Annotated in this window: 56 protein-coding genes, 1 tRNA gene, 1 pseudogene and 1 riboswitch (2 of these 59 only partly in view); of the genes and pseudogenes, 33 read left to right on the forward strand and 25 right to left on the reverse strand. The window is 72.1% G+C overall.

Going from position 1 to position 55,401, the window contains the following annotated elements; genetic code table 11:
• From ACMXGY_RS17765 to ACMXGY_RS17785, 5 genes are all read right to left on the reverse strand, one after another.
• On the reverse strand, positions 1-392 hold the 5' end (the start) of the coding sequence (locus ACMXGY_RS17765) for a glycosyl hydrolase (protein WP_483774293.1). 1,702 nt of this gene lie to the left of the window's left edge; the window shows 392 of its 2,094 coding nt (coding positions 1-392); its start codon is at positions 390-392; its stop codon lies beyond the left edge, outside the window.
• Entirely contained in the window at positions 389-1,120 is a 732-nt protein-coding gene (locus ACMXGY_RS17770) for an efflux RND transporter periplasmic adaptor subunit (protein ID WP_483774294.1), read from the reverse strand. Before ACMXGY_RS17770 ends, ACMXGY_RS17765 begins: the two co-directional genes overlap by 4 nt.
• Positions 1,117-2,886, reverse strand: coding sequence for a glycosyltransferase family 2 protein (locus ACMXGY_RS17775; RefSeq protein WP_483774295.1), 1,770 nt, complete (start codon positions 2,884-2,886; stop codon positions 1,117-1,119). Before ACMXGY_RS17775 ends, ACMXGY_RS17770 begins: the two co-directional genes overlap by 4 nt.
• 557 nt (positions 2,887-3,443) lie before the next feature.
• Positions 3,444-4,367 carry an LLM class F420-dependent oxidoreductase gene (locus ACMXGY_RS17780; protein WP_483776897.1) on the reverse strand — a complete coding sequence of 308 codons (924 nt, stop codon included), beginning with the start codon at positions 4,365-4,367 and terminating at the stop codon, positions 3,444-3,446.
• Between the two features lie 99 nt (positions 4,368-4,466).
• Positions 4,467-4,766, reverse strand: coding sequence for a Dabb family protein (locus ACMXGY_RS17785; RefSeq protein ID WP_253054032.1), 300 nt, complete (start codon positions 4,764-4,766; stop codon positions 4,467-4,469).
• Positions 4,767-4,831: 65 nt separating this feature from the next.
• Between ACMXGY_RS17785 and ACMXGY_RS17790 the strand changes: the two genes are divergently transcribed.
• On the forward strand, positions 4,832-5,719 hold the full coding sequence (locus ACMXGY_RS17790; protein WP_483774296.1) for an LLM class flavin-dependent oxidoreductase: 888 nt from the start codon (positions 4,832-4,834) through the stop codon (positions 5,717-5,719).
• 6 nt (positions 5,720-5,725) lie between these two features.
• Here the strand turns inward: ACMXGY_RS17790 and ACMXGY_RS17795 are convergent, their stop codons facing one another.
• Positions 5,726-5,854 (reverse strand): hypothetical protein, encoded by a 129-nt coding sequence (locus ACMXGY_RS17795; RefSeq protein ID WP_483774297.1) that lies wholly within the window; start codon positions 5,852-5,854, stop codon positions 5,726-5,728.
• A gap of 96 nt (positions 5,855-5,950) precedes the next feature.
• Between ACMXGY_RS17795 and ACMXGY_RS17800 the strand changes: the two genes are divergently transcribed.
• Entirely contained in the window at positions 5,951-6,205 is a 255-nt protein-coding gene (locus ACMXGY_RS17800; RefSeq protein WP_483774298.1) for a DUF2510 domain-containing protein, read from the forward strand.
• Here the strand turns inward: ACMXGY_RS17800 and ACMXGY_RS17805 are convergent.
• Together ACMXGY_RS17805 and ACMXGY_RS17810 are read right to left on the reverse strand one after the other, a co-directional pair.
• Positions 6,195-6,797 carry a dihydrofolate reductase family protein gene (locus ACMXGY_RS17805; protein ID WP_483774299.1) on the reverse strand — a complete coding sequence of 201 codons (603 nt, stop codon included), beginning with the start codon at positions 6,795-6,797 and terminating at the stop codon, positions 6,195-6,197. The genes ACMXGY_RS17800 and ACMXGY_RS17805 overlap by 11 nt on opposite strands.
• Before the next feature lie 163 nt (positions 6,798-6,960).
• Positions 6,961-8,817 carry an ABC transporter ATP-binding protein gene (locus ACMXGY_RS17810; protein ID WP_483774300.1) on the reverse strand — a complete coding sequence of 619 codons (1,857 nt, stop codon included), beginning with the start codon at positions 8,815-8,817 and terminating at the stop codon, positions 6,961-6,963.
• A gap of 154 nt (positions 8,818-8,971) precedes the next feature.
• On the opposite strand from ACMXGY_RS17810, the gene ACMXGY_RS17815 reads away from it, so the two are divergent.
• From ACMXGY_RS17815 to ACMXGY_RS17825, 3 genes are all read left to right on the forward strand, one after another.
• Positions 8,972-9,622 (forward strand): TetR/AcrR family transcriptional regulator, encoded by a 651-nt coding sequence (locus ACMXGY_RS17815; RefSeq protein ID WP_483774301.1) that lies wholly within the window; start codon positions 8,972-8,974, stop codon positions 9,620-9,622.
• The gene (locus ACMXGY_RS17820; RefSeq protein ID WP_483774302.1) at positions 9,619-9,921 is read left to right on the forward strand and encodes a hypothetical protein; all 303 of its coding nucleotides are present in this window, start codon (positions 9,619-9,621) and stop codon (positions 9,919-9,921) included. Before ACMXGY_RS17815 ends, ACMXGY_RS17820 begins: the two co-directional genes overlap by 4 nt.
• Positions 9,922-10,097: 176 nt before the next feature.
• Positions 10,098-10,334: a hypothetical protein gene (locus tag ACMXGY_RS17825; protein ID WP_483774303.1), complete on the forward strand. Its 237-nt coding sequence runs from the start codon at positions 10,098-10,100 to the stop codon at positions 10,332-10,334.
• 144 nt (positions 10,335-10,478) lie between these two features.
• Here the strand turns inward: ACMXGY_RS17825 and ACMXGY_RS17830 are convergent, their stop codons facing one another.
• The 3 genes from ACMXGY_RS17830 to ACMXGY_RS17840 form a co-directional block, all read right to left on the reverse strand.
• The gene (locus ACMXGY_RS17830; RefSeq protein WP_483774304.1) at positions 10,479-11,060 is read right to left on the reverse strand and encodes an ECF transporter S component; all 582 of its coding nucleotides are present in this window, start codon (positions 11,058-11,060) and stop codon (positions 10,479-10,481) included.
• Between the two features lie 83 nt (positions 11,061-11,143).
• Positions 11,144-11,995 carry an energy-coupling factor transporter transmembrane component T gene (locus ACMXGY_RS17835; RefSeq protein ID WP_483774305.1) on the reverse strand — a complete coding sequence of 284 codons (852 nt, stop codon included), beginning with the start codon at positions 11,993-11,995 and terminating at the stop codon, positions 11,144-11,146.
• Complete coding sequence (locus ACMXGY_RS17840; RefSeq protein WP_483774306.1) at positions 11,992-13,821, reverse strand: ABC transporter ATP-binding protein; 1,830 nt, start codon at positions 13,819-13,821, stop codon at positions 11,992-11,994. The genes ACMXGY_RS17835 and ACMXGY_RS17840 overlap by 4 nt, the downstream gene beginning before the upstream one ends.
• Before the next feature lie 203 nt (positions 13,822-14,024).
• Here ACMXGY_RS17840 and ACMXGY_RS17845 point away from each other — a divergent pair, with 203 nt between their 5' ends.
• From ACMXGY_RS17845 to pnuC, 3 genes are all read left to right on the forward strand, one after another.
• On the forward strand, positions 14,025-15,194 hold the full coding sequence (locus ACMXGY_RS17845; protein WP_483774307.1) for a class I SAM-dependent methyltransferase: 1,170 nt from the start codon (positions 14,025-14,027) through the stop codon (positions 15,192-15,194).
• A 63-nt stretch (positions 15,195-15,257) separates the two neighbouring features.
• A complete protein-coding gene (locus ACMXGY_RS17850; RefSeq protein WP_483774308.1) occupies positions 15,258-16,031 on the forward strand; it encodes a TetR/AcrR family transcriptional regulator in 774 nt (257 codons plus the stop codon).
• Positions 16,032-16,096: 65 nt separating this feature from the next.
• Positions 16,097-16,220, forward strand: a riboswitch (FMN riboswitch).
• Between the two features lie 75 nt (positions 16,221-16,295).
• Positions 16,296-17,006, forward strand: coding sequence for a nicotinamide riboside transporter PnuC (gene pnuC / locus ACMXGY_RS17855; protein ID WP_483774309.1), 711 nt, complete (start codon positions 16,296-16,298; stop codon positions 17,004-17,006).
• Positions 17,007-17,022: 16 nt separating this feature from the next.
• On the opposite strand, the gene ACMXGY_RS17860 is transcribed toward pnuC, so the two are convergent.
• Entirely contained in the window at positions 17,023-17,676 is a 654-nt protein-coding gene (locus tag ACMXGY_RS17860; protein ID WP_483774310.1) for a hypothetical protein, read from the reverse strand.
• A gap of 49 nt (positions 17,677-17,725) precedes the next feature.
• Between ACMXGY_RS17860 and ACMXGY_RS17865 the strand changes: the two genes are divergently transcribed.
• Positions 17,726-18,415, forward strand: coding sequence for a helix-turn-helix domain-containing protein (locus tag ACMXGY_RS17865; protein ID WP_483774311.1), 690 nt, complete (start codon positions 17,726-17,728; stop codon positions 18,413-18,415).
• A gap of 79 nt (positions 18,416-18,494) precedes the next feature.
• Positions 18,495-19,649 carry an epoxide hydrolase family protein gene (locus tag ACMXGY_RS17870; RefSeq protein WP_483774312.1) on the forward strand — a complete coding sequence of 385 codons (1,155 nt, stop codon included), beginning with the start codon at positions 18,495-18,497 and terminating at the stop codon, positions 19,647-19,649.
• Positions 19,650-19,683: 34 nt separating this feature from the next.
• On the opposite strand, the gene ACMXGY_RS17875 is transcribed toward ACMXGY_RS17870, so the two are convergent.
• Positions 19,684-20,028 (reverse strand): VOC family protein, encoded by a 345-nt coding sequence (locus ACMXGY_RS17875; RefSeq protein WP_483774313.1) that lies wholly within the window; start codon positions 20,026-20,028, stop codon positions 19,684-19,686.
• A 201-nt stretch (positions 20,029-20,229) separates the two neighbouring features.
• Between ACMXGY_RS17875 and ACMXGY_RS17880 the strand changes: the two genes are divergently transcribed.
• The 4 genes from ACMXGY_RS17880 to ACMXGY_RS17895 all read left to right on the forward strand — a co-directional run bounded on the left by ACMXGY_RS17880 (position 20,230) and on the right by ACMXGY_RS17895 (position 24,043).
• A complete protein-coding gene (locus tag ACMXGY_RS17880) occupies positions 20,230-21,480 on the forward strand; it encodes an acyl-CoA dehydrogenase family protein (protein WP_483774314.1) in 1,251 nt (416 codons plus the stop codon).
• A gap of 125 nt (positions 21,481-21,605) precedes the next feature.
• On the forward strand, positions 21,606-22,838 hold the full coding sequence (locus tag ACMXGY_RS17885) for an acetyl-CoA C-acyltransferase (RefSeq protein WP_483774315.1): 1,233 nt from the start codon (positions 21,606-21,608) through the stop codon (positions 22,836-22,838).
• A gap of 136 nt (positions 22,839-22,974) precedes the next feature.
• Entirely contained in the window at positions 22,975-23,721 is a 747-nt protein-coding gene (locus ACMXGY_RS17890) for an SDR family oxidoreductase (protein ID WP_483774316.1), read from the forward strand.
• Positions 23,722-23,902: 181 nt separating this feature from the next.
• Entirely contained in the window at positions 23,903-24,043 is a 141-nt protein-coding gene (locus ACMXGY_RS17895; protein WP_483774317.1) for a hypothetical protein, read from the forward strand.
• Here the strand turns inward: ACMXGY_RS17895 and ACMXGY_RS17900 are convergent.
• Positions 24,028-24,504: an NUDIX hydrolase gene (locus ACMXGY_RS17900; RefSeq protein ID WP_483774318.1), complete on the reverse strand. Its 477-nt coding sequence runs from the start codon at positions 24,502-24,504 to the stop codon at positions 24,028-24,030. The two genes, ACMXGY_RS17895 and ACMXGY_RS17900, sit on opposite strands and share 16 nt — an antisense overlap.
• 169 nt (positions 24,505-24,673) lie before the next feature.
• Between ACMXGY_RS17900 and ACMXGY_RS17905 the strand changes: the two genes are divergently transcribed.
• The 3 genes from ACMXGY_RS17905 to ACMXGY_RS17915 all read left to right on the forward strand — a co-directional run bounded on the left by ACMXGY_RS17905 (position 24,674) and on the right by ACMXGY_RS17915 (position 26,565).
• Entirely contained in the window at positions 24,674-25,069 is a 396-nt protein-coding gene (locus ACMXGY_RS17905) for a RidA family protein (RefSeq protein WP_483774319.1), read from the forward strand.
• A 102-nt stretch (positions 25,070-25,171) separates the two neighbouring features.
• Entirely contained in the window at positions 25,172-25,870 is a 699-nt protein-coding gene (locus ACMXGY_RS17910; RefSeq protein WP_483774320.1) for a phosphatase PAP2 family protein, read from the forward strand.
• Complete coding sequence (locus tag ACMXGY_RS17915) at positions 25,870-26,565, forward strand: phosphatase PAP2 family protein (protein WP_483774321.1); 696 nt, start codon at positions 25,870-25,872, stop codon at positions 26,563-26,565. The genes ACMXGY_RS17910 and ACMXGY_RS17915 overlap by 1 nt, the downstream gene beginning before the upstream one ends.
• Positions 26,566-26,643: 78 nt before the next feature.
• Here ACMXGY_RS17915 and ACMXGY_RS17920 read toward each other — a convergent pair whose 3' ends face one another.
• Positions 26,644-28,395 carry a glycosyl hydrolase family 18 protein gene (locus ACMXGY_RS17920; RefSeq protein ID WP_483774322.1) on the reverse strand — a complete coding sequence of 584 codons (1,752 nt, stop codon included), beginning with the start codon at positions 28,393-28,395 and terminating at the stop codon, positions 26,644-26,646.
• A gap of 158 nt (positions 28,396-28,553) precedes the next feature.
• Here ACMXGY_RS17920 and ACMXGY_RS17925 point away from each other — a divergent pair, with 158 nt between their 5' ends.
• Positions 28,554-29,960: a DNA polymerase IV gene (locus tag ACMXGY_RS17925; RefSeq protein WP_483774323.1), complete on the forward strand. Its 1,407-nt coding sequence runs from the start codon at positions 28,554-28,556 to the stop codon at positions 29,958-29,960.
• A gap of 91 nt (positions 29,961-30,051) precedes the next feature.
• On the opposite strand, the gene ACMXGY_RS17930 is transcribed toward ACMXGY_RS17925, so the two are convergent.
• Complete coding sequence (locus ACMXGY_RS17930; protein ID WP_483774324.1) at positions 30,052-30,717, reverse strand: Type 1 glutamine amidotransferase-like domain-containing protein; 666 nt, start codon at positions 30,715-30,717, stop codon at positions 30,052-30,054.
• A 1,544-nt stretch (positions 30,718-32,261) separates the two neighbouring features.
• On the opposite strand from ACMXGY_RS17930, the pseudogene ACMXGY_RS17935 reads away from it, so the two are divergent.
• From ACMXGY_RS17935 to ACMXGY_RS17945, 3 genes and pseudogenes are all read left to right on the forward strand, one after another.
• A pseudogene (locus tag ACMXGY_RS17935) lies at positions 32,262-32,384 on the forward strand (AAA family ATPase); the annotation flags it as partial.
• 342 nt (positions 32,385-32,726) lie between these two features.
• Positions 32,727-34,016: an AAA family ATPase gene (locus ACMXGY_RS17940; RefSeq protein WP_483776898.1), complete on the forward strand. Its 1,290-nt coding sequence runs from the start codon at positions 32,727-32,729 to the stop codon at positions 34,014-34,016.
• Between the two features lie 317 nt (positions 34,017-34,333).
• Positions 34,334-35,222 (forward strand): IS5 family transposase gene (locus ACMXGY_RS17945; protein WP_483774325.1). Its coding sequence is split into 2 segments (ribosomal slippage): positions 34,334-34,681 and positions 34,683-35,222, totalling 888 coding nucleotides; the frame shifts between segments, so codons are not numbered across the junction.
• Here the strand turns inward: ACMXGY_RS17945 and ACMXGY_RS17950 are convergent.
• Positions 35,223-35,567: an Imm10 family immunity protein gene (locus ACMXGY_RS17950; protein WP_483774326.1), complete on the reverse strand. Its 345-nt coding sequence runs from the start codon at positions 35,565-35,567 to the stop codon at positions 35,223-35,225.
• 141 nt (positions 35,568-35,708) lie between these two features.
• On the opposite strand from ACMXGY_RS17950, the gene ACMXGY_RS17955 reads away from it, so the two are divergent.
• Positions 35,709-36,128 carry a hypothetical protein gene (locus ACMXGY_RS17955; RefSeq protein WP_483774327.1) on the forward strand — a complete coding sequence of 140 codons (420 nt, stop codon included), beginning with the start codon at positions 35,709-35,711 and terminating at the stop codon, positions 36,126-36,128.
• A 28-nt stretch (positions 36,129-36,156) separates the two neighbouring features.
• Positions 36,157-36,429 (forward strand): hypothetical protein, encoded by a 273-nt coding sequence (locus ACMXGY_RS17960; RefSeq protein ID WP_483774328.1) that lies wholly within the window; start codon positions 36,157-36,159, stop codon positions 36,427-36,429.
• A gap of 321 nt (positions 36,430-36,750) precedes the next feature.
• Here ACMXGY_RS17960 and ACMXGY_RS17965 read toward each other — a convergent pair whose 3' ends face one another.
• The 3 genes from ACMXGY_RS17965 to ACMXGY_RS17975 form a co-directional block, all read right to left on the reverse strand.
• Entirely contained in the window at positions 36,751-38,214 is a 1,464-nt protein-coding gene (locus ACMXGY_RS17965) for a hypothetical protein (RefSeq protein WP_483774329.1), read from the reverse strand.
• 222 nt (positions 38,215-38,436) lie between these two features.
• The gene (locus tag ACMXGY_RS17970) at positions 38,437-39,225 is read right to left on the reverse strand and encodes a hypothetical protein (protein ID WP_483774330.1); all 789 of its coding nucleotides are present in this window, start codon (positions 39,223-39,225) and stop codon (positions 38,437-38,439) included.
• Positions 39,225-40,055, reverse strand: coding sequence for a hypothetical protein (locus ACMXGY_RS17975; protein ID WP_483774331.1), 831 nt, complete (start codon positions 40,053-40,055; stop codon positions 39,225-39,227). The genes ACMXGY_RS17970 and ACMXGY_RS17975 overlap by 1 nt, the downstream gene beginning before the upstream one ends.
• Positions 40,056-40,176: 121 nt before the next feature.
• Here ACMXGY_RS17975 and ACMXGY_RS17980 point away from each other — a divergent pair, with 121 nt between their 5' ends.
• From ACMXGY_RS17980 to ACMXGY_RS18005, 6 genes are all read left to right on the forward strand, one after another.
• Positions 40,177-40,608, forward strand: a complete 432-nt coding sequence (locus ACMXGY_RS17980) for a plasmid replication, integration and excision activator (protein ID WP_483774332.1) — start codon at positions 40,177-40,179, stop codon at positions 40,606-40,608.
• Positions 40,605-42,116, forward strand: coding sequence for an FtsK/SpoIIIE domain-containing protein (locus ACMXGY_RS17985; RefSeq protein WP_483774333.1), 1,512 nt, complete (start codon positions 40,605-40,607; stop codon positions 42,114-42,116). Before ACMXGY_RS17980 ends, ACMXGY_RS17985 begins: the two co-directional genes overlap by 4 nt.
• Positions 42,109-43,728: a replication initiator gene (locus ACMXGY_RS17990; protein WP_483774334.1), complete on the forward strand. Its 1,620-nt coding sequence runs from the start codon at positions 42,109-42,111 to the stop codon at positions 43,726-43,728. Before ACMXGY_RS17985 ends, ACMXGY_RS17990 begins: the two co-directional genes overlap by 8 nt.
• A 176-nt stretch (positions 43,729-43,904) precedes the next feature.
• Positions 43,905-44,123, forward strand: coding sequence for a helix-turn-helix domain-containing protein (locus ACMXGY_RS17995; protein WP_483774335.1), 219 nt, complete (start codon positions 43,905-43,907; stop codon positions 44,121-44,123).
• Positions 44,124-44,126: 3 nt separating this feature from the next.
• Positions 44,127-44,513 carry a hypothetical protein gene (locus ACMXGY_RS18000; protein ID WP_483774336.1) on the forward strand — a complete coding sequence of 129 codons (387 nt, stop codon included), beginning with the start codon at positions 44,127-44,129 and terminating at the stop codon, positions 44,511-44,513.
• Positions 44,480-45,340 carry a tyrosine-type recombinase/integrase gene (locus ACMXGY_RS18005; RefSeq protein WP_483776899.1) on the forward strand — a complete coding sequence of 287 codons (861 nt, stop codon included), beginning with the start codon at positions 44,480-44,482 and terminating at the stop codon, positions 45,338-45,340. The genes ACMXGY_RS18000 and ACMXGY_RS18005 overlap by 34 nt, the downstream gene beginning before the upstream one ends.
• A 66-nt stretch (positions 45,341-45,406) precedes the next feature.
• On the opposite strand, the gene ACMXGY_RS18010 is transcribed toward ACMXGY_RS18005, so the two are convergent.
• From ACMXGY_RS18010 to ACMXGY_RS18020, 3 genes are all read right to left on the reverse strand, one after another.
• Positions 45,407-45,496, reverse strand: a tRNA-Ser gene (locus tag ACMXGY_RS18010).
• Positions 45,497-45,559: 63 nt separating this feature from the next.
• On the reverse strand, positions 45,560-46,576 hold the full coding sequence (locus tag ACMXGY_RS18015) for an iron-siderophore ABC transporter substrate-binding protein (protein ID WP_483774337.1): 1,017 nt from the start codon (positions 46,574-46,576) through the stop codon (positions 45,560-45,562).
• 8 nt (positions 46,577-46,584) lie between these two features.
• Positions 46,585-47,424, reverse strand: coding sequence for a siderophore-interacting protein (locus tag ACMXGY_RS18020; RefSeq protein WP_483774338.1), 840 nt, complete (start codon positions 47,422-47,424; stop codon positions 46,585-46,587).
• A 674-nt stretch (positions 47,425-48,098) separates the two neighbouring features.
• Here ACMXGY_RS18020 and ACMXGY_RS18025 point away from each other — a divergent pair.
• Entirely contained in the window at positions 48,099-48,896 is a 798-nt protein-coding gene (locus ACMXGY_RS18025) for an NAD-dependent protein deacetylase (RefSeq protein WP_483776900.1), read from the forward strand.
• A 146-nt stretch (positions 48,897-49,042) separates the two neighbouring features.
• Here ACMXGY_RS18025 and ACMXGY_RS18030 read toward each other — a convergent pair whose 3' ends face one another.
• Entirely contained in the window at positions 49,043-49,474 is a 432-nt protein-coding gene (locus tag ACMXGY_RS18030) for a nucleoside deaminase (protein WP_483776901.1), read from the reverse strand.
• Positions 49,475-49,751: 277 nt separating this feature from the next.
• Here ACMXGY_RS18030 and upp point away from each other — a divergent pair, with 277 nt between their 5' ends.
• The 3 genes from upp to ACMXGY_RS18045 all read left to right on the forward strand — a co-directional run bounded on the left by upp (position 49,752) and on the right by ACMXGY_RS18045 (position 52,191).
• Positions 49,752-50,387 (forward strand): uracil phosphoribosyltransferase, encoded by a 636-nt coding sequence (gene upp / locus ACMXGY_RS18035; RefSeq protein WP_483774339.1) that lies wholly within the window; start codon positions 49,752-49,754, stop codon positions 50,385-50,387.
• 326 nt (positions 50,388-50,713) lie between these two features.
• Positions 50,714-51,352, forward strand: a complete 639-nt coding sequence (locus tag ACMXGY_RS18040) for a winged helix-turn-helix domain-containing protein (protein WP_483774340.1) — start codon at positions 50,714-50,716, stop codon at positions 51,350-51,352.
• 116 nt (positions 51,353-51,468) lie between these two features.
• Entirely contained in the window at positions 51,469-52,191 is a 723-nt protein-coding gene (locus ACMXGY_RS18045; RefSeq protein ID WP_483774341.1) for an SDR family oxidoreductase, read from the forward strand.
• 8 nt (positions 52,192-52,199) lie between these two features.
• On the opposite strand, the gene ACMXGY_RS18050 is transcribed toward ACMXGY_RS18045, so the two are convergent.
• On the reverse strand, positions 52,200-55,401 hold the 3' portion of the coding sequence (locus ACMXGY_RS18050; protein WP_483774342.1) for a sigma-70 family RNA polymerase sigma factor. It continues 1,439 nt past the right edge of the window; 3,202 of the gene's 4,641 nt are visible here — the last part of the coding sequence; its start codon lies beyond the right edge, outside the window — the gene reads right to left on this strand; it ends in the stop codon at positions 52,200-52,202.

Here is a 55,401-nt window from a genome sequence, read left to right on the forward strand (position 1 = left end):
TGCGGCACGAACGGGCCGAGGATCGACTGCTCGGTGACCTCGACGTCGGGCAGCCCGAACGCGAACCCGCCGTCGGTGACGCCGAACGCGAGCGGCAGCGGGAACACCGGCAGCGGCTCGTCGCCGAAGACCAGGCCCGAGAACCAGCGGTTCGTCGGCGGGACGAGCCCGTCCGCGAGGCGCGTGGCCGGCATCGGCTTGAGCGACTCCTGCGGCAGGATCGACGGGTCCACGTCGGGCGCGGCCCCCGTCCGGTCGGCCGCAGGGTGCACGACGACGTCGCCCGCCTCGGACGGACCCGCCCCTCCGGGTGCGGCGTCCGACCCGAACACGCTGCACCCCGTGAGCAGGAGCGTCCCGACGACGAGCGCCGCGCCCGGCGCGGCCCTCACAGCCCGACCTTCCGCAGGAACTGCCCGAACGTCTCGTTGACGCCGGCGAGCACGCCGTCGTCGTGGAGCTCGATGCTCGCCGTCACGGGGGTTCCCGACGCGACGAGCCCGTGCTCGGTCCCGCGCTCCAGCCCGTCGCTCGTGATCTCCACGGTGGCCTCCGCCTGGTTGGCGGTGTTCTGCACGGAGATCGACGCGACCTCGCCCACGACCTCCGCCTGGTTCGGCAGCACGACCGTCACCTCGGCTCCCTGCCGCACGCGCGCGAAGTCGCTCGGGTCGAGCGTGAGCCGGGCGTCGACGAACAACGAGTCGGCGCGCTCCAGCGAGGCGAGCACCTCGCCCGCCTGCACGAACCCGCCCTCTCGCGCCGTGACGTCGGTGACGACGCCGTCGTACGGCGCGACGAGCGTGATCGTCCCGTCGGGCGTCACCTCGTACGCGGAGGTGTCCGCCGTGACGAGGCCGAGCGCGATGTCGTGCTGCAGCGTCAGGCTGCTCACCGTGACCAGCGGGTCCCCGGCGGAGACCTCGTCGCCCTCGGCGATCTCCGCCGCCGTGACGGTCCCCGCGTAGTCGCTGCCGACGTCGAGCACCTCCGCCCGGATCGTCGCGGTGGAGCTCGTCGCCTGGCTGAGCCTCCGGTTCATGACGAGCGTCAGCGCGACGCACACGAGCAGCACCACGAGCAGCCCTGCGACGAGTCGGAATCGGTTCGACCAGGTCATGCGACACCTCCGGTGACGTGAGGGGCGGCCGACACGTCGCGCGCGCCGCCAGGGTGGCCCGACATCGAGGCGGCGAGGAGGGGCGGCCGGACGCTACGAGCAGCACGCTGGGAAGCACGCGACTCCCGGAACGCCGTCACGACGAACGCGCCGAGGATCACCGTGTTCGTGACGTTCCACGCGAGCGCGAGGCTCGGCATCGGGTCGCCCCACCCCTTCCAGATGCCGACCGCCGACGTGACGAGCAGGAACGCGAAGAACAGCACCTGCGGCATCATGTAGTTGAACGGCGAGGTGACCTTCCCCGTGCTCCCGGTCACGTGCCACGCCTGCTCCTTGCCGGTGAGGGCGTTCCACAGCGCCCTCGTGTAGATGGGGAACGACACGGACGCGAGCATGAGCACCTCCCACCGGAACGAGCCGAGCGTGAAGAACGCGATGGCGATCTGCAGGACGTAGAACCCGGCGTAGTACAGGAGCCACGTGCCCCACGAGATCGTGAGGTTCATCGGGGTCAGGTCCAGGTAGATCTGCAGCGGCGGGACGAGCAGCAGGACGAGCGGCGCGATCCCCGCGAGGTAGTGCGTCGCCGTCACGGTGTACTGCAGGCGCTGGTCGAGCGTGAGGTTGCGGCGCGGGCTGAGCGGGTTGTGCTGGAAGAGGATCTCGAACCCTCCCGTGGCCCAGCGCAGCTGCTGCTTGGTGTAGGCCTCGACGGTCTCGGGGGTGTCGCCGACGGCGAGCGTCGTGGGGATGTAGACGGTCTTCCAGCCGCGCTCGTGGAGCATGAGCGACGTCCACACGTCCTCGGACTTGGAGTCGGTGTGCATGCCGCCGATGTCGTCGATCGCCGCACGGCGGAAGATCACGTTGGTGCCGACGCAGAACGCGGCGTTGAAGCGATTCCGGCCCGGCTGGACGAACCGGTAGAACACCGCCTGCATGTACCCGGCGCCGCGCGAGATGAGGTTGTCGAGGTTGCCGTAGGTCTGCGGCGTCTGGACGAACGCGACGTCGTCCTTGACGAAGAAGGGCACGGTCTCGACGAGGAACTCGGGCCGGGCGACGAAGTCGGCGTCGAGGATGACGAAGTAGTCGCCCTTCGCGATCGCGAGCGCGTGGTTGACGTTGCCGGCCTTCGCGCCGTTGCTCGACAGGCGGCGCACGTAGCGCGCGCCGAGCTGGGCGGCGAGGTCGCGGACGTCGTCGGACCGGCCGTCGTCGAGCACCCACGTGCGGTGCGTGCCGCGGATCGCGACGGCGGCGCGCACGGTCCGCGCGATGGTGTCGAGGTCCTCGCCGTACGTCGTGATGAGGACGTCGACCGTGACCGGCTGGTCGTGGAGGTACAGGTTCCACCGGGTCGGGTCGTCCTCGGCGCCGTCGCGGATGATCTCGGGCACGTCGAAGAGGCGGTCCTTCGCGTGGTGGAACGAGAAGCCGCGGGGGTCGTGCCCGCTCGACAGCACGGTCCACATCGCGAGGAGCGCCTGGGCCACGAGGACCGACTCCGCCGTGATGACCATGACGTACGGGAGCGCGTCGCCGCGGTTGGCGGGGTTGAGCAGGAACACCGCGTACGCGACCACGCCGAGCGTCGCGAGCAGCATGATCATGACGAGCGACGGCGAGCGCGCGGCCGAGTTCTCGTCGCGCGGCGGGCCGGTGGGGCGGTCGGGCTCGGCGCGCGGGCCGAACGGTGCAGGTCGCACGTACTGCGTGCGGCGGGGCGTGACGACCAGGCGGTCGAACTCGGAGACGGCCATCGCATGTCCTCGGGGCTCGGGATCCTGGCGGATCTCGGGGGGAGCGAGCGACGGGTTGCGGGAGGCCGGCGGACGGGCGCCCGCCGGGACTCCTGGCCCGGGTGCGGCGACATCGTCGGCGTCGTGATGCGTGGTGCGCGGTCGTGATGCGGGGCGGTTCGGCCGGCGGTCCGAGGCCGTCGGGCCCCGGAAGACGGTCGAGGCGACCCGCCGGAAGAGCGGGCCACCTCGTCGTCTGGGGCGAACGTAGCCGGGCACGGCGTCGGTGTCACGGGTGGTCCGTCCGCTCGTGCCGCGTCGCTGCGGGCCGGCTCGGTGAACGTGAACGAGCAGAACCTCGCGGCGCCGCCCCACCGTGACGAGCTCGGATCGTTGACGCTGCACCAGTTCTGCGGTGGCCGACGGCGGGCCCGAGCCGCGCGGGAGCGCTCACCCGCGCGGCGGCTCGCGCACGCCGGAAACAGCCCGTTCACGCGCGGAAACGGAGAATTCACGACGACGGCGCGCCGAGCGTCCGACAGGTGGACGTCCGGCGCGCCGTAGGTAGGTCGCGGCGCTCAGGGGAGCTGCGGCACGACCTCGCTCGCGATGAGCTCGAGGTGGTCGAGGTCGTGCAGGTCGAGCACCTGGAGGTAGAAGCGGGTCGCGCCCTGCTCGGCCGCCGCGGCGATCTTGTCGGCCACCTCGCCGACGGTCCCGGCGAGGCCGTTGCGACGTACCTCGTCGGGCTCGCGGCCGATCGCGTCGGCCCGACGGCGGAACTCGGCCTCGTCCTTGCCGACGGCCACGACGTACGCGGCCGAGTAGACGAGGGAGTCAGGGTCGCGGTCGGCGTCGAGGCACGCGGCACGCACGTTCTCGAAGCGGTCGGGCAGCACGCCGGGATCGGGGAACGCCGCGTTGAACTCGCTCGCGTAGCGGGCCGCGAGCGCCGGGGTGCGGCGCGGGCCGTGACCGCCGACGATCACCGGGATCCGGTCCTGGGCGGGCTTCGGCAGCGCGGGCGAGTCCTTGAGCGCGTAGTGCTCGCCGCTGAAGGAGAAGGTCTCCCCGACCGGCGTCTCCCACAGCCCGGTGATCACCGCGAGCTGCTCCTCGAGGATCCCGAACCGCTTCTCCGGGAACGGGATGCCGTACGCCTCGTGCTCGCGCGCGAACCAGCCCGCGCCGAGGCCGAGCTCGACGCGCCCGCCGGACATCTGGTCGACCTGCGCGACCTGGATCGCGAGCACGCCGGGGTGGCGGAACGTCGCCGACGACACGAGCGTGCCGAGCCGGATGCGGCTCGTCTCGCGGGCCAGGCCGGCGAGGGTCGTCCAGGCGTCGGTCGGGCCGGGCAGCCCGTCGCCGTCGCCCATGACGAGGTAGTGGTCGGAGCGGAAGAACGCGTCGAACCCGAGGTCCTCGGTCGCCTTGGCGACGGCCAGGAGGTCGTCGTAGGAGGCGCCCTGCTGGGGCTCGGTGAAGATGCGCAGGTCGATCTGGGTCATGCCGTCACCCTGCCACACCGCACCACCGCTCCCGGTGCCGAGGTAGAACCGTGGTCCGCCGAGAGAGAACCGTGGTCGCGGCTCGAGCGCTCAGTCTGCGAGCGGCACGAGGTCGAGCTCCTGGAACTCGGCGACCTCGGGCACCCAACGGTCGGCGACGAACCCGCGGTGGTCGGGGTGGGCGTCGTACGCGGCGTACGCGGCGTCGTCGTCGAACACCATGGAGAACTGGAACGTCAGCGGGCTCTTCGCGCTCACCTGACGCGACACGGTGAAGTCCCGGACGCCCGGGATCGCGGTGAGCGTGCGGCGCGCGGTGCCGAGGAACTCGGCCTCCTCGGCGCTGCCTGCGGGGTGAACGAGGCGGAAGGCGACGGTGTGCTGGATCACATCGGCCACCTTAGGTGGTCGCGTCGGGCCGCACCGTCCGGCCGCCGGGTCGTAGGGTCGCTGTCATGCGCGTGAGCACCGTGATCCTGCCGATCTACCCGTGGGCCGAGGGCCAAGAGGTGTGGCGCTCCGCCGACGACCTCGGCTTCCATGCCGCGTACACGTACGACCACCTGTCGTGGCGGTCGTTCCGCGACGGGCCGTGGTTCGGGGCGGTCCCGACCCTGGCCGCTGCGGCCGGCGTCACGGAGCGCGTGCGGCTGGGCACCCTCGTGTCGTCGCCCAACTTCCGCGAGCCGGTGACGTTCGCGAAGGACGTCATGACGCTCGACGACCTGTCGGGCGGGCGGATCACCGTCGGCCTCGGCGCCGGCACGACGGGCTTCGACGCCACGGTGCTCGGCGGCGAGCCGTGGTCCCCGGGTGAGCGAGCGGACCGGCTGGCCGACTTCACCGTCCTGCTCGACCGGCTCCTCACCGAGCCGGCGGTCACGCACGACGACGGCCACTACCGCGCGCACGAGGCCCGGACCATCCCCGGGCCGGTCCAGTCCCCGCGCGTGCCGTTCGCGATCGCCGCGACGGGCCCGCGCGGCCTGCGCCTCGCAGCGCGCTACGGGCAGGCGTGGGTCACGACCGGCGACGGGCACCTCGGCGACGACGCGACGCCTACCCAGTCCCGCGCCGCCGTCCGTGACCAGGTCGACCGGCTCGAGGTGGCGTGCGACGACGCCGGGCGCGACCCGTCGACCGTCGAGCGGATCCTGCTCACGGGGTTCACTCCCGACCCCGCGCTGGAGTCGGTCGACGCGTTCGTCGAGACCGCGCTCGCGTACGCGGAGGTCGGCATCACGGAGATCGTCGTGCACTGGCCCATCCCCGGCACGCAGTTCGCCGCCGACCAGCGCGTGTTCGAGCAGATCGCCACCGACGGCGCCCCGCAGGTCGCCTGACGCGACTCAGCCGAGCAGATCGACGACGAACCGGACCGGCGCGGCGACCGCCGCGCCCAGGACTCGCACGGGGGACCGTCCGTCGAGGCGTGCCTCCCGCAGGGCGAACACCGTCGCTGCGGTGGCGCCGAGCACAGCGACGATGACTCGACACCCACCGTGGCACGCGACGCAAGATCGGCGAGACCCGGGACACGAACTCCACGACGACACCGAGGGCGAGGAGGCACCGTGGCCCGAGCACCGGCCGGCTGGTACGCGGACGCGCGGCGCTCGGGTGCCGAGCGCTGGTTCGACGGCACGTCGTGGACCGATCGGCGCCGTCCGGCCACGGGCTCGGCTCTCGTGGCCGAAGACACCTCCTCGGTCCCGACGAGCCGCGCTGACCGGCCCGTCATCCTCTGGCTGCGGACGGTCCTGGTCGGCGCCGGGCTGGCGGTGGCGAGCACCGCCGTCGCCCTGCTGGCGCTGCTCCTCACGGGTTGAGCGGCCCGAGCACCCGGTACGTGACGTGCGTGACGTGCGTCGCCGCGCGCACGGCGACGGTCTCGAGCGCGAGGGGCGGGACGCCGTCGAGCACCCGGTCCCCGTGGCCGAGGACCTGCGGCACGACGTGCAGCCGGAGCTCGTCGAGCAGTCCCGCGGCGAGCGCCTGGTTGATCGTCGCGGCACCGCCGGCGATCGAGACGTCCTTCTCCCCCGCCGCCTCGCGTGCCTGGGCGACGGCGGACTCGATGCCGTCCGTGACGAAATGGAACGTCGTCCCGCCGTCCATGACGAGCGGCTCGCGCGGGTGGTGCGTGAGGACGAACACGGGGCCGTGGTACGGCGGCTCCGGCCCCCACCACCCGCGCCAGTCGAGGTCCCACTCCCCCCGGCCCGGTGTGAACATGTTGCGGCCCATGACGTAGGCGCCTGCTGCGAGGATCGCCTCCAGCTCCGCGGCGTTCTCGTCGGCCGTCTCGAACATCCACCGGTGGAGGTCCACGCCCTCCCCGAAGGGGTGCTCCTGCGTCTGGTCCGGCCGGGACGAGAACCCGTCCACCGACACCGCCACGTCGCACGTCACGTTCCCCATGCCGCCCTCACCCTCCGCGGTCCGCGCACGGAACCGGCGCCGTCGATCACTGCCGACACATCCGACCGCCGCCGGCCGCGGAACTCATCGCCGCGCGCCGTCACGTCCGCCGACCCGGGTTCTACCTCGCACGACCACGGTTCTACCTCGCGCGACCAGGGTTCTACCTCGGCAGCGGGGCCTCGTGCGTCGCGATGCGCAGCGCGGCGACGAGCTCGCGGTACAGCTCGTCGGTCGCGAGCAGCTCCGCGTGCGTGCCACGGGCGCGGATGCGGCCGTCCTCCATCACGAGGATGAGGTCGGCGTCGATCACCGTGGACAGGCGGTGGGCGATCGTCACGACCGCGCGCTCGCGGGCGAGGTCCTCGATGACCGCGTGGACCGCGGCCTCGGTGAGCCCGTCGACCTGCGCGGTCGCCTCGTCGAGCAGCAGCACGTCGGGCGTGTGCAGGACGGCGCGCGCGAGGGCCACGCGCTGCCGCTCGCCCCCGGAGACGGTCGTCCCCACGAGCGACGTGTCGAGGCCGTCCTCGAGCGAGCGGACCTTGGTGTCGAGCCGCACCTTCGCGAGCGCGGCCCACATGTCCTCCTCGCTCGCGCCGGGCTCGGCGAGCTGCAGGTTCTCCCGGATCGTGCCGGGTACCACCGGCGTCTCCTGCTCGACGTACGCGATGCGGCGCCGGACGTCGTCGAACGTCAGGTCGTCGTACGGGACGCCGTCGAGCAGGATCCGGCCGGACTCCGGCTGGAGGAACCGCAGGAGCAGCGAGAACGTCGTCGTCTTGCCCGCGCCCGAGGGCCCGACGATCGCGACCTGCCCTCGCTGCGGCACCTCGAGGTCGAGACCGCGGACGACGGGCTCGCCGCCCGGGAGGTAGCGCGCGGTCACGCCCTCGAACGCGAGGCGGGGAGCGCCGCTCGTGCCCGACGGCGTCGCTCGCCCGGGTGCGGCGACCTCGCCGGGGCGGGGGTCGTCGCCGGTCAGGTCCTCCTCCGGCTCGATCGCCTGAATCTCGCTGATGCGCCCGGCCGCGGCGATGCCGGCCTGGAGCTGCGTGACGTTCATGGTGAGACCGGTGACGGGCTCGACGATCTGGAACGCGTAGAGCAGGAACGCGACGAGGCTCGACACGGCGAGCAGGCCCTGGTCGACGCGCCACGCGCCGAGCGCGAGGATGACGATGATCGCGAGCTGGATGCCGCCGCCCGCGATCGTCCAGGCGACGGCCTCGGTGCGCACTGCCCGGACGCTGTGCGCCGCGGAGGCCTGCGCGTCGTCGAGGACGCGGTCGATCTGGCGCCCCTCGGCGCGGCTCGCCTTGATGGTGCGGATCGCGCGCAGGCCGCCCTCGAGCGTCCCGCCGAGGCTGCCTAGCGACTCCTGCGCCTTCTCCTGCGCCTTGGCGATCCGGGGCATGAGGGCCCCGACGAGCACCGCGATGACGACGATCGCGCCGAGCGTCGTGCCGAGCAGGACGATGTCGAGCACCCCCATGAGGATGATCGTCCCGACGAGGGAGACCGCGAAGTTGACGAGGTTGACGATGCTCGACGACGCCGCCTCGCGCAGCAGCACGGTGTCGGAGGTGACGCGCGTGACGAGCTCCCCCGTCGGACGGCCGGTGAGCGCGCCGATCCGCGCCCGGAAGTACCGCTTGACCATGGACGACCGGGCGTCGAGCACGACCCGCTCGGCGAGCGTGCCGAGCAGCACCCACTGCCACAGACCGAGCACGAGCCCGACGACCAGCAGCCCGACGAGGGTCATCACGGCCGGGGTGAGTGACGCGCCCGTGCCGAGCGTGTCGAGCACCCACTTGGTGACCATCGGCGTCGCGAGGGTCGCCGCGGTCGTGCCGAGCCCGAGGATCAGGCCGAGCAGGAGCGTCCGGCGGTGCGGTCGGACGAACGCCCACAAGACCTTGAGGCGCGGGAGGAAGGGGCCCTTCGGCGCGGCGTCCTCGGTGGACGACGGCGCGGCGTCGGGTGCCGGTGTCGGGGTGGCGTCGGTGGTGGACATGCTGTCAACCATGGTTGACATCCTCTCTCGTGTCAACTGTTGTTGACGAGTTGGCGATCCAGATCACGCGGAACAGGCGGTGTCAGTAGTGGAACACGTATGTTCCACTACTGACAAGGTGTGTTCCACGATCGACGGGGCTATCGTGGGCCGCGTGACGGCACGAACGAGCGAGCGACACCTCACCGACCCCACGGCTCGGGCGAGCGGGGAGGCCACGACGCCGTCGCCTCCCGAGAGCGGCACGCGCGCCCGGACGCGTCGCGCGATCCTCCACGCCGCCGTCACCGTGCTCAGCGCGGACAAGTCCGCGTCGCTCGGCGACGTCGCCCAGGCCGCGTGCGTCGGGCGTACGACGCTGCACCGCTACTTCCCGGAGCGGTCCGACCTCGTCGAGGCGATCGGCGCCGAGGCGGTCGAGCGCACGCGCGCGGCGATCGTCGCAGCCCGCCTCGAGGAGGACGGCCCCGCCGCCGCGCTGCGCCGGCTCGCGTTCGAGTACTTCGACCTCGGCCCCTGGTACATGGTGATGTTCAACGAGATGTCGGAGGGCGAGCCCGAGTTCTGGGCGGAGGCCGAGGAGGTCGAGGAGCCCGTGCGGGACCTGCTGAGACGTGGGCAGCACGACGGCGTCGTCGACGACCAGCTCAGCATCTCGTGGCTCGTCCGGGTGCTCTGGTGGATGCTCTTCAACGCCTGGTCCATGGCGGACGAGGGCGAGATCTCGCGCGCCGACGCGCTGCGCATGGCCGTGCGGAGCATCGAGGGCGTCGCGCTCGCCCGTCGCACCCCGGGGGACGCATGACCTCGCCCGTCGGCGGCACGCCCCCGCGCGGCCGGGCGACGGTCGCGGACCGCGTGCGGGCCTGGTGGCGTCGCGCCGACGACGCGCGCACCGGCATCCGCTGGGCCAGCGTCGCGACGGTCCTGGGCGGGATCGTCGTCGCCCTCGTCTGCCTCGCCCAGATCCTGCGCGGACGGACGTGGGCGTGGTTCCCGCTCGTCATCGCCGCGGCCGTCGCACTGCGCGAGGTCCGCTACCTGCAACGTGTCGCGCGCGGCGGACGACGCGGACCGCGCTACCAGGAGAACGCCCCGCGCTGACCGCCCCGGCCCCGCGTGCCCGCTCGCGCGTACGCCTCGGGGCGACGCGTCATCCGGAGGTCGCACCCGGAAGGCCCGCAGGATCCACCGGACGGGCGACGCGCGACCGGTGCCTCGACGGGAAGACTGGCGCTACGGCGTCGGGCAGCGGCGCCGGCCAACCCCGGAGGCGCCCCGTGACGACCCCGACCCCCGCCCGCGACACCACTTCTCCCGAGCACACCCCCGCCCGTGCGGCCGCGCGCGGCGTGCGCTTCACGTCGCGGCGTGCCCGACGGCGCAACCCGAGCCCGGTCCCCCGGCCCACCGTCCCGCCGGTCGAGCGGGCCAACGGCTGGCTCGTCGCGCTCGCGGTGCTCGGCGCGGCGGTCCTCTTCTCCGCCCTCGCGATGAACGCGTTCATGGGCGGCTGAGCCGGGCGCAGGCAGAGATGGGCGCGGCGCGGTCGGAGGGGCGGCCGTGCCGGGTCGTGGCGGGTCTGGCGGGAGCCCGCGAGGAACGAGCGGGCGGATGGTAGACCCGGCACGGCCGCCCCTCCGACCGCGCCCCAGCGATAGTCAGGCGGCCGCCGGCACGCGAGGCGACGGCGCGAGCCCTCTCGCCACGCCCGCGCGCTCGAGCCGCCGCGCGAGCAGCAGCCCCGCCCACGTGCCGACGAGCGCGCTCGCCATCATGAGCACGACGAGGAGCACCTGCACGACCGGGGTCATCGACGCGGCGTCGAAGGCGACGAACGCGGACCACGTGTACAGCGCGGAGAAGACGAACGTCGCGCCGTAGAAGAGCCACGGCGACCACACGCGGTAGAGCGTGACGAGGAACGCCACCTCGAGCGCCGCCCCGACCATGAGGCACGTGACGATCGACGACGCCCCGAGCGGCGACGCCGAGCTGATGACCCCGGCGACGAGCATGGTCAGGACGGCCGCGCCCGGCCTCCGGACCAGCGCGAGCGCGAGCACGGGGCCGACGATCCAGAGCCCGAGCATCGCGGCGTAGACGACGGGGACCGTGACCGCGAGGGTCGCGGCGACGAAGTTCGCGGGCACGAGGAGCACGCCTGTCGCGGCGCCGATCGCGGCGCACGTCATGAGGTAGCGCGTGGTGAGGGAACGCTGGCGGGTGCCGGTCGACGTCATGAGGGCTCCGGTGTGTGCGGGTCGGTGATCAGGTCGGGTGGGTCGGGTGCTCGCGGCCGTGGCGACCGGGGCGGGACTGCTGGTCAGGGGCTCAGCGCGGGAGCGACGACGAGGGCGATCAGCGCGGCGAGGCCCCACGTCGCGAGCAGGAACGCGGCGTCGCGGGCCCGGAACGGCACGAGGACGCGCTCGGTGCGGGTGGCGTGCGCGCCGAACCCGCGCGCGTCCATCGCGAGGGCCACGCGCTCGCCGTGCCGGATGCCGCCCGCGAGGAGCGGCACGGCGTACCCGGCACGGCGTCGCACCGCGGCGGACGGGCCTCGCCCGTGGTCGACCCCGCGGACGCGGTGCGCGCTGCGGATCACCTCGAGCTCGTGGCCGAACCGCGGCACGAAGCGCAGCGCCGCGAGCGCCGCGTACCCGATGCGGTAGGGCACGCGCAGCTGCTGCACCATCGCCCGCACGACGTCCTGCCCCGTGGCGGACAGGCCGCCGATGAGCACGAGCAGGAGCAGCGCGACCGTGCGCAGGCTCGTCGCGAGGCCCGTCGCGAGCGCGCCGGACCACAGCTCGAACGGCCCGACGGTGGCGACGAGGGTCGTGTCGTCGACCGTGCGCGGGTCGGTGAGCACGCCGAACGACACGGTCATCACCGCGGCGAGGAGCGGCAGGCCGAGCAGCAGCGCGGCGACGACCCGCCGCGGCGGGCGAACCAGGACGAGGATCGCGGTCAGCGCGGCGAGCGCGATCAGCGCGGGCGTGAGCAGGTCGCGCGTCGTGAAGACGAAGACGACGACGGGCAGCGGCCCGAGCGTCGTGACGAGCGGGTCGTAGGTGCGCAGGTCCCACGCCGGCCCGTCGAACCGCCCGCCCCGCTCGGGGAGGGGCCGCCACGCGCCGCGCGCCGTCGTGGGCACGTCCGTCGTCGCGGTCATGCGGTCGCCCCCGCCGTCGCCTGCGTCGTCGAGATGCCGCCCGGCAGGTCCGCGAGCCGCGTCACCGACCGCCACGCGGGGTGGTGCACGAGGGCGCGGGTCGCCTGCGCGAGCGGCGGCGTGCGCAGGCCCGCGCTGCGCAGCACGGCCTCGTCGCCGAGCACGTCGGAGGGTGCGCCGTCGGCCAGGACCCGGCCGCCCGCGAGCGCGACGACGCGCGTCGCGTGCTCCGCGACGAGCTGCATGTCGTGGCTCACGACGAGCACGGTCGTGCCGTCGCGGTGCAGCGCGGTGAGGAGGTCGAGCAGCTCGGCGGCCCGCTCGCGGTCCTGCCCGTAGGTCGGCTCGTCGAGGACGAGCACCTCGGGCCGGCAGATGATCGCCGTGCCCACGGACAGGCGGCGCTTCTGCCCGCCCGAGAGCAGGAACGGGTGCCGGTCCCGCAGGTCGGTGAGCCCGAAGCGCGCGAGCACGTCGTCCACGCGCGCCGCGACCTCGTCCTCCGGGACGCCGCGCAGGCGCAGCCCGAGCGCGAGCTCGTCGTCCACGCGCCCGGTGACCATCTGGTGCTCCGGGTTCTGGAACACGAAACCGACGTGCTGGGCGAGGTCGCGCGGGTCGACGGCGGCCGGGTCCAGACCCGCCACGCGGACCGCCCCGTCGAGCGCGCCGCGCGGCGCGCGCAGCACGCCCGCGGCGAGCTGTGCGAGCGTCGTCTTGCCGGCACCGTTCGTGCCGACGACGGCGACGAGCTCGCCGCGGCCGATCGTCAGCGAGACGTCGTCGAGCACCGTCGTGGCGCGACGCCCTCGGCCGCGCCGGAACGTCAGGTGCTCGACGACGACCGCCGGCTCCCCCGGCTCCGCGAGAGCGGCGGCATCCGACGGGCCCGGGTGCCGGGTGAGCGCCGGCGGCAGGTGCGGCACGGCGTCGAGCGCCTCGCCGAGCTCGACGGGCGTGAGCGGCACGGGGTCGAGCTCCACGCCAGCCTCGCGGAGCCGCAGGGCCGCGAGCGTCGCCGTCGGGAGCCACACGCCCAGCGCGGCGAGGCGTCCCGCCTCCCCGGCGAGCACCGCGCGCGTCGGCCCGTCGAGCACGAGCCGGCCCGCGCCGTCGAGCACGACGACGCGGTCCACGAGCGACACCGCGGCGTCGAGGTCGTGCTCGACGAGGAGGACCGCCCGGTCGCCGGACGCGACGACGTCGCGCAGGACGGCGTAGACCTCCTCGACCCCCGCGGGGTCGAGGTTCGCGGTCGGCTCGTCGAGGACGAGCAGCGGCGACCCGAGCGCGAGCGCGCACGCGATCGCGAGCCGCTGGCGCCCGCCGCCGGAGAGCACGGCGGGGTCGTCGTCCCGACGGTCCCACAGCCCGACGCGGCGCAGCGCGTCCTCGGCGCGCGCGAGCACCTCCGGGACCGGCACGAGCAGGTTCTCGGGACCGAAGCACACCTCGTCGAGGACCGTCCCGGTGACGACCTGGGCGTCGGGGTCCTGGAAGACCATCGCGACGTCGCGCGAGAGCTCGGGCGGGGAGTGGTCCGTGGTCGCGCGCCCTCCCACGTGCACGCTGCCCTCGAGGTCGGCACCGACCACGTGCGGCACGAGCCCGTTCGTCGCGAGCGCGAGGGTCGACTTGCCGCACCCCGACGGGCCGAGCAGCAGCACCGCCTCGCCGGGCCGGACGTCGAGCGCGACGCCGTCGGGCCGGGCCGGGCGCGCGGCCGCGCCCTCGTGCTCGTCGGCCTGGTACCGGACCCGCACGTCTCGCACGGCGAGCAGCGGCGCGCCGGAGGACGCGCCGGGCGCGGGCGTGTCCACGGTCACGCGCCAAGGATAAGGCAAGGCTCACCTCAAACCGACCGCCTGCGCCCGTCGCCGCGGCGGCAACGGCACGCCGCGGGCAGCATCCACGGTCACGGTTTTCAGCCGCTGTGGCCATCGACGCCGTGGCCGTCGAGGTCTACCGTCGAACCACGGGCGCCACTACCTCGCGGCACGCGCCCGGCCAACGTCGAGCGGAGGCGCGCGTGGTCGCCACGGACGAGGACACGCCGTCGGACGACGGCGGGCGTGACCAGGCCGGCACGCCCGCCGTGGACGCGTTCGCCGAGCGGCTCTCCGCCGCGTGGCTGGGCGCGATCGACCTGCTCGCGGTGCACGTCGGTGACCGGCTCGGCTGGTATCGCGCGCTCGCCGGCGCCGGACCGGTCACGTCCACGGGGCTCGCCGAGCGCACCCGCACGCACGAGCGGTACGCCCGCGAGTGGCTCGAGCAGCAGGCGGCCGCAGGAATCCTCGTCGCGGAGGACCCTGGCGCCGGTCCGGCGCTCGTCGCGGACCCGTCGGCGGCGGCCCGCGAGCGCCTCTACGCCCTGCCCGCCGCACACGCGGAGGTGCTCACCGACGCGTCGTCGCTCGCGTACTCCGCCCCGCTCGCACGGTTCGTCGGCGCGATCGGCACGCAGCTCCCGCACCTGCTCGAGGCGTACCGCACGGGCGGCGGGGTGTCGTGGGAGCAGCTCGGCGACGACGCGCGCGAGGCGCAGGCCGACGTCAACCGGCCGTGGTTCGAGCAGCGGCTCGCGCCGGCGCTCGCGGGCGTGCCGTCGGTCCACGACGTGCTGTCCCGGCCGGGGGCCCGGATCGTCGACGTCGGGTGCGGGTTCGGGTGGTCGACGCTCGCCCTCGCGCGCGCCTACCCGGACGCCGTCGTGCACGGCGTCGACGTGGACCGGCCGTCGGTCGCGGCGGCGCGCGTCGCGGCCGAGGAGGCCGGGCTCGCCGACCGCGTGACGTTCCACCTCGCCGACGCGGCCGAGCTCGGGCTCGTCGAGCCCTCGGGACGCCCTTTCGACGCGGCGTTCGCCTTCGAGTGCGTGCACGACCTGCCGCGCCCGGTCGAGGTCCTCGACGCGGTGCGGCGCGCGGTCAGCCCGGACGGTGTGGTCGTGGTGATGGACGAGGCGGTCGCCGAGGAGTTCACCGCCCCCGCCGACGACGTGGACCGCGTCATGTACGGGTACAGCCTGTTCGTGTGCCTGCCCGACGGGCTGTCGTCGCAGCCGTCCGCGGGAACGGGGACGGTCATGCGGCACACGACCCTGCGTCGCTACGCGCTCGAGGCCGGGTTCACCGACGTCGAGGTCCTGCCGGTCGACGACTTCTCGTTCTTCCGGTTCTACCGGCTCGCTCTCTGAGCACACCCGAGCACGCAGCCCGTCCCACGGGCGGGGCCCGGGGGCCGGTGTACCGTCCGGTGCATGACCGACGTCCGCAGCCGCACCCACGCCCAGGCCGTCGACGCAGCGATCGAGCTCTTCACCCGCAAGGGGTACGAGCAGACCACCGTCGAGGAGATCGCCGACGCCGCCCAGGTCAGCCGCGCCACCTTCTTCCGGCGGTTCCGCTCCAAGGAGGACGTGGTCTTCGCCGACCACGAGCTCCTCCTCGACGAGGTGGTCGTCCTCCTCGCGTCGACACGGCCCGTGCCCGACGCCGCGGGGAACCTCGTCCCGGAACCCGGGGTCGACCCGTACCTCGAGGTGTGCCGCGCGGCACGGCTCGTCTTCGACCACCACGTCGGGCAGCGCGAGACGTCCCTCGCGCGGCACCGCCTGCTGCAGGAGGTGCCTGCCCTGCGCGACCGCGAGCTCGTCACCACCCACCGTTACGAGCGCGCGTTCACCGCGTACCTGCGCGACGCACTACCGCCCGACGCGCGCCGCTCGACCGCGTCCATCGCGTTCGCCGCGTCCGTCGTCGCGGTCCACAACGCGCTGCTGCGCCGCTGGCTGCGCAGCCCCGAGCAGGACCTGCGCCCCCAGCTCGAGGAGGCGTTCGCGGACCTCCGTCGCGCCGCCGTCGGGCGGTACGTCGCGCCCGACGGCGACGGCACGTCGGGCGGTCCCGTCGCCTCCGGTGAGCGCCCGGGCCGCGACGGGCGCCGCGTCGTCGTGACGGTCGTCGACGCGGGGTCCGACGCCGACGAGGTCGCGGACGACGTCGCACGAGCCGTCCGCGACGCTCTGGGCTGAGCGGCTCGTCGCACCGCCCGGGAATGCGCGGGTAGCATGCTCCGTTGCAGAACGCAGTACGCACGAACGTGCTCCGGGGTCGGTGCAATTCCGAGCCGGCGGTGACAGTCCGCGACCCGCGCCCTACGCGCGGTTGACCTGGTGGAACTCCAGGACCGACGGTGAAAGTCCGGATGGGAGAAGCACGTGCGGCGCGACGGGTGACCCCGTCGTGCCGTTCTCACGCCCCCGGAGCCGTCGTGCCCGGACGGCGAGGGAACACCGATGGACCTGATCCACGCGCTCTTCGACGCGCAGCTGACGATCGGCGACCAGCACCTGCTGTGGCGCGAGATCGTGGGCAACGGGTTCGGCCTGGCGTCGGCGCTGGGCGGCATGCGGCGCAAGGTGTGGGCGTGGCCGGTCGGCATCGTCGGCAACCTGCTGCTGCTGACGGTGTTCCTGGGCGCGGTCTTCGCGACCCCCAACCCCGTGAACCTCCTCGGCCAGGCCGGCCGTCAGGTCATGTTCGTCATCGTGTCCGTCTACGGGTGGGTGCAGTGGCGCCGCACGCAGCAGCGGCTGGGTGGCGCGGACGCGGACAGCCACGGCGTGAGCGTCGTGCCGCAGTGGGCGACGGCGCGCCAGCGGATCGCCCTCGTGCTCGCCCTCCTCGTCGGCACGGCCGTGCTCACGCCCGTCTTCCGCGCGATGGGCTCGTTCGAGCCCGTGTGGGCCGACGCGTGGATCTTCATGGGCTCGCTCCTCGCCACGTACGGCATGGCGAAGGGCTGGGTCGAGTTCTGGCTGATCTGGGTCGCTGTGGACATCGTCGGCGTGCCGCTGCTCGTCTCCGCCGGGTACTACGCGTCCGCGTTCATGTACGTGTTCTACGGCGCGTTCACGCTCGTCGGGTTCTTCGTGTGGTGGCGCATCAAGCGCCAGGCCACCGCCGAGGCTGTCGCGGCGTCGGCGGGCGCGCCCGCCTCCGGCTGAGCGTGGGGTCGCGGCCTCAGTCGTCGAAGAGCATGCGGGCGGACGGCTCGACCCGGCTCGCGCCGAGCGTGCTGTCCGCGCACACCGCCTCGACGAGCGCGTCGCTCCCGCCGACGTAGGTGGCCGACGCGTCGATCTCTGTCCCGACGAACCAGGACCGGTCCTGCGGCCACCAGAGGTTCGGCGGCTGCTCCTGGTGCCGGAACGCCCCGGCGTCGGTGAGGGTCCCCGTCCACAGGTGGTACTCGCGGTGCGGGAGCAGGAGCATCGGCGCGGCGGGGCGCTCGACGAGGGTCGGGATGAGCTGCTCCCATGCTTCGGCGAGCGCCTGCTCGACCTCCGCGTCGCTCGGGCGCGGCTCGTCCGGGGACCACGAGAAGAACGGCGAGACGCCCGACGTCGCGCGCGGGTCGCTGCCGTGGTCGTACAGGAACGCGTGCCCCGTCCACACCGCGAGGTGCACGGGCTGGTCGCCCGTGAACGGCGCGAGCACGGCGGCGAGGGCGTCGGTCTGCGCGGCAAGGGTGACGTCGTCGTCCGGCTCGGGGTGCTCCACGCACGCGTATGCCCCATACCCGCGCGGCACCGTGCCGTCGACGGTCGGGCCGAAGTCCCCGAGCCGCTCCTCGATCCACGCGCCGGCCGAGCCGTCGTCGTCCCAGTCCACCATGCGCCGACCCTACGCCCGGCCTGTCCGCGCCCCGTCCTACGATGAGCGGGTGAGCTTCCTCTACGAGGAGCGCGCCGGAGCCTCCCCCCTCGTCGACGTCGTGTGGGCCACCGTGGACCTCACCGACGGGACCTACGTCGCGTCCGCGGACGCGCGGTGGGACCTCGTCTTCACGGCACAGGGGAACGCGCGGCGCGTCCTGCTCTCGGGGCCGTCCTCGCGGCCGACGCCCGTCCCGTACACCGCCGGGAACCACAACCTCGGGGTGCGCTTCTCGCCGGGCACCTACTTCGCCCACGAGCCGGTCGTGGGCTGGAGGGACCGGACCGAACGGCTGCCCCTGCTCGGGCGTGGCGCATTCGTCCTCGCCGACGCCGCCTGGCCGCTGCCCGACCTCGCGCTCGACGCGCCCGGCGTCGACCGGCTCGTCGCGGCGCTCGCGTCCGCGGGGGTCGTGCGGCACGACGACGTCGTCGAGACCGCGCTCGACGGCGGCGCGGCGGACTGCTCGGCCCGCACGGTCGAACGGCACTTCGCGCACGCCGTCGGGATCAGCCCGCACCGGGCGCGCCGGATCGAGCGGGCCCGTGAGGCGGTCGCCCGGCTCCAGGACGGCCTCTCGATCGTGGACGTCGCGTACCGGCTCGGTTACGCCGACCAGGCACACCTCACCCGTGACCTCAAGCGGCTCACGGGCCTGACCCCCGGACGCTCCCGCGATCGCGGCGAGCCCGTCTGAGTGTCGCGCTGGTTCAAGACAACGCCGGAGAGCCGCGCTTGCGTGGGGTGGTCACGACCACCGCCGAGGAGGACCGGCCATGAACGACGACCTGGACGTCCGACCGTACGAGATCGCGGTGAGCGACGAGGAGGTCGACGACCTCCACGACCGGCTGGGACGCACCCGCTGGCCGGCCGAGCTCACGGACACGTGGGACCGCGGAACCCCGGTCGGCTACGCCCGCCGGCTCGCGGAACGGTGGCGCACGACGTTCGACTGGCGCGCGCAGGAGGCTCGGCTCAACCGGATGCCGCAGTTCGTCACGCTCGTGGACGGTCAGCGCGTCCACGGGATGCACGTGCGCTCGTCGCGCGCCGACGCGACGCCCTTGCTCCTCTGCCACGGCTACCCGACGTCGTTCGTGGAGTTCGCACGTCTCGCGCCGCTGCTGGCGGAGCCCGCGGGCGGCGGTCCGGCGTTCCACGTCGTCGCCCCCTCCATGCCGGGGTACGGCCTCTCGACGCCGCTCGCGGCCTACGGTTGGGACATCGCCCGGACGGCGGACGCGTTCGACCGCGTCGTGCGCGCGCTCGGGTACGACCGGTACGCCGTGTTCGGCGGAGACGTCGGGGCAGGCGTGGCCGAGCAGCTCTGCCTCGAGGCAGGCGATCGCGTCGTCGCGTCGCTCGTGTCCACCGACCCCGGCGCGATCGCGACCGAGTACACGCCTCCCACGGACCACCTCACGGCCGAGGAGCGCGAGCGGCACGCGACCCTCGTCGCCGCCCGGGCGGAGGACTTCGGCTACCTGCAGGTGCAGACCACGCGCCCGCTGAGCGTCGCCTACGGCCTGACCGACTCCCCCGTCATGCAGCTCACGTGGATCGCGGAGAAGTTCCACGAGTGGACCGACCCGCGGCACGAGCTTCCCGAGGACGCGGTGGACGGCGACGACCTCCTCACCCTGGTCAGCGTGAGCTGGTTCGGGCGAGCCGGCGACGGCGCCGCCAACCTCCTCTACGAGGCCGCGCACGCCGAGCAGGCGTGGGGTCGCGCGCACGACCGCCCCCAGGGCGTCACGGCGTTCGGCGAGGAACCGCTCGTGCGCCGCATCCTCGACCCCCACGGCGCGCTGCCGTTCTGGGCCGAGCGTCCCCGGGGAGGGCACTTCCCGGCGATGGAGCGTCCGGACGACGTCGCGACGGACATCCGCGCGTTCCTCGGGGCACAAGTCTCCAGCTCGGCTCGCTGACCGGATCCCGCGGTGCGCGCCGAGCGGCCGGCACCTACGCCGGGAGCGCGCCGCCGAGCCCGACCTCGTTGCCGTCCGGGTCGCGGAAGACGATCTTGACGACCCCGCCCTCGTACGTCTCGCGGCGGTCAGGATCGATCCCGCGCGCCCCGGCCGTCGCGACGAACGCGTCGACGTCCTCGCGGAAGACCGTGACGACGCCGTGCCCGGCGTGCTCGGGCACCTGCTCGACGACGAGCCACCGGTGCTCGGCGAGCTCCCACACGGACTCGGTCGGCGTCGCGACGAAGGTCGGCTCGACCCCGAGCAGCCGGACGTACCAGTCGCGTGCGGCGTCGTGGTCGCGGACGTGCATGGTCGCGAAGAGGTCGAGAGCCATCGTCCGACGATAGGACGGCGGGCCGTCGCGCACCATGCCCCGGCCCGCCCAGGGCGCGATACCCGGTCTCAGATTGACTGAGACTTGGTATCGCTGCACTATGGGAAGAGACCGCCGACGACGTCGACCCGCCACCCGGGCACCGCCGCTGCCGACGATCACGCTCGACCGACCAGCAGCCGCCGTCCCAGGGGAGCACCGATGCCCACCACCCCGATCATGCCCGGTGTCACCGAGCCCACCTACGACCTCACGACCCCGCTGGACGTCGACTATGCGGACGCGTTCGCCGACGCGACCGCGGAGGACCGCGCGCACCAGCAGCGCGTCCGTCAGTTCGTCCAGGACGAGGTGCTCCCGGTCATCGACGACTTCTGGGAGCGCGCCGAGGTCCCGCTCGACCTCGTCAAGCGCATGGGCGAGCTCGACCTCCTGCGCGACGGCGTCGACGTCGACGGCCGACCCCGCGTGAGCCTCATGGGTGCGGGCCTCGCCGCGATGGAGATGTCGCGCGGCGACGGGTCCGTCGCGACGATCTGCGGCGTCCAGGGCGGCCTCGCGCTGCGGAGCATCCAGATGCTCGGCTCGGACGAGCAGCGCGCGCGGTACGCCGAGCCCATGGCGCGCGGCGAGATCCTCGGCGCGTTCGCGCTCACCGAGCCCACCCACGGCTCGGACTCCGTCTCGCTCGAGACGACGGCGCGCCGCGAGACCCGCGACGGCGTCGAGGGCTATGTGCTGAACGGCGAGAAGAAGTGGATCGGCAACGGGTCGTCGGGCCACATCACGGTCGTCTGGGCGCGCCTCGTCGGCAGCGACTCGGCGGACGGCGACAACCAGGTCCACGGGTTCGTCGTGCCGCAGGACACGCCCGGCTACACGGGCACAACCATCACCGGCAAGGTGTCGCTGCGGGCCATCTGGCAGGCGCACGTCGTGCTCGACGACGTCTTCGTCCCCGCCGAGAACGCCCTGCCGGGTGCCCGCTCGTTCAAGGACACCTCGCGCGTGCTCTTCGCGACGCGCCTCGGGGTGGCGTGGGCCGCCGTCGGGCACGCGATGGCCTGCTACGAGACCGCGGTGGCCTACGCGAAGCAGCGCGTGCAGTTCGGGCGCCCGCTCGCCGCGAACCAGATGATCCAGGAGCGCCTCACGAAGATGCTCTCCACCGTGACGCAGCTCCAGCTCCTCGTCGCGCAGATGACGCGCCTCGACGAGGCCGGGAGGCTCACCGGACCCCAGGCCTCGCTCGCGAAGTACACGTGCACCCGGGGTGCGCGCGAGATCGCGGCGAGCGCGCGCGACCTGCTCGGCGGCAACGGCATCCTGCTGCGCAACCGCGTCGCGCGGCACTTCGCGGACGTCGAGGCCCTGCACACGTACGAGGGCACCGAGTCCGTGCAGGCGCTCATCGTCGGGCGCGACATCACGGGCGTCTCCGCGTTCGTCTGACAGGTCCGCCGAGGGCGCCCCGCCCTCCCTCAGCTCCCCGGCGCTGCTCGCCCCTCCTCGCGGCGCCGGGGCTCCTGCCTTCCCCGATCTCCTCGCGCCGTTCTCCCTACCCTGACGGAGTCCCCATGAGCACCGACGCCACCACCCTGCACGACGGCGGAGCCGTCACCCCCGAGGACGAGGTCACCCCGGTCCTCCTGCACGGCGCGCGCACCCCGTTCGCGCGCTTCCGCGGGGCGCTCGCCTCGCTCTCGGCCGCCGAGCTCGGCGCGCACGCGATCCGCGGCGCCCTCGCCGCGGCGGGCGTCGCGCCCGAGCAGGTCGACACCGTGATCGTCGGTCAGGTCGTCCAGGCGGGCGCCAAGCAGGGCCCGGCCCGCCAGGCCGCGATCCTCGCGGGCCTCGGCTGGGACGTGCCCACCGTGACGATCAACAAGCTGTGCCTCTCCGGGCTCACCGCGATCATCGACGCGGCCAGGCTGGTCCGCACCGGCGAGGCGACCGTCGTCGTCGCGGGCGGCCAGGAGTCCATGACGAACGCGCCGCACCTCGTCGTCGGCTCGCGCGCGGGCTTCGCCTTCGGCGACGTGACGATGGCCGACTCCCTCACGCACGACGGCCTGAACGACCCGTTCAGCGGCGAGGTCATGGGCGAGCTCACCGACCGCGGCTGCGCCACGCGCGGCATCGGTCGCCCCGAGCAGGACGCATTCGCGCTGCGCTCGCACCAGCGGGCCGCCGCCGCGCGCGACGCCGGGCACCTCGCCGAGGAGATCACGCCGGTCGAGGTGCCGCAGCGCCGGGGCGAGCCGGTCGTCGTCGAGCACGACGAGGGCGTGCGCGCCGACACGACGCTCGAGGCGCTCGAGCGCCTGCGCCCGGCGTTCGTCCAGGACGGGACCATCACCGCCGGGTCCAGCTCGCCGCTGTCCGACGGCGCGGCGGCGGTCGTGGTCGCGAGCCGCGCCTTCGCGAAGCGCAACGGGCTGTCGTGGCTCGCCGAGATTGGCGCCGCCGGCCAGGTCGCAGGGCCGGACAACTCCTTGCACTCCCAGCCCGCCCGGGCCATCGAGGCCGCCGTGAAGCGCGAGGGCGTCGCCGCGGCAGACCTCGACCTCGTCGAGATCAACGAGGCGTTCGCGGCCGTCGCGCTGCAGTCGGTCGCCGACCTGGGGATCGACGCGGACGTCGTCAACACGGACGGCGGCGCGATCGCGCTCGGTCACCCCGTCGGCGCGTCCGGCGCCCGGCTCGCGCTGCACCTCGCGCTCGCGCTCCGGCGGCGCGGCGGCGGCGTCGGCGCGGCGGCGCTGTGCGGCGGGGGCGGCCAGGGCGACGCCCTGATCCTGCGCGTCTGACGGCGCGGATCGGGCGGGCGACCGGACGACCGGGCGCGACGATGCGACGTCCGATCACCGCCGGACATCCCTGACGATCCCCCCGAGAGTGGTGGAGCCGGCCGACCGCCGGCACCACCACTCCCGAGGAGCACACATGGAGTCCATCGCACTGGTCACCGGCGGCACGCGCGGGCTGGGCCTCGCCGTCGTGGAGGCGCTCGCAGCCGAGGGCGCGACGGTGATCCTGGCAGGACGTCGAGCGGACGCGGTCCAGGTCGAGGTCGAGGCGTTGCGCGCCCGCGGCCTCGACGTGACCGGCGTGACGCTCGACGTCGACGACCCGGCGAGCGTCCGCGCGGCGGCAGCCGAGGTCTCGGCCCGTCACGACCGTCTCGACATCCTCGTCAACAACGCCGGGATCCTGCCCGAGGCCACCTCCGGGGGCGGGGAGGCCGCACCGCGCTTCGTCGACGCGGACGTGCTCGAGCGCACGTTCCGGACCAACGTCTTCGGTCCCGTGTCGGTGATCGAGGAGCTCCTCCCCCTGCTCGAGCGCTCGGCCGCGGGACGCGTCGTCAACGTGTCGACGACCATGGGATCCCTCACCGAGCAGCAGAACCCCGACTCGCCGTACTACGGCCTGGTCGTCCCCGCCTACCAGGCGTCGAAGGCAGCGCTCAACGCGGTCACGGTCTCGCTGGCGAAGCACCTCGCCGGGACCCGGGTGAAGGTGACGTCGGTCTGCCCCGGCTGGGTCCGGACGGACCTCGCGCCCGGCAACCGCGAGCACGCCCCCACGACGCCCGCGGAGGCAGCCGAGACGGTGGTCCGGGCCGCCCTGCTGCCCGACGACGCGCCGTCGGGCACGTTCCTCAGCGCGAGCGGACCCGTGGCGTGGTGAGCCGCTGACTCGGTTGCCCGAGCGAGCCACCGAGCCCTGGTGCACGATGATGCACCAGGGCCGGCGCGGTTCTGACGCCGTGCTGTGACGCAGATCGCGTCACGGTATGCGGAAACCGCGTCATGGATCGCGCCGAGCGCGGTCTCTCCTCCTGGAAAACGTCCACGACGAGAGGACCGTCATGACCACCGTCACCGAGACACTGGGCCACACCGCCCGCCGCGCGACCGCACGGGCGCGCCGATCGCACCTGTCGGCCGTCGCCGTCGTGGCCGTCGGGCTGCTCGCGGGGTTCGCCGCGGCCCCCTACCTGCTCGGCTGACCCAGCGCGTCCTCGAGGCGGTCGAGCAGGGGCACCTGCCCCGCGACGACGAGGCCCCGCGCCCGGGCGAGCGGGAACCATCCGGCCCGGTCGAGCTCGGGGAACTCCTGCATGCGACCCGAGCGCGGCGGCCACTCCAGGGCGAACGTGTTGCTCGAGATCGTCGCGACGTCGAGCTCCGCCTCCCGCGCCCACGCCGACACGAGCTTGCCGGCACGCTGCCGGACGGTCCCCAGGTCGAGGTCCGGCACGTCGGTCTGCGGCGCCGGCACGCCGAGCTCCTCCTCGAACTCGCGCAGCGCGGCGACGAGCCCGTCCTCGCCGGGCTCGACCTCCCCCTTCGGGATCGTCCACCCACCCGCGTCCTTGCGTGCCCACAACGGCCCGCCCATGTGCCCGAGCAGCACCTCGACGACGCCGTCGCGCACGCGGTAGAGCAGGAGCCCTGCTGACTGCTTCACCCCTCCTTCCTACACATCAGACGCCGACCCGGCACCCGTTGAGTGCTGGCCATCTGTCGTCTCAGGCGCCCGAGCACGACACATACCCAGCACTCACGGTGTCGGCGGGTCGGCGTAGCGTCGTCGACACCGGCTCGCCGGATCCGACCCGACCGCAGGAGGGACGACCATGACCACGCCGACCGTCACGCACCTCAACCCGCCCGGGCTGCACACGAACCCCGCGTTCTCGCAGGGCACGATCGTCGAGACCGGTCGCACGCTCTACGTCGGTGGCCAGAACGGGACCGACGCCAGCGGCGAGATCGTCGAGGGCGGCATCGCTGCCCAGACCGCGCAGGCGCTGCGCAACGTCCTCGCCGTGCTCGAGGAGGCCGGCGCCGGGCCGCAGGACGTCGCCCGCCTCGCCATCTACCTCGCACCGGATGCCGACCTCATGGAGGGCTTCGCCGTCGTCGGTGAGGTGTGGGGTCCGCACCCGGCGGCGGTGACCGTCCTGCGCGTGGGGATCGGGCGCCCGGGTGCGCTCGTGGAGATCGAGGCTGTGGCCGCCCTTCCCCGCTGAGCTCCAGCGCGAGGAGGCTCCTCCCGGCCGGGACGTAGCCACCGGTGCACGACGGCGCCCCCTCCTCGGGCGTGGGGCGTCGCACCCCGCTACTGTCCGGGGGTGCCAGCCCACCGGACCCGACGACGCGCCCTCGCGCGCGCCGCGGTGTGCGGGGTGGCCGCGTCCGTCCCGGTGCTGGTGCTCGCCTGGCTGGTGCGGGCCGAGTCGGGCCTCGTCGTCGACGCCGACCGCGAGGTCGTCGCCGCCGCGACCCGGTTCACGGGCGCGCGCCCGGCGTTCGAGCGCACGCTGCTCGTCGGCCAGGAGGTGCTCGCGGCGCGGTGGATGAACCTCGCGGCCATGGGCGTGTGCCTCTGGGCGTGGCGACGGCACGGGCTCGGCACGCGCGCGGCGTGGGCCGCGGGGACGATCTGGGGCGCGTGGGTCCTCGGCCTCGGCGCGAAGGAGCTCGTCGACCGCGCGCGGCCGGTCGTCGAGGACGCCGTGACGACGGTGCCCGGCAGCAGCTTTCCCTCCGGGCACGCGATGAACGCGGCTGCCGTCGGGGTGAGCCTCACCGTGCTCGTGTGGCCGCTGCTCGGCCGGCGCGGCCGCGCCGCGGTGGTCGCCGGCGCGACGGCGCTCGCCCTCGTCACCGCCGCGGACCGGGTGCTCCTCGGCGCGCACTACCCCTCCGACGTCGTCGGCGGGCTCCTCTTCGGCGGCGCCGTCGCGGGCGCGTCCGCCGTCGGCTACCACGGGTGGACGACCACCCGCTCCCCCGGCACCCCCGGTGCCGCTCCCAGGAACGAGGTCTGATGCACCCCTTCGTGCACCGCTACGAGCTCGACACGACCCGGCCGACCGCGAAGGAGGTGCTGCGCGACGTCGGGCTGCGGGCCTTCCTCCCCGGCGCCGTGCTGTGGGTCCTCATCGTCGCGACCGGCTTCCTGATCACCGGCCCGCTCGGCGACCTCCCGGGCGAGGTCGGGCTCAACCGGTGGTTCGAGGAACGCCGCACGCCGTTCTGGGACGCCGTGACCGACGTGCTCTCGCTCATCGGGACCACCGAGTTCATCATCGGCGGCACGCTGCTCACGATCGCGCTCGTCTGGTGGCGCACCCGGCAGTGGTGGTTCGCGATCGTGCCCGCGATCGCCGTCGCGCTGCAGGCGCTGATCTTCCTCACGTCGTCGATCGTCGTGGGCCGCGAGCGCCCCGACGTCTCGCGCCTCGACGAGTCCCCGCCGACGTCGAGCTTCCCGTCGGGGCACACCGGTGCCTCGGCCGCGTTCTACCTGACGCTCGCCCTGATCGCGCAGCGGATCCCGAACCCGGCGCTCCGCGCCGTGGTGACCGTGCTTTGCTGCCTCGTGCCGCTCGGGGTGGGGCTGTCCCGGCTCTACCGCGGGGCCCACGGCCTGGCGGACGTCGTCGTCGGGCTCGTCAACGGCATCGTGTGCTGCGTCCTGGCGTGGAACTACCTGCGACGCGACGTGCGCACCGCGCGCTGAGAGGACGCCGCACTCCTCCGACGCACGACGGCGGGCCCGGTCCTGAGACCGGGCCCGCCGTCGTCGTACGCCGTCAGCTCACGCGCACAGACCCACCGGGTCCCACGAGCCCCACGTCGCGGACCCGGGCAGCTCGCCCTTCGTCCACCACTGGGCCGTGTAGTTGACCCCGGCGCGGGAGACGGTCTGCCCGCCGGTGTAGACGGCCTCGCGCGACCACGCCGGGGCGCAGTCCGCGACCTCGACCGCGGGCGCCGTGCCGCAGGGACCGATCTTCTTCCACGCGTTGCTCGCGCCCGGCTCCTGGTTGCGGGTCCACCACTGGGCCGCGTACTCCGAGCCCTCGTGCGAGACGACCTCGCCACCGGTGTAGACGCCGGTGCCGTACCAGGGCACCGCGCACTCGTCGGCCACGCCCGGGCCGGGAGTCGCCGCGCGCAGCGTCGAGCCGAGCGCGTCGCCCAGCTCGTTGCGGTAGTCGCCCGAGAGGTCCCACCACATCGCGCCGCCGTAGCCCTGGGTCGCGACGAACTCGGCCTTGGCCGTCACGGACGCGGGGTCGTCGTAGCTCCACCACTCGTCGCCGTCGTAGAGCCAGCTCGCGCCGATCTCCGGGTCGAAGTACCGCTCGCCGTCGAACGACCGCAGCTGCGCGTAGGTCTTGGTGCCGACGTAGCCCGCGGCGGGCTGCCAGCCCTGCGTGCCGTCCTCGACGCCGTACCAGCCGTGCCCGTAGGCGGCGAGCCCAGCGTTGACCTGGCTCGGGTCCGCGCCCGCGTTCACGTACATGCCGAGCGCGCCGTCGAGCCCGAGCCCCCAGTTCTGCGTGCCGTCCGGGTGCAGGTTGCCCTGGTGACCCGTCTGGTTCGGCACCCAGCCGCCGTGGAAGTCATAGCCCTGGACGTTGAGGAAGTCGACGACCGCGAACAGGCGCGGGTCGAGCCAGCCGCCCTGACCGGCGTTCCAGCCACCCGCGGGCGCGAACGCCGTCAGGAGGTAGTCCTCACCGTTCGCCGTCCCGCGCGCGTCGAGCTCGGCCCGGAACTCCTCCATGAGGAGCAGGAAGTTCTCCTTGTCCTCGGGGCGGGCGTTCGCCGTCTCGCCGCCGGTGACCGGCCACTCCCAGTCGATGTCGATGCCGTCGAAGATGCCGGCCGCGGCGCCCGGGCCGCCCTTGCCGTCGACGACCGGCAGGACGCCGTCGATGTAGAGGTCGAGGCACGAGTCGACGAGCGCCGTGCGGCCCTCGGGGGTGGAGGCCGCCTCGGAGAAGTTGTCCGACCAGGTCCAGCCACCGAGCGAGATGAGGATCTTCGTCTCGGGGCTGACCGCCTTGAGCTTCTTGAGCTGGTTGAAGTTGCCCGCGAGCGCCTGGCCGGGCTTGTCCGCCTTGCCGTCGACGGAGTCCTTGGCCGAGACCTCCGCGACGAAGTCGTTGAGGGGGTCGCCCTCGCCCGGGACGTCGGCGATGTCGCACACGAGGTCGGTCGTCACGTTCCCGAAGGCGTAGTTGATGTGGGTGAGGTCCTCGATCGCGCCGGTACGCAGGAGGTCGACCACGTGGAAGTCGCGGGTCACGCGCGAGTCGGCCATGACGTAGCCGACGCTGCGGAACCCGTTGATGTCCGACGGCCCGGCGACGGACGCCGCCGGCTTCGCCGTGGGCTGGGGCGCCGCCATGGCGGGCGACGCAAAGGTGGCCGCGGTCAGGGCGAGCGCTCCGACGACGGCGGTGGTCGCGACCGCGCGCGAGCGGGCAGTCGATGCGGGCGAGGTCCTGGCGAGCGAGCGGCCGGAGGGGGCCGCGCTGGGTGTCGATCGATCGGTCATGAAGGCCTCGTTGCTCTTCGGCCCGGGCTGGGGATCCCGGGATTTGTTCGGTCTCCTGCAACTTACCTGGCTCGCCTGTGTTTACGCCAGGGTCCGAACGAAACTGCCCTGCCCCTCGCGGGCGCCGTGGTGTGGGTCGCGGGAGGCAGAGTGGGGCGGTGAGCCTCGACCGCGCGCCCCACGCCCCGGTGCTCCGCGCGCGCCCGACGGTCGCGCACCTCGACGCGGACGCGTTCTTCGCGGCGGTCGAGCAGCATCAGCGCCCGTCGCTGCGCGGCCGTCCGGTGCTCGTCGGAGGCGTCGGCCCGCGCAGCGTCGTGGCGACGGCGTCGTACGAGGCGCGGCAGTACGGCGCGCGCTCCGCGATGCCGATGGAGCAGGCGCGGCGGCTGTGCCCGCCGTCGACCGTCGTCGTGGTGCCACGGTTCGCCGCGTACGCGGCCTACTCCGCCCGGATCATGACCGCGCTGCGCGAGGTCACCGACCTCGTCGAGCAGGTGAGCATCGACGAGGCGTTCGCGGACGTCGCCGGTGCCGTCGGGCCGGACACCGATCTGGAGGCGCTCGCGACGGGAATCCGCGAGCGGGCGCGCGAGCTGAGCGGGCTGCCGGTCTCGATCGGGCTCGGCCGGTCCAAGCTCGTCGCGAAGCTCGCCTCGGAGGCCGCGAAGCCGGGCGGGGTGCGCGTCGTCGGCGCCGACGACGAGGACGCGTTCCTGCTCGACCTGCCCGTGCGGGCGCTGACGGGCGTCGGCCCGGTCTCGGCCGCGCGCCTGGACGAGCTCGGTGTGCGCACGGTCGCCGACCTGCGCCGCCAGCCGCTCGACACGTTGCTCTTGGTCGCCGGTGAGGCAGGCGGCACCAACCTGTACCGGATCGCGCGCGGCTGGGACGACCGGCCCGTGACGACGGTGCGCGAGCGCAAGTCCGCCGGTGCCGAGCACACCTTCGACACCGACCTGCACGGCCGCGCCGCGGTCGCCGCGGCGCTCGACCCCGTGGTCGACGCCGCGCTGGCCCGTCTCGAGCGGCACGCCGTCGCGGCGCGCACGGTCGTGGTCAAGGTGCGCCTCGCGTCGTTCACGACCCTCACCCGCTCGGTGACGCTGTCCCGCCCCACGGCCGACGAGGGCGCGCTCCGCGACGCCGCGCACCGTGCGCTCCGCCTCGCCGACGTCACCGAGCCGGTCCGCCTGCTCGGGGTCGCGTTCCACGCGCTGTCCGAGCACGCACAGCTGATGCTGCCGCTCGGTGTAAAGGAGCCGGAGCCGACCGCGGCACCGGGCGACGTCGTGGCCTCGCCCACGCCACCGGTGACGGGACCTGTCCGGGCGAGGGCCGCCGTCGTCGCACCCGGCCTGGACGTCGCGACCGCGGCCGACGGGCGCGGGTGGGTCGTGCGCGTCGGCGACGACGGACGCGTCGCGGTGCGGTTCGAGACCGCGCAGACGGGACCGGGCTACCAGCGCTGGGTCGACCCGGAGGCGGAGGACCTCACGCTCGTGGAGCCGCTCGGCCCCGACGGCGCGCCGGTACGCACCGCGGAGTCGGACGACGACGCGTAGTCGCGCTCTGAAGGCACCGTCCGCCCGTTTCGCCCGCCGCCAGCGCCGGAGACGATCGCCCGGGGCACTGCCCTCGACACGTCGGGGCTGCTCACGCCAGTCGACGCCAGGCGCCCTCGGACACGACCTCGACGCCACCGTCGACCACGAGGGCGGTCTCGTCGTCGATCGCGTAGGACGGCCCGCCCAGGGACGACGCCCATCCTTCCGCTGCAGCAGCCGTGTTGTCCGGGAGCTCGGGGTGGCCGAGGTGCGGGAAGATCGAGAAGTCGACGAGCCCAAGGGGAGCCGCCTCCTCGCCGTCGGGCGGCGTCCACCCGACGAACTCCCGCCCGATCCGCGGCGTCATCGCCATGCTCCCGCCGCTCATCCCCACGTACACCGACTCCGCCAACGTCGGCAGGAGATCGGCCAGGCCGGACCGGCGCATCCAGTAGGCCAGGTACAGCGCGTCCCCACCTGCGGCCAGCAGAACGTCCGTCGACCGGACGAGCGGCACCCACCGGTCGGCGGGGATGCTCGGCAGCGCCGTCAGCTCGAGGACTCCCACCGACTTCCAGCCGAGGCCCGTCATGTGGTCCGACTCCCCGGTGATGAAGTCCCGGGCGTTCGCCCCCGGACCTACCCACGGGTGCCCGTACAGCGCGGTGGGGATGCAGAGCGCGGTGCAGTCGGTGATCGGCCGGCCCAGCAGCCCGACGAGCGCCGCCTCGATGGTCGGGTTCCTGACCCCCGCGGACGTGAGCAACAGCTTCATCTGCCCTCCTGGATCGACAGTCACCCAGCAGACCGCGCGGCAACCGAGAAGTCATCGCCGACCCCGGCGAGCAGCACGCGCATGTCGGAGGAGGTTCGACCTGGGAACGGGCCCGCGACGGGAGCACGACGAAGGGCCCCAACCGCAGCATGCTGCAGGTGGGGCCCTTCGGGTGGCGGTAGCGGTGGGCTTGGATGGCTGGCTTCCATGCCCTCGGCCGACAATGCCGGAACTCGCCTCTGACCTGCACCGTCGCATGGACGCCCCTCGTACCGGGTTGTGGTCGGCGGCACCGTTGCGGCGGTCAAAACGGAGGCATACCGGTGGACTCGGGCAGCGCACCGCGGTGGGGACACTCGGAGGCGCCGAACCGATAGCGGAGCACAGGAGGTCGGCGGAGATCCGGGTCAAGGGTGGCGGCAGGCCATCGCGCAGCGACGCCGCAGGCGCCCTTGACGCGGACCGGAGCCGGCCGGATGCTCGGCTGTCGGTACGGGGCCGGTCGGCAACGGATAGACGCACCTTGCACCGCGCCCCTACGATCGCGCCATGCACGTCTTCCCGAAGGGATATGCCTCGTAAGCGTCCTTCACAGTTGCGCTCAGAGGTGCAGCTGCTAGCGCGGCCGACGATGCCGCTTCGAAGGCCCAAAGTCGGCGGTGGCAGCCTGTCAGGGTCGGCCCGGGCTGCGGTGCTCCAATACGAGCGTCAGGCAGGACTGATGCGCGGATCGCTCCTCGTCGCGTTGTCGGTCTGGATAGGCGCCGATGGTGTGGACGAACCGTCCGTGACCAGTTGCGGCATCTGGGAGTGCTGCGGCTACCACAGACCTCTTGCCGAGACACGCGACACCATCGAGTTCCTCATACGTCGAACGCCGTCGGGCGCCGCGCGAGAGCTGCGGCGGCTAGTTCGCGATTCCGACGTTCGGATGGTCGGCGATCTCGACGGGTACTGGTGGCGGGATCCTCGTTACTGGAGGTGACGCGCGCCTGGGCGACGGTGGGCGGTCTCGGAATGACTCCGAGGCCGCCTTCGCCGTGCGGGCCGCCGGACGGTGGGGTGCGCGAAGCGAGCGCAGCGAGCGGAGCGCGGGGCCCCGCCCGGCAGGCGGCCAGCGCGGCGGAGCCGCGCCTTGAGTCAGTAGGGAAAGTTCTCACGAGGCGCCCCGCACCGGAGTGTGTAGTGTCTCGGGATCTGCGTGGCAGTCGTGAATCAGGACGTGCTTGATACCTGCCGCGATGGCGGGCCTTGGCTCGACGATGTTCGCGGGCGTCGTCGGAACGGCAGAGGTCAAGCAGGTCGTAAGACGGATCATCCGGCAAGACGCTCCTGAGTCAAGACAGCGACCATAGGCCAGCCTCGGTGCCCGTAGGGGGTGAATTGAGCAGTTCGCCGCCCTCGCGCATGCCCGATGTGACAGGATGCGTCCGTGCTCAACGCGGATCCGCGCGCCGAGTCGACAACCGCGGTTCTCACTGAACATGACACCAATGAAGGTGCACCCTTTATGGGCACTGGACTCAATAGCGGGAGCGTGTTGATTGATCTCAAAACTCCGCCTCGTCAACTACCGTTCGTTTCGTGACTTTACCGTCAACTTTCCCAGCACTTCAGCTTGCCTCGTCGGACCAAACAACGCCGGGAAATCGACAATTCTCACCGCCCTCCGATTGGCGGACGCATTGCTGCGGGTTGCTCATGCTCGACGAGCATCTGCCCGGACAATGCATCGAGGCAGGACTTACAACTCGTACCCCGTCTCCCTGAGTGACTTCGCTTCACTCAGGGAGAGCCTTCGGCATGAGTTCCGTGCGGCCGAGGCCCGCCTAGAACTAACGTGGAAGAGCGGCAATCAGTTGATTGTCATTTGGCCCGAAGGGGACCCTGACGACGACGCTGCCACTGGAACGTTCATCTTGCGCAGGCCAGGTGGCGACCAACCGGCGAGCATCGCGGCGAGCCGTTCCGAGTTCCCGCGCCTGGGCATCGTCCCAATTCTTACTCCGATGGATCATGTCGAGCCCGTTCTTACTGAGCGGTACGTGCGCGGTAATGTCACAACCCGGCTGAGCAGTCGCCACTTCCGCAATCAATTGCACTTACTGAAGCGAGATGGCGAGTGGGATCAGTTCATCGCATTCGCCGGGCCTTGGCTTCCCGGCGTGACTATCGACGAATTGACATGGCACGAAGCAGATGATGGCCGTGAGCTCGATCTGTACATCGCCGAATCTGGCAGTCGAGTTCCCAAAGAGGCGATCTGGGCGGGCGATGGAATCCAGGTTTGGCTTCAAATCCTCTTCCACCTGTACCGCCTACGCGACGAGAGTGTCATCGTGCTAGACGAGCCAGACGTCTACTTGCATGCAGACTTGCAGCGACGCCTGGTGAGGCTGCTCGAAGCGACGGGACAGCAAACGATCGTCGCGACGCACTCGGCGGAGATCGTTGCGGAGACACCCAAGGCGAGCGTCGTATGGATCGATAGGTCACGCAGGCACGCGAATGCTCTACGCGATGAAGCACTGCTTGACCAATTGACGAACACTCTCGGCAGCCAGTTCAACCTTAAGCTTGCCCGCACAATTCGAACACGCACTCTGCTGATGGTGGAAGGAAAGGATATGAGGGTCCTGAGCAAGATTAGTCGCACGCTCGGCGCCTTCCACATTGCAAACGAAGACGGGGTTAGCGTCGTTCAGCTAAACGGGTTCTCCAACAACGAGCACGTCGCGCCCTTTAAGTGGATTGTGGACGATTTCCTTGAGAACTCCGTTGACTGCCACGTCCTTCTTGATCGAGATTACCGTTCAGACGATGCGGTCGCGTCGATTGAGAGCCGCTTCTCTGCTATCGGTGTACACGCACACGTTTGGCGCAAAAAGGAACTGGAGAGCTATCTGATTAATGTGGACGCGATTGCTCGCCTGAGCGGCGCGCCTGTCGATTATGTGCGGGAGTCGCTCGCGAGCATTTTGGCCGGCATGGGGACCGCGGTGTTCTCACGAATGCTGAGCGAGCGATTGCGCGTGGAGGTATCGGCTCGACGCCACCAGATTGACGTCACCAACGACTTCAAAACGGAATTCGACGAAAGATGGCAGGATTCTGAATGGCGGTTGAGCGTATGCCCGCCTAAAGCGGTTCTCAGTGGGCTTAACGGAACCCTGCAAGCCCGCTCATTTTCAACCGTCTCTGCGGAGCGACTGGCAAGTGAGTTAGCTGAGGACGAGGTGCCAGCCGAAATGCGCCGTGTGCTCCACGACATTGAACTCTCGGCGGCAGGTGCACCGTAGACGGTCGCACGGCCCGCGACGAGCGGCTCATCGCATCAAAGTGCGGCACCGGGAAGGCTGGTCCCCTCTCCGCAAGCCTGGTCGTGAGTCAGTTTGCGAGGGTGTGGAGTTGTCTGGTGTCGATCAGTGCGGGGTTAACGGCGGCGGAGATCCGGCGGGTCGTGCTCGGGTACAGTGTGCCCGTACTGGAGGCCACCGCACCGGGGCAACGTGACGATGGGACATCCCCGGCCTTTGCTCACCGTGGCATGGCGTGGCGTTCTAGGCCTAGGGCGCGTCTCCTAAGTCTCACCGCCGAGATGTTGCAGGGTGCAGTCGTGAACCGCGGTCGGGAGTTGTCAGACGAGCAGTGGACGGCGATCAGCCTGTTGATGCCGCGGGTGTCGGGGCGGTCGCGTCCGTGGCGTGATCATCGTCAGGTCGTGGAGGGGATCGTTTACCGGTATCGGACCGGGGTCGCGTGGCGTGATCTTCCCGAGCGGTTCGGCCCGTGGCAGACCGCGTGGAAGCGCCACGCGCGGTTCTCCCGGGACGGGACGTGGGACAAGATTCTGACGGCCTTGCAGGTTCGTGCGGACGCGAGCGGCGGTATCGACTGGCGGGTGAGCGTGGACTCCACGATCAACCGGGCGCACCAGCACGCCGCGACCTTGCCCCGGATCACAGGGGGCACCGGCGAATCACAAGAATCCGAAACGGCGGGAGCCGGCTGACCACGCGCTCGGCCGGTCCCGGGGCGGGCTGTCCACGAAGATCCATGCCGCGGTCGACGGCAACGGGCGACCGCTCGCGGTGCTCGTGGGACCAGGCCAGGGCGGTGACGCCCCGATGTGCCTGCCGCTGCTGGACGCGATCCGAGTCCCTCGATCAGGAGCCGGACGCCCGCGCACCACCCCCGATGCCGTGTTGGGCGACAAGGCGTACTCCTCGCGCGCGATCCGCACCGAGCTGCGTCGGCGTGGGATCGTCGCGGTCATCCCCGAGCCTCGCGATCAGCGGGCGCATCGGCGCCGGCGTGGGGCACAAGGCGGACGGCCCGTGACCTACGACCCCGTCACCTACCGGGGCCGCAACACAGTCGAGCGGTTCTTCAACCGCATCAAGCAATGGCGAGCACTCGCGACCCGCTACGACAAGCACGCGCTCGTCTACCGAGGCGGCGCCGTTCTCGCAGCGATCCTGCTCTGGGCGTCGAGCACACCGTGATTAACGAGTCGGCGCCACGATCCGAGGCAGGTGCTGCTCGATGATCTCGGCTGCTGCTCCGTCCAAGGCGAGCTCGACCAGGCTGGGCAGCTCGAGCGCTCCGGCCGCCTCAGGGTCCAGTTCGAGCACAAGGACATCGCCCTGCACGTCGAACCGAACAAGGCCGCCGTAGTGCACGGCTGCACCACCACGCACGATCGCGTAGGTATCCGTGCCCAGCCTCACGTCTTGCGGGCCGTGGGCAAGCGAGCGTTGAAACTCGATCGTGTCTCCCGACTCCACGTCCAGCAGCACGATCACCTCGTAGTCGTCCTCAACGCTGCGCGTGAAACCAACCCTGATCACAGCCGAGATTCTGCCGCATCAAGAACCACCAAGACGTGTCTTCTTATTGACGAGGCGGCGCAGTGAGCGCACGAATCGCGTGTCGGACGGACCCGGTCCTGTGACGTTGGGACGCGAGGTTCGCACCTAAGGTGGGGCCCGATGGACGAGAACATCGCACAGCAGATGCGCGACCGCCCTGCGGAGCAGGTTTGGCTCGTCTACGACCCCGTGCCGCGACACGACTTCGATGAGGTCGCGCTGGCGGCCGGGCTGAGGCCGTTGGGCGAGGACTGGATCGAGGTAGATGCTGATCGCGCCGAGCAGGTTCTCGCACGCATCCTGTATATCGGCCTGGCCTATCAAGACGAGCTCATGCCCGAACACCAGGCCCGGCGGCTCGCGCGAGAGTTCATCCGGTCGTGCGGCAGCGTCGAGACGCGATATGCGACGAACGCCGATTACCTCCTTGCCGCCTACCCATCCACGTGGGCGCCCGCGACCGACTACACCTTCGACAGCGGCGTCGTGATCGTTAGCCGCTCGCGTTCTGCGTGCTACTGGGTGGCCGACGAAGACTGAACTCAGTGACTAAGGAGACATGCCCTAGTTGATCATCGACATCTTCTCCGACGAGCTCGTCGGCCACCGGATCGAGGACCGCGACGCCGAACACCTGGCCGTGGAGGTGTTCAAGGACGCGATCGCCGCAAGGACTGCCACGGGTAGTGCACGCCGACTCCGGGTCGGCAATGCCCTCAGCGGCACTGGCCGACCTGCTCGCGCCGCTGGGCATCACCCAGAAGCACAACCGGCCCCGTGTCTCCAACGACAACCCGCTCTCGACTTCGAGTTCCGGACGATGAAGTACCGGCCGAACTAACCCGGCACGTTCGCGTATCTCGACGACGCGCGCGCCCACCTAGACGCCTACATGGCCTGGTACATCACGCACTACAGGCACTCGGGCATCGCCCCGCTCTCGCGCGACGAGGTCCAAGACGGCACCTGGCGCCAATGTTGGCAAGAACGCTCACACGTACAGCGCGCCTACTACTACGACGCCCCCCGAACGCTTCCGCAAGCTCCCGCGCACACCGGCTCCGGCCGGCTACGTCGGCATCGACCTCCCCGCCGAACGCAAGATGGAACTCGAACGACTCCGCACGGGTTGACAACGTACGGCCCGCCCGGAACCGCGAAACTAAACCCAAAGTTGGCTCTTTATTGAGTACGCGCTCGCCTCGGTGAAGATGACATTTCCCCCAGTCGCATTCGTCGATGGATGCGCATCAGAGTCTGGACCTTGGACCGTTGGCCGTGCGATGCGGGCGACCTCCTCGACCAAGACATTTAGGAGGCCAAGGAGCTTTGGGTACAGAACTCGGACCGTCGAGATCGGTTCAACATACACGCGACCCGGGATAGGTTCGCGAATGTGCACGAATCCCATAGGATCCACAACGCGCATCGCATTCCGGAAGGTCTCACCAGTTCGAGGCGGCAGACGAAGAAGCTCCACATCGCCATCGACGCTGGAACGGTATTGAGCAAAATCTATTCCTTCGCCGTGAACCGTATTCCTTAGCGCGCCCAGAATCTGGATTAGCATGGCGGCTTCGGAGTCAGGCTTCAGTAGCGCTGCGATTCGTTGCGCGCGCGTTCCCACCCGGACGAGCCACGGCTCCCGAGCCCACCCGATGCTCATCGGTTTGGAACTGAGTGCCAAATACTCATCGGTCAGCGCTGCGCACGCATCGAATGCGCCGCTAAGGAATAGCAGGCTGGTGTCGAAAGAATAGAGCGCCACATCCGCTTGCCCGCCACTGCGACCACCTCCAAGGAGTGCTGTCAATATGCCATCGCGGGCCTGCAAGCTCCGGGAGACCCTGCTCATCACCGCCTGAGCCAAATAAGTGAGACGATCGGGCGCGCCGTCTTTCTCATTCTTCAGTGTCGCGGCCCATAGCGCGTGACCGGCCGAAATCACAGCGAAGCTGGCAGCATGAAAAAAGAGGTCTCTGCTGAGTTCAGCCGCACCCGTGCCGGTGTAAATTGGGAATATGCCACGACTGCGCAGGTGAAGGGTCGTCATCACGAGCGCGAACTCCGCGTCTCCAACAGCAACGCCCTCTGTCACCATGCTGTCGTCATCTAGGAGCACTTCTTGCGATGTAACGAGCAAATCACTTTGAGTCGCACGCGCGACGCCCACCGTCAGTATCGCGTTTAGGAACTCGTCCTGCGTGCCAGGCTTCGTAATAGCGCGTTCCGCATGCAAGAACTCGCGAGCCGGGGCGTCGACGAGAAGGGCGTGATCAACGCGCGCAGAGTGATGGCCGCTCGCTACACTCCATGTTGCCCAGTATTCGCGGTCACGCACCGGACCATCCGTTTGCACTTGTGCGACCTCAACCAACTCGTGACCGGCCAACTTGGCGCCGGAACCGTAATCCACACGTCCGACGCTGCTTGTGGCGGAAGGTCCTACGTACAGGAGGCGAATCACGAAAGCGTGCTTTGTTACCTCGTGCAGGAAGTCCACGACTCGCTGGTCACCGCCTAGCGGTGGGCCCGACAGGTCGAGCAGTAGACGTAAGTCCCGCGGAGCGGTTGGAGAGAACAGCTGCGGCTCCACCGCGTGATTGAAACTTCGGATGTAGCCCATCAGTGGAGCGTACCGCGAGTTGGGGAGCGTGACCTTTGAGTTGGTCGGATGCCAATCCGAAAGTCTCGCGAGACTCACCGCTCACATCAAACCCGGGCCCGGACACGGGCGATGAGTCGACCGTATCGGCGTAGCGCGGATACCGGTGTGATCGTCTGCCACCGGTGTGCCTTGGGTCTACGCCACCAAAGCGGCGCCGGGTAATGGGCCATCTCGGCCGGGCTAGCTTCGGACGGCGGCGATGGCCTTATCGTCGTGGCGCTTCGCGCGGGGAAGCGCTAAGCCATCCGGGTCCTCGCGTCTCTCCCACCGGTCAAGATCCTTCAAGAGCCTGCCGAGCGCGACGCTGTCCTTGGCCGCGACACAAGCCCAGTGGTCGAGGTCGAGGTTCTTCATCGGCCGATAGGCGCCATCAGTAGCGAGAACCAGCCAGGGCGTGGCGTCGATGTCTAAACGCACCGCGAGAGCACGATGCGCTGCGGTCGGTACGACTTCTGCGATCCAGTAGCCCTGATCGATGTTCCGGTGCCGCACTTGCTCAGCCTGTAGCGCCTTCAGCAGTTCGCGGTGGGTCTCGTCGTAGCCGTGCCCGGCTGCGAGGCGCTCTCGATACTCCGCTCGCTGCGGCTGAGCGAAGCGAGCGATTCGGTCGTCGACGTAGATGCCGTGGGGCGTCGCGATCTGGCTGTCACCTAGGACTAGGAGGTCGAAGCCGTCCATGTCCTCGCGCGCGATGGCAACGGTGCTCGACGGCGAGGTGCCGGGACGGAGGTCGAGGACCAAGGTGGTTCCTTCAATCGCCCGTGCGAGGAGGTCAGTAAGTGGGATCCGAGGATCAGTCGCGAGGCCCTCGACCAGGAACCGTCCGAGTGTGTCGACATAGGTGGACGGGGACACCTCGACCGGCAAGAAGGCCGAGGCTCCATCGAGGACGATAACGGCGTTCTGGGTCGTGAAGATGCGGTCTTGTGACGAACTGGCATCGGGGAGCATCGCTGTCGCGATCCGCATCAGCAGTCCCACCGCAGTGGGTCGCCGACCGCTGCGGCGCTGGTGATCGCGAGTCCGTCGTAGCTGCTCGCGACCACGAGCGAGAAGTCATTGCCGGCGGTGATGCTGTAGAGCTCGGTGGCGTTGGCGGTCAGGTACTCGACCGCTCCTAGAGAGCCGATCGCATGAAGCCCAGCGACGTGAGTGATGGTCCGGTCCCCGTCGCCACGACGCGCGACGTAGGCGACATCGGCACTCTCGCCTGCTGTGTCGCTGGGTGAGCGGTGGCGTGCCTGCGTCTGGCGGTCCTCGACGAACCAACCTTCGTCGTCGTTCGCGATCGTGAGGCGGGGGTCGGTGTCAACGAGGCTCGTGACGGCAGGCGACGACTTCGGGCCGCAGATGATGAACAGGTCGCCACTCGGAAGTTCGGCGTCGTCCGGCCCGATCTGCGCAGAGCGCGTCACGAAGTCGAAGAACTCGAGAAGCTGCTTCGCTGCCTCGGCTGCGGCCACATCCTCAGCGGCAAGGAGCGGTCGCTCACGGTCAGTCACCTGGTAGCGGTAGGGGGTCACGATCGTGACGGGCCCGACGCCGAACAGGGCGCGTGCAGCAGCAGGCGCGGTCGACCGGATCTGAGTAACACGCCCCTTCGTGATCCCCAGTGAGGTGGCGATCTGGCTGTACGGCAGCCCGAGATCCCGATGGGCCTCCTCAAGGGCTTCGCGGCGCAGCCGAGCGAGTTCCGTCGACCGCTGCTGGTACAGAGCGAGCAACTCGGTCGCGCGACGGCCCCGGCGGATCGGGTCAGGATCCCGCCGCACGTCGGCGAACTCGTCCGTGGATGACACACCCCGAGTTTAGACCCCTTGACGCAGGCGCCGCAGGGCCCTAGCCTCTCGTTTAGACCCCTATACCTCACCCGTAGGCAGTCGACCTCAGGGTTTAGGGGCATAAACGGAGGTGGCCAGCATGGCGATGAAGCAGCGGTTCGAGATCGAGCACTCGGTGGCGTTCCCGAAGGGTGCGTTCCTGCGCGGGGAGGTCGAGCCCGTGGCGGACTTCAACGCGCCGCAGCGACCGGACGGGACGCGCCCGCAGCAGCACGACAAGGAGACGGGCCTGCCGCTGTGGCAGCGCGTCGTCATCGACGGTGACGAGGACGCCGGCCGCAAGGAGATCGGCGTGACGGTGAAGTTCGCCGCGAAGTACCAGCCGGTCCCGCCGGAGAACAAGTCCGGGTTCCCGTGGACGCCCGTCGAGTTCGTGGGGCTGACGGCCCTCCCCTACGTCGACGACAACGGGATGCGCCCGCGCATCGCCTGGTCGTTCCGGGCGACCGAGCTCGTCGCGCCCGGTCAGGCCCGCGACGCGGCGAAGGCCGGCCCGAAGGCCGCGGCGTGATCACCGCGCGGCTCTGGCAGGGGGTTCGCCGGGTCCTCGCCGCACTGTGGCTCGCGCTGCGGTGGACCGCGCGGGCGTGGCGGTGGATCGCGGCGACGCTGTTCACGGGCGGCGTGGTCGGCCTTCTCGGCTTCGACGCGCTGTCGGCGGCGCTCTACTGGTCTGTCCCGGCGTGGAACCTGGCCCGCGCGCTCTGGGCGGTGTTCAGCCCGATGACGTACGAGCCGCTGCTCGGCGGTCCGCTGCGTCGTCACCGGTGGCGACGGTACGTGCGGCGGCAGTGGCCGTCGATGGCGGAGTCCTGCGGGCTCGCCAACCGGGTCGTCCGGGAGAACCGGACCGTCCCGCGGCTGCTCCGCGTCCGGGCACGCGAGAACACACTGACGATCCGGGTCCGAGCCCGCTCGGGTCAGACGCTCGACGACCTGCGCGGCGCCGTCGAGGCAGTCGGCACGATCATGGGGGCCGAGGCGTCGACGAGCCGTCGCGTGCGGCCCGGGGTTCTCGACATCGTCCTGACGATGGCCGACCTCCTGGACCAGCCGCTCTACGCCACGATCCCGAACGACGTCGACCCGACCGGAGTGCAGCTCGGCCGCATCCAGGACGGCAACCGGTGGCGGCTCACGCCGCGCGGGCTGCAGACGCTCGTCGTCGGCTGCTCCGGCTCCGGCAAGGGATCGGTGTTCTGGGGCATCGCGGGGAACCTCGCGCCAGCCGTGCAGGCGGGCCTCGTGCGGCTCTGGGGCATCGACCTCAAGGGCGGTATCGAAATCGGTATGGGTGACCGGCTCTTCTATCGGGTCAGCACGGACGAGCACCAGGCCGTGGACACGCTGCGCGACCTGCTCGCCGTCGTCGACCAGCGGCAGCGGGCCATGTACGGGCGGACGCGCGACTTCGTGCCGACGCCCGGAGACCCGGTGCACGTGCTCCTCATCGACGAGCTCGCCGTCCTCACCGCGTACGCATCCAAGCAGGTGCAGAGTGAGGCGTCGGACCTGCTGCGTCGCGTCCTGACGCAGGGTAGGGCGCTCGGCGTTCTCGTCGTCGCGTTCGTACAGGACCCGCGCAAGGAGACCGTGGCGATGCGTGGCCTGTTCACGCAGACCGTCGCGCTGCGGCTGCGGTCGGCGTCCGAGACGGCGATGGTGCTCGGCGAGGGCATGGCCGATGTCGCGCCCGCACACCAGATCAGCCCGGCCCACCCCGGAACGGGCTACGTGGTCGCGGACGACGGGAACGTGGAGCGGGTGCGGGCGGACTTCTGGGAGGACACGTTCATCCGGATGGTCGCCGAGACGTACCCGGCGCCCGACCGCTACGCGCCGCCGCCGATCTTCGTCGGCCCGCCGACTCCCGACGCCGACGACAAGGCGACCACGCCCACGCGAGTCCCGGCCGAGGAGCAGCGGGCTCCGCGCGCGCCGCGTAAGCCGCGGTCTCCTCGCAAGCCGCGCGAGTCGGCGACCCGCACGGCCTCCGCCGCTGAGGCGCCGGATGCCTGACGTCGCTCCCGCGCAGGGTGGGTTCCCGGGGTTCGGGCTGGACGCCCCGCTCGACCTCGGGAACCTCACCCCGGCGGCGGTCGCCGGGATCGCGGCACGGCTGCGCGACCGCACCGCCGCCGCGTTCTCCGACGCCGCCGCCCGCACGGGCTTCTGCTCACACCCCATCCGGCTGCGCGGCTCCTCGACCACCGTCGACGCGGCCACGGGTGAGGTGCTGTCGCAGTTCAGCCCCGACGACGCGCCGCTCGGCGTCCTGTACCGGGCGTGCGGCAACCGGCGCGAGTCCGTCTGCCCGGCCTGCTCCCGCGTCTACGCGCGCGACACGTTCGAGATAATCCGGGCGGGCCTGCTGGGCGGTAAGACCGTCCCGGCGACCGTCGCGGACAACCCGCTCGTCTTCGCGACCCTCACTGCACCGTCCTTCGGTCACGTGCACGGCACCCGCGCCAAGCACGGCAGGTCAGCGCGCTGCCGCCCGCACGGCACCGGGACGTGCGCGCACGGGCGCCCGCGCGGGTGCACCACGCAGCACTCCGACACCGACCCTGTCGTCGGGTCGCCGCTGTGCGAGGCCTGCTACGACTGGCACTCGGCCGTCGTGTGGCAGTGGCACGCCCCCGAGCTGTGGCGGCGCTTCACGATCGCGCTGCGTCGCCAGGTCGCCGAGGCTCTGGGCGTCCGCGAGTCCGCGCTCGGCACGGTGGCCTCGGTGCAGTTCGCGAAGGTCGCCGAGTACCAGGTGCGCGGCCTCGTGCACTTCCACGCCCTCATCCGGCTCGACGGTCCCGACGGCCCGGGCAGCCCCGCCCCCGTCGACGGGTTGACCCTCGCGCACGTGGCGCGGGCTGCCGCCCGAGCGGTCGCGGTGACGGCACCTCCGGTAGACGGTGCGGACGTCCCGCGCGTGCTGCGCTTCGGTACGCAGCTCGACGTGCGGTGCGTGCGCACCGGCGTACCGGAGAACGACGACGGCTCCGACGACCTGCGCCCCGAGCAGGTGGCCGGCTACCTCGCGAAGTACTCGACCAAGGGCACAGGCACGGATCTCGCGGCGCCGCGCCCGCATCACCAGCGCATGGTCCGCACGTGCCGGTGGCTCGCCGAGCGCGCCCGCACCGCGTGCCGTGGCCTCGCGGGGCCGGACCCGGAGGACGACGAGGGCTGCGTCTGCGGGCAGTGCGCAGGCAGCCCGTACCGGCTGCTCGCGAAGTGGGCGCACATGCTGGGATTCCGCGGCCACTTCTCGAGCAAGTCGCGGCGCTACTCGATCCCGCTCGGGCGGCTGCGCCGGGCTCGGGTCCGGTTCCAGCGGCTCAAGGCCGATGCGGAGCGGGACGGGACGCCGATGGAGGTCGCCGACCTCGAAGCGCGTCTGCTCGCCGAGGACGACGAGACGACCCTCGTCGTCGGCTCCTGGACCTACGAGGGCTCCGGGTGGACCAACCCCGGCGACAAGGCCCTCGCCGATGCCGCAGCCGCTCGAGCTCGCGAGTACGCGCAGTGGCGGGCGCAGAGCACCGCAACTCGGCGATGGGTCCTGGCACCTCAGGGGGTGGAGTCACCACACCGCCCGCAGCGGAGGGAGACTCCCGGACCCGGCCCGGCTTGAACGGGCTGCCACCCTCTCCGACTGCGGGCTGGGTGCGTTGTTACCGGCTAGACGCACCTTGGGCGGGGCGATGCCGAGGTTACTCGCCTGGACCGAGCTTGCGCTAGGAGATTGCGTGCGAGAAGCCGCACGAAGACGGCAGGAACCACACCACAAACGACGTAGGAGGAACAACGATGCGCAACCAGACCGCACCGACCACCACCCGCCGTCGGCGCCTGATGACACCGGAAGAGCTGGCCGACTACCTGGGGGTGACCCTGCACTGCGTGTACGCCTGGTCGAGCCGCGGCGGCGGGCCGAAGCTGCTGCGTGTGGGCGCCCGGCTGCGCTACCGCCCCGAGGACGTCGAGGCCTGGCTGGACCGGGTCACCGACAGCCGCGTGGCGGGCTGAGCCGTGCCGCGCAAGCCGATCGAGCCGGGGCGCTGGGGGAACATCAGCCGGAGGGAGCTGTCCCCCGGCGTCTGGCGGGCGCAGGCGCAGTACCGCGACTTCGCGGGCGTGCTGCACAAGTACGAGTCGCGCGGACCCTCGGGAGCGGCGGCGCAACGGGCCTTGGAGGACAAGCTGCACCGTGCGAGCAGCGAGGCCACGGTCCCCGGGACGGCGACGATCACCCCGGCGACCCGCATGGGTGTCGTGTTCGACCACTGGATCGCGGAGAAGCGCGTCGAGGGGCAGATCACGTCGCAGTCGCTGGAGACGTACCGCGGCGTTCTCGAACGGACCTGCGGCCCGCGTTCGGACTGCTGCGGGTCCGAGAGGTCACGCCCGTGGCGGTGAACCGGGTGCTCATGGCGCTGAGCACGGCGCAGAAGTTCGACACCGCACGGCAGGCTCGCAACGTCATGTCCCAGGTCATGATGCTGTGCGTCCGCTACGGCGCGGCGCCGTTCAACCCGGTCCGGGATGCGGTGACCGTGCGCAAGCCGCGCCGGGCTGAGGTGCGCACGCTCGGGCTCGAGGACATCGCGCTGCTGCGCAAGGCCGTGCGCGAGTGGGAGGACCGCCCCGCCCTCGCGCGCGGTCGTCGCAACGTCACGCTCCTGCCGCAGATCGTCGACACGATGCTCGGCACCGGGCTGCGGATCGGTGAGTGCCTGGCGCTGCGAGAGGAGGACGTCGACCTCAACGCCGAGGTTCCGACGCTCACCGTGACCGGGACCGTCGTCCGGGCCGAGGGCCGGCTCGTGCGGCAGCCCAAGCCGAAGTCCGACTCGTCGCGGCGCACGATCACGCTCCCCGCGTTCGTCGTCACCGCGATCCGCGAGGCGCTGGACCTCGGCCTGGACGGCGGGCCGGACGACCTGGTGTTCCCGTCCACGCGGGCTACGCCTCGCTCCCCCAGCCGGGTGCGCGACCAGCTCCGGGAGGCACAGGCCGCCATCGGCACGACGGTCACCCCGCACGACTTCCGCCGGACCGTGGCGACGCAGGTCGCGAACTCCACGACGATCGGCAACGCGACGGCGCTGCTCGGTCACGCCGACGAGGGCACGACCGTCCGGCACTACGTGAAGCGCACCCACGTCGCCCCGGACCTGCGGGTCGTCATCGACCAGCTCGTCCAGCAGGCCGCGGTCGACAGCCCGCAGGGCAAAACGGAGTGAAAACGGAGGGCCGGGTACGACGAAAGGCCCCACAGCCGCAGAATTCTGCGGGTGGGGCCCTTCGGGTGGCGGTAGCGGTGGGATTTGAACCCACGGTGGACTTTCACCCACACACGCTTTCGAGGCGTGCTCCTTAGGCCGCTCGGACACGCTACCTCGCCGGTGACACCGGCCCAGGAAGGATACCTGGTCCGGGCCCCGGACACCGAATCGGCGGGATCACGCCCCGCCGAGCGCCTCGGCGAACAGCGGCACGACGTTGTCGATCGCGTAGATCACGGCCGTGGGCGTGCCGAGCGAGAAGGCGTTGGAGAGGTCCTTGTCGTCGAACACGACGTAGCGACCGTCGGCGACGGACGGCACGGTCTGGAACTGCGGCAGCGCCTCGACGTCGGCGGCGGTGAAGCCGATGGGCTGGATGACGGTGAGGTCGGCGTCGAGCAGGTCGACGTTCTCGGTGCCGAGGTTCGCGGAGAACTCCTCGCCGGCGGCCTCGTCGATCTCGGGCTTGGTCTCGAAGCCGAGGCCCTGCATGAACTCGCCGCGGCTGGAGTTCGAGACGTAGGCGCCGAAGCCCTCGGCCCAGTACGACCCGATGACCGCCGTCTTGCCGGCGAAGTCGGGGTTCTCGTCGCGCGCGGCGGCGAACGCGTCGTCGACCTCGGCGAGCAGCTCCTCGCCCGCCTCGCTGCGCCCGAGGGCGGCAGCGATCATCGACACCTGGTCCTCCATGGACGCGAGATAGGACTCGCCGCCCTCGGGGACCCCGATGGTCGGCGCGATCTCCGAGAGCCGGTCGTAGCGCTCCTGGTCGCCCGACGACTTCACGTCGAGGATGACGTCGGGCTCGAGCACCGCGATCTGCTCGTACGACGGCTCGAGCGTCCCGATGATCTCGGGCGACTCGGTGTAGGCGTCCTCGAACCACGGGCCGACGCCGTCGCCGCCGAACGCGAGCCAGTCGCTGGCCCCGACGGGCTGGACGCCGAGCGCGAGCGCGGTCTCCGCGTCGCCCCAGCCGAGGGCGACGACGCGCGTCGGCTCCTCGGCGATCTCGACGTCGCCGAACGCGGTGGGGACGGTGACGGGGAACGCCTCCGCGGCGTCGTCGGTGCTGCCCGACGGCGCAGGCTCGCCCTCGTCGGTCGTGTCGCCGGACGAGCAGGCGGCGAGCGTCAGGACGGCCAACGCGGACGTCGCTGCGAGCGCGCGACGGAGCGTGGTGGTGCGGTGCATGGGACTCCTCAGTCTTCGAAGATCTGGCCGACGGGCTCGCGCTTCTCGGCCTGGAAACGGTCCTCGGCTCGCCCGTAGGCCCAGTAGCCGGAGAGGGAGAGATCGGCGCGCGGGACCCCGCGCTCGGCGAACAGGCGACGCAGGGCCTTCATGGCCTCGCGCTCGCCGTGCGCGAAGATGTGCACGCGGCCCTCGCGCCACGGGAGGTCGGCGACGGCGTCGGGCAGGAGCGTCGTCGTGCCGGCGGGTGAGTCGCCGCGCAGGACCCACGTGACCTCGACGCCCGCGGGCGCCTCGAGCGGCAGCCGGTCCGCCTCGGTGGCGACCTCCAGCACGGCGTGCCCGACGGCGTCGCGCGGCATCGCCTCCAGCGCGGCGGCGATCGCGGGAACCGCGGAGTCGTCGCCCACGAGCAGGTGCCAGTCGGCGGTGGGGTCCGGTGAGTAGAGGCCGCCGGGGCCGCGGAACACGATGCGGTCCCCCGGTTCGGCCCGGGCGGCCCACGGCCCGGCGAGGCCCTCGTCGCCGTGCACGACGAAGTCGATCGCGAGCCGCTGCGCCTCCTCGTCGACCCAGCGCACGGTGTACGTGCGGGTCACAGGAAGATCCTCGGGCGCGAGCGTCTCGCGCAGCGCGTCCAGGTCGTACGGCGGCTCGAGCCCGAGCTCCGGCTTGGCGAAGAAGATCTTGACGTAGGCGTCCGTGAACGCGTTTGGCGTGAACGCGGTGAACCCCTCGCCGCCCGCGACGACGCGCACGAGGTGCGGGCTGAGCCACGAGGTCTCAAGCACCTCGAGGACCGTCTGGGGACGCACGCGGCGGGGCGCCTGCGCGGTGGTGGTCGACATGAGAACCTCTCGTCAGTGACTTAGGTGAGGCTAACATCAGCAGCGCACCGCTCAGCTATGACGCCGGTCACGCAACCGCCCGCAGAGCAGGTGACCGAGACGCTCCAATCCAGCCCCCTGGTCCCGCGAAGTAGAACCGTGGTCCCGCGAAGTAGAACGCTGGTCGCCCGAGGGAGAACCCTGGACGCGCCTGAGGACTCTGATCCGCGAAGATCCCGCTCGAGGCGAGCGCAGACCAGGGTGGGACGACGCCGGAGGGGTGGGTGGGGGCGCCGCGTCGTGGTCGGGCCTGGCGGGAGCGCCGCGAGGAACGAGCGGCGCGGATGGTAGACGCGGCGCCCCCAGGCACCCCGACACCCAGGGCGACCACCGCCGTCGACATGACCAGCGTTCTACCTCGGCAGACCACGGTTCTACCTCGCGCGACCAGGGTTCTACTTCGCGCGACCACGGTTCTTCCTCGCGCACGTCGTACCGTGGGAGACGTGCCCGACGACCCTTCGACACCGACCCCGACCAGCTCCCCCGCCCACGTGGCGACGTCCTCCGCCGACGTGCCGACGACGTCCGCCGTCCCGACGCTCTCGTCGCGGCTCGCGTGGCGCCCGAGCCAGCCGCCGGCGTCGGGCACGGAACCGGCGCCGCGGACCGGGACCGTCGACGACGCCGTCGAGCTGCTGCGCGGCCTGCGGATCACCGCGCTCACGGGGGCTGGGGTCTCCACGGACTCGGGGATCCCGGACTACCGCGGGCCGGACTCGCCGCCGCGCAACCCGATGACCTACCAGCAGTTCGTGCAGGACGAGGCGTTCCGCCGGCACTACTGGGCGCGCAACCACGTGGGCTGGCAGCACGTGCACCGCACGCACCCGAACGCGGGCCACCGCGCGCTCGCGCGGCTGGAGGACGCGGGCGTTCTGGTGGGACTCATCACGCAGAACGTCGACCTGCTGCACGAGGACGCGGGCAGCCGCCACGTCATCGACCTGCACGGCCGCTACGACCGCGTCATCTGCCTGCAGTGCGGCCGTGTCATCTCGCGCGAGCACCTCGCCGAGCGGCTGACGGCGCTGAACCCGGGGTTCATCGAGAGCATCGGCGACGTCGCGGACGTGGAGATCGCCCCGGACGCGGACGCCGTGATCGAGCAGACGTCGCACTTCCGGCCCGCGCCGTGCGAGTTCTGCGGCGGGGTGCTCAAGCCGGAGATCGTGTACTTCGGCGAGAACGTGCCGCGTGAGCGCGTCGAGCGCGCGTACGCGATGGTCGACGACGCCGAGGCGCTCCTCGTCGCGGGGTCGTCGCTCACGGTGATGAGCGGGCTGCGGTTCGTGCGGCACGCGGCGAAGCAGGACAAGCCGGTCGTCATCGTCAACCGCGGCTGGACGCGCGGCGACCCGCTCGCGACGCTCAAGGTTGAGGCCGGCACCACCGAGACCCTCACCGCCCTCGCCGAGGCGCTCACGCGCTGAGGCGAGCGACCCACGAGCGGTGGGGAGGGACGACGACGCCGGGTCGTGGTGGGCCTGGCGGGAGGCGCCGAGGCACGAGGCGCCGGATGGTAGACCCGGCGTCGTCGTCCCTCCCCACCGCGATCGCAACGACAGGGGCAGTGCGCTCAGCGCTGCGCGCTGAAGAAGTCGCGCAGGAGTCGGCCGCACTCGTCCTCGCGGACGCCGCCGATCACCTCGACGGCGTGGTTGGCGCGCTGGTCGCGCACGAGGTCCCAGACCGAGCCGGTGGCGCCGGCCTTGGGGTCCCACGCGCCGAGCACGAGCCGTTCGACGCGCGCGAGGACGAGCGCCCCCGCGCACATGACGCAGGGCTCGAGCGTGACGACGAGCGTGCAGCCCTCGAGCCGCCACTCCCCCGTCGTCGCGGCGGCCTGGCGCAGCGCGAGCACCTCGGCGTGGGCGGTCGGGTCGCCGGTCTCCTCGCGCCGGTTCCGGCCGACGCCGAGCAGCCGCCCGTCGGGCCCGACGACGAGCGCACCCACCGGCACGTCGGCGCTCGCGAGGGCGTGGGTCGCCTCGTGGAGCGCGAGCCCCATGAGGGCGTCCCAGACCTGGTGGCGACCGGCCACCGTGCCGGGCGGGAACGTGCCCTCGGCCCACGGCAGCTCGAGCCCTCGGGGTGCGGCCGTGCCCGACGTCGACCCCTCGCCCGGGTGGGCGGGGTCGCCGGGGCGAGCGACGTCGTCGGGCACGGGACCTCCGGTCGATAGCAGCGAGCCGCACACCAGGCTAGCGACCGCGGCCGGCGGCACCCGGGAGGCGGACGGTTACCGGCCGGTACGAGAGGTCCCGCGGTCGGATACCGTTGTCGCCATGCGCCTGCACGTCGCCGACCACCCGCTCGTGGCCCACAAGCTGACCGTCCTGCGGAACAAGGACACGGCGTCGCCGACGTTCCGGCTCCTCGTGGACGAGCTCGTCACGCTGCTCGCCTACGAGGCCACGCGCGACGTGCGCGTGGAGCCGCACGAGATCGAGACTCCCGTGACGACGACGGTCGGCGTGCGCCTCGCGGAGCCGCGCCCGCTCGTCGTGCCGATCCTGCGCGCGGGGCTCGGGATGCTCGAGGGCATGACGCGCCTGCTGCCGACGGCGGAGGTCGGGTTCCTCGGGATGCAGCGCGACGAGGAGACCCTCGAGGCGGTCACGTACGCGAACCGTCTCCCCGACGACCTCACGGGCCGGCACGTCTTCCTGCTCGACCCGATGCTCGCGACGGGCGGCACGCTCGTCGCGGCGATCGACTACGTCTTCGAGCGCGGGGCGCGCGACGTCACGGCCGTGTGCCTGCTGGCCGCGCCCGAGGGCATCCAGGTGCTGGAGAACGCCGTCGGAAACCGGGTCGACGTCCAGCTCGTGGTCGCCGCCGTCGACGAGCGGCTCAACGAGAAGGCCTACATCGTGCCCGGCCTCGGGGACGCGGGAGACCGCCTGTACGGCGTCGTCTGAGCCTGCCACCTGCGACGACACCGCCGGCGACGCCGCAGTCCGCTGCCCGGCGGCCCGTGGTTCGCCCAGGACGCGAGACCAACCCAGTCCGCATCCTGAGAAGTTCCTGTCCTCCCCTTGGCGTTCCCCGCCATGCGCTGCCATGCTCGCTCTCGTGAGCACCTCGACCCGTCCCGTCAGCGCGCCGTCCGGCGCGTGCTCGGGCGCGGTCATGTGCGTCTGTTGTCAGGCCTGAACCCTTCCCCGCACCCCGGTTCAGACCTCGACCCCTGCCGACCCGCCGGTCCTCCGGCGCCGCTGTCGGCCCGACGCACCCGGAGCCACCCATGACCACGCTCACCGCCACCCGTCCCGCCCGCCGCACCTCCACGGCACGCGCGGTGCCGCCGCCCCAGCCCGCCGCACCGGGGCGCAAGCCCGGCTTCGTGCTCTACGTCGGGGTCGACCAGGCCCCGGACGAGCAGCCGCCGACGGGCCGCGTCGAGGACCTCGTCGAGCTCGCCGAGGCCCTCGGGGAGCTCGCGCGGGACTGGCTGCCCGGCGCCGAGACCTACACCGCGCTCGCCCTCGCCGAGCCGTCCACGGCGACCGCCTCTCCGGTCCAGGACATCGCCGCGTTCCGTGAGCGCCTCGCGACGCTGTCGCCGGTGCCGCGCGTCGTCATCGACCCGGCGGCCCGCACGGTCGCGGTCGACGGCCGGTCCACGCGCCTGACGTTCCGCGAGCTCGAGCTCCTGTCGTACCTCGCGCGCACGGCCCACCGGGTCGTGCCGCGCGCCGAGCTGCTCGGCACCGTGTGGGCAGACCACGACGTCGCGGCGGGCAGCCGCACGATCGACGTCCACGTCCGCCGTCTGCGCGAGAAGCTGGGCCTGCAGCACGTCATCACGACCGTCCGCGGGCTCGGCTACCGGTTCGACCCGCAGACCCCCGTCGTCCTCGGTGGCACGGGGGACGCCGCCTGAGGACCCGCGCTGCCGGGCCGCGGACGACGTGGGGGTGCGTGAGATCCGTGCCCGGCAGCGCACCACCCCCCGTCCCTCGCCGGGCGGCCGGGGCCCTGCGGCGATACGTTCGGCCCATGCGCACAGTCATCGCGGGAGGTCACGGCCAGGTCGGCCGCCGCCTCGCCCGCACGCTGGTGGAGCGCGGCGACGACGTGGTGGCGCTCGTCCGGTCCGCCGCGCAGATCACGGACGTCACCGAGCTGGGGGCCCACGTGTCTCTGGTCGATCTCGAGAAGGACGACGCGGTCGCCGTGTCGTTCGAGCTCGAGGGGGCGGACGCCGTCGTCTTCACGGCGGGTGCGGGCCCCGGGAGCGGGGCCGGGCGCAAGGACACGGTCGACCGCGCGGGCGCAGCGCTGCTGGCGGACGCCGCCGAGCGCGCCGGCGTCGCGCGGTACGTCCTCGTCTCGTCCCGCGGGGTCGACGCGGCCCATGCCGACGAGCGTCCTGACGGGATCGACGACGTCTTCTGGGCCTACCTGCGCGCGAAGGCCGCCGCCGAGGACGATCTGCGCGCCCGGAGCGACCTGGGGTGGACGATCGTCCGTCCCGGGCGCCTGACGGACGAGCCCGGCGTCGGGCTCGTCGCGCTCGCGCCCGTCGGCGACGACACCAAGCCGCGCGGCAAGCGGCGCAAGGCCGGTGCCCCGATCGGTGAGCGGGACGACGTCACGCGGGACGACGTGGCGCTCGTCGTCGCGGCGGTGCTGCACGAGCCACGCTCGGCCGGGCTCGTGCTCGACCTCGTGGGTGGCGAACGACCCGTCGACGAGGCCCTGGCGGACGCCCTGCCCTGACGGGCGCGTCAGCCCTCGCCGCAGCGACCCTGCCGCTCCCAGAAGATCCAGCCCAGCGCCGGGTGGTCCGGTCGGACCAGGATGCCGCTGTTGCGGGCCGCGAAGTTCCACCCGCGGTACGAGACCTCGGCGCTGTGGTCGTACCAGGTGCCGTTCTCCCAGGGGGCGTGACACTGCGGTGCCAACGTGAACGGTGCGACCTCGAGCTGCTGCGACCAGGAACCGGCGCGGACGGTGTAGCTCGCGCCGGACCACGACGCCTCCCCGAGCGCCACGGTCCGCGTCTCACCCGCCGCCAGGTCCCACGAGCCCTTGCCCTGCCCGGTGACGCGGAAGGTCACCGGGACGTTCGAGGCGGAGTTGTCGAGGAGCACCGACACGTCGCGGTAGGAGTGGCCCCGCTCGTCGTCGTAGGCGGGGTCACCGAGCACCAGGCTCGCGGCCGGCTCCACGACGGCGCAGTCGAGCGCCCCGAAGTCGGTGGTCACGGTCTGCGAGAACGGGGTGCCGAGGACGGTGCGCGACAGGTCGAAGCTCACCTTCCCGTGCTTGACCGCGAGCGCGCCCGTGCCGACGTCGACGCTCGACGCCTGCCCCGGGGCGACGTCGCCGAGGTCGTGCGTGCCGAACGGCGTACGTGCCACGGCGTGCAGCACCTCGCCCGAGTCGTTCCGCAGACCCACCGTGAGCACGACCCCGTCGGAGCCGCTCGAGCACTGCGGCACCGCCGTGAGGCTCGCCGACCAGTCGGGCACGTAGCGCGCGCCCTGGTACCGGGCGCTCAGCGCCGAGCTCTCGAAGCCCTTGCCGAGGACCCACCGGTACTGGCGGAACGTCACGGCGCCCGGCTTCACCTCGAGGCTCTTCGTGTCGATCGTGAAGGTCACGGTCTGCCCCGGAGCGATCGTCTGCACGGGGGCCGAGTCGCCGTACGTGCCGCCGAGCATGCGGGCGTCCACCGTCTCCGGCGAGTCGTTCGTGAACGTGCCGACGAGCTTCACCGAGCCGTCCTGCCAGAGCGCCTCGACGCTCGCGCTCTTGGCCCACACCGGCTGGTAGGTCGAGGCGCCGTACTCCGCCTCGACCGTGCGCGTCCCAGGGCCGGCCGGCTGTACACGCTCCACGGTGAAGGTCGCCGTGCCCGCCGCGACCTCACGTGCCCGCGTGTCGACGGCGAACGTCGCGGTGGCGCCCGGCGCGACCGCGACAGGCGCGGCGGTGCCGTGCGGCGTCGACATCGCGACCCGCAGCGTCGTCGCGGCGTAGGGGTTGTGGAACGTCCCGGTGAGCACCGTCGACCCGACGCCCGCGCCGGGTGGCACGACCCAACCCGCCGTCGCGCTCGCGGCGCGAGCCGTGCTCGACCAGTCGAAGCAGTCGACGCCGTCGACGCGGTGCGTCGCGAGCTGACGCCCGTCCGCCTGCACGGCGTACTCCCCGCCCGCTCCACCGACCTGGGTACGGACCTCGACCGAGCGGCCGGCCCGGACGGTCGTCGCGTCGGCGACCCCCGGGACTGTGAACGACGACGGCAACGTCGATCGCGTGTTGTCGAGGGAGAACGTCAGGGGTGCGCTGGACGTCTCGGTCGCACGGTCGAAGGTGCACCGCCCGACGGTCGGCGCGGGTGCGGTGGGCGCGATCGTCTGCCCGGCGAGCGGGACGGGCAGCAGGCTCTGGTAGCCCTTGCCGTCGCCGTCGGCGTCGGTGTGCCAGCGGTACTGGCGCACGACGGCGGTCGCGTCGGTGGTCGTGGTCAGCGCCGTGTCGAGCACGAGCTCGCCGGAGGCCTCACGAGCGAGCGGGGCGATCACGGCCGAGTCCGAGACGTCGGCCCACGTCCCCACGTCGGGCGCGAGGAGCCGCACGTCCATGCCCGACCCGGTGCCGTTGACGACGGCCGCGACGTAGCGGACTGTCCCACCCGCGTTCTCGGGCGTCACCGTCACGTCGGCACGGCCGAGCCACGGCGGCGGTGTCCAGCAGTCGAGTGCGGCGTGCGCCCCGGCGTCGAAGCGCTCCTCGAACACCTGGCCCGCCACCGTCGTCGTGAGCACGACCGTGGCGCGGCCCGCGGGGAAGCGGTCCCCGTCGTCGACGCGCAGGGACGCGACCGCGCCGCTCCCGAGCGAACGGGTGCTCGAGGTCGAACCAGCGGCCTCGAGCCGTACCGACACGTCCTCGTAGGCGGTCGTGTTCTCGACCTGCGCGACGATCGAGGCGAGATCTGCCAGGCCCGCGGAGGTGCACTGCGGCTGCGGCTCGTCGATCCCGGTGGCCGCACCGGCCCAGCGGTCGTCGACCTCCACCGTGACGCCGGCGCTGCCGGCGTGCGCCTCGTGCGCGGTGCCGCGCACGGTGATCTTCCCGGACTCGAGAGCACCGGCGCTGTCCGCGAGCAGGTGGAGCGGCACCACGGACGTGGTGCGTGGCGCGAGGGAGGTTCCCGACGGCGCCGCGCAGGTCACCGCCTGGGAGTCGCCCTGGGTGCACGTCCAGCCACCGGCGGCCGCGCCCACAAGGCTCAGGCCCGCGGGCAGGTCGACCGTGACGGCCGGCTCGACGGCGGGCTTGTCCCCGCTGTTGCGCACGTCCACGCGCAGCGTCGCGTCGCCGGGGTTGTCGAACGTGAGGCTCGTCGGGGTCGTGACGCGGATCTCGGCACCGTAGTACCCGACCGTCGTCGGCTGGAACGCACGGCGGACGGGCTCGACGCCCTGCGCGCGCACGGTCCCTGCGAAGACGTAGTCGCCGCCGGACTCCGCCTCGACCTGCACGACGAGGTCCTGCGTCGCGCCCGGGCCGAGCACCCCGACGTCGCACGTGACGACGCTCGTCCCGTCGGCCTGCGGGACCGCACTGCCGCAGGGCAGCGCCTCGGCGCGCAGGATCGCCGGCGCGACCGAGGCTCCGCGCGGCACGAGGGCCGAGCCGGCCGTCGACACCCCGGCCGGCAGCGTCAGGTCGACCAGGACGTCCTCCGCGGCGCTGCCGCCGGTGTTGGACGCGGTCATGACGAGGTCTTCCGGCTGGCGGGCGGCGAGCTCGACGGCACCGAGCGAGAGGTCGAGGGCCGCCGGCGCGGGAGTCGGGGTCGGGCCGGGGCCAGGCGGGGGCGTCACCGGATCGCCCGGCTGGGGCGAGCCACCACCGGGCTGGCTGCCCGTGCCACCGGTCCCCGGGTCCGTGCCCGGAGGGGTCTGCGCACCG

This window comes from Cellulosimicrobium sp. G4 BAM 1002, from assembly GCF_057126935.1.

Coding starts and splice junctions, on each gene's coding strand:
- ACMXGY_RS17770 (WP_483774294.1), bottom strand. CDS start 1,120: ATGACCTGGTCGAACCGATTCCGACTCGTCGCAGGGCTGCTCGTGGTG.
- ACMXGY_RS17915 (WP_483774321.1), top strand. CDS start 25,870: ATGCACCCCTTCGTGCACCGCTACGAGCTCGACACGACCCGGCCGACC.
- ACMXGY_RS17980 (WP_483774332.1), top strand. CDS start 40,177: ATGGCGATGAAGCAGCGGTTCGAGATCGAGCACTCGGTGGCGTTCCCG.
- ACMXGY_RS17875 (WP_483774313.1), bottom strand. CDS start 20,028: ATGGCTCTCGACCTCTTCGCGACCATGCACGTCCGCGACCACGACGCC.
- ACMXGY_RS17890 (WP_483774316.1), top strand. CDS start 22,975: ATGGAGTCCATCGCACTGGTCACCGGCGGCACGCGCGGGCTGGGCCTC.
- ACMXGY_RS17835 (WP_483774305.1), bottom strand. CDS start 11,995: ATGACCGCGACGACGGACGTGCCCACGACGGCGCGCGGCGCGTGGCGG.
- ACMXGY_RS17965 (WP_483774329.1), bottom strand. CDS start 38,214: ATGGGCTACATCCGAAGTTTCAATCACGCGGTGGAGCCGCAGCTGTTC.
- ACMXGY_RS17905 (WP_483774319.1), top strand. CDS start 24,674: ATGACCACGCCGACCGTCACGCACCTCAACCCGCCCGGGCTGCACACG.
- ACMXGY_RS17880 (WP_483774314.1), top strand. CDS start 20,230: ATGCCCACCACCCCGATCATGCCCGGTGTCACCGAGCCCACCTACGAC.
- ACMXGY_RS18020 (WP_483774338.1), bottom strand. CDS start 47,424: ATGTCGACCACCACCGCGCAGGCGCCCCGCCGCGTGCGTCCCCAGACG.
- ACMXGY_RS17775 (WP_483774295.1), bottom strand. CDS start 2,886: ATGGCCGTCTCCGAGTTCGACCGCCTGGTCGTCACGCCCCGCCGCACG.
- ACMXGY_RS17920 (WP_483774322.1), bottom strand. CDS start 28,395: ATGACCGATCGATCGACACCCAGCGCGGCCCCCTCCGGCCGCTCGCTC.
- ACMXGY_RS18030 (WP_483776901.1), bottom strand. CDS start 49,474: ATGGGGCTCGCGCTCCACGAGGCGACCCACGCCCTCGCGAGCGCCGAC.
- upp (WP_483774339.1), top strand. CDS start 49,752: ATGCGCCTGCACGTCGCCGACCACCCGCTCGTGGCCCACAAGCTGACC.
- ACMXGY_RS17790 (WP_483774296.1), top strand. CDS start 4,832: ATGCGCGTGAGCACCGTGATCCTGCCGATCTACCCGTGGGCCGAGGGC.
- ACMXGY_RS17870 (WP_483774312.1), top strand. CDS start 18,495: ATGAACGACGACCTGGACGTCCGACCGTACGAGATCGCGGTGAGCGAC.
- ACMXGY_RS17895 (WP_483774317.1), top strand. CDS start 23,903: ATGACCACCGTCACCGAGACACTGGGCCACACCGCCCGCCGCGCGACC.
- ACMXGY_RS17990 (WP_483774334.1), top strand. CDS start 42,109: ATGCCTGACGTCGCTCCCGCGCAGGGTGGGTTCCCGGGGTTCGGGCTG.
- ACMXGY_RS18040 (WP_483774340.1), top strand. CDS start 50,714: ATGACCACGCTCACCGCCACCCGTCCCGCCCGCCGCACCTCCACGGCA.
- ACMXGY_RS17930 (WP_483774324.1), bottom strand. CDS start 30,717: ATGAAGCTGTTGCTCACGTCCGCGGGGGTCAGGAACCCGACCATCGAG.
- ACMXGY_RS17810 (WP_483774300.1), bottom strand. CDS start 8,817: ATGTCCACCACCGACGCCACCCCGACACCGGCACCCGACGCCGCGCCG.
- ACMXGY_RS17955 (WP_483774327.1), top strand. CDS start 35,709: ATGGACGAGAACATCGCACAGCAGATGCGCGACCGCCCTGCGGAGCAG.
- ACMXGY_RS17820 (WP_483774302.1), top strand. CDS start 9,619: ATGACCTCGCCCGTCGGCGGCACGCCCCCGCGCGGCCGGGCGACGGTC.
- ACMXGY_RS17830 (WP_483774304.1), bottom strand. CDS start 11,060: ATGACGTCGACCGGCACCCGCCAGCGTTCCCTCACCACGCGCTACCTC.
- ACMXGY_RS17970 (WP_483774330.1), bottom strand. CDS start 39,225: ATGCGGATCGCGACAGCGATGCTCCCCGATGCCAGTTCGTCACAAGAC.
- ACMXGY_RS18015 (WP_483774337.1), bottom strand. CDS start 46,576: ATGCACCGCACCACCACGCTCCGTCGCGCGCTCGCAGCGACGTCCGCG.
- ACMXGY_RS17805 (WP_483774299.1), bottom strand. CDS start 6,797: ATGGGGAACGTGACGTGCGACGTGGCGGTGTCGGTGGACGGGTTCTCG.
- ACMXGY_RS17850 (WP_483774308.1), top strand. CDS start 15,258: ATGACCGACGTCCGCAGCCGCACCCACGCCCAGGCCGTCGACGCAGCG.
- ACMXGY_RS17860 (WP_483774310.1), bottom strand. CDS start 17,676: ATGGTGGACTGGGACGACGACGGCTCGGCCGGCGCGTGGATCGAGGAG.
- ACMXGY_RS17885 (WP_483774315.1), top strand. CDS start 21,606: ATGAGCACCGACGCCACCACCCTGCACGACGGCGGAGCCGTCACCCCC.
- ACMXGY_RS18045 (WP_483774341.1), top strand. CDS start 51,469: ATGCGCACAGTCATCGCGGGAGGTCACGGCCAGGTCGGCCGCCGCCTC.
- ACMXGY_RS17940 (WP_483776898.1), top strand. CDS start 32,727: ATGGATCATGTCGAGCCCGTTCTTACTGAGCGGTACGTGCGCGGTAAT.
- ACMXGY_RS17995 (WP_483774335.1), top strand. CDS start 43,905: ATGCGCAACCAGACCGCACCGACCACCACCCGCCGTCGGCGCCTGATG.
- pnuC (WP_483774309.1), top strand. CDS start 16,296: ATGGACCTGATCCACGCGCTCTTCGACGCGCAGCTGACGATCGGCGAC.